This is a genomic window from Butyrivibrio proteoclasticus (assembly GCF_900115735.1).
In the GTDB taxonomy this organism is placed as follows: Bacteria; Bacillota; Clostridia; order Lachnospirales; family Lachnospiraceae; genus Butyrivibrio; species Butyrivibrio proteoclasticus_B.
Map to the genome: position 1 here is coordinate 1 of NZ_FOXO01000029.1, position 50,527 is coordinate 50,527.

The window sequence follows — 50,527 nt, forward strand, 5'->3', positions numbered from 1 at the left end:
TGCAGAAAACGCTTAACCAAAGGCTCTAAAATGGTATAATAATGTCAATTGTTATAATCAAACAGAAACGGAACAGTTAGCTAAATGGCATTGATTGTGTGCTGAGTCTGGAAGGCAAGATTATAATTTGATAAGGATGGATTGATAGATAGCCTAGCTCTGAAAGGAGCTGGGCTGTTTTTGTAATTGGCGATGAATTTCAGAACATATTAATATGGTAAAAATGGGGGTGACAAAATGAATAAAAATAACGTACTTGACAAAAAAGAAATAGAATATTTGCAGACACTTGTAAGGCTGGATGGTCTTCATAAAGAGATGTTTGGGAAAAAAAGAAATATAAATCTTCCGGTTAAATTTACTGAGCGGATATGCAGAAAACTGTTAGGTCTAAGTGAATATAAAGGTAAAGCATACGATGCAAAAGATAAGAATGGAGGGTGCACCATTGAAATAAAGGCCACATGCATGCCTAATCCACGTACAACATTTTCAAGGGAGCATGAGGCAGATAAGTATATTTGGCTAAAACTAGTGGCTGAGGACAATTGTATAGAGATAATAGAGCTCGACAAAAAGGAAGTAGAGGTTGCAGTTCATAAGGATAAGACTAAAAGAACACGTGCTTCTGTTGATTTAGATAACATAAATGGCCAAAATATGCTGATCAGGTTTAACTACATAAATATGACCTTCGAAGGTGATGACAACTAGTTTTTATGAGATTTCATAAGTTTTGATCGCTTGCACCAACCATATACCTGGGCGTATGAAATGTTGAAATGGGCAGCAGTTCCCTTGTAATCTAGACCGTGATTAAAACAGTACTGGGTAATTTCTTTGCGTTCCATGGCAGAAACAAATCTTTTGGATTCATCAGTATAAAGTGTGCCATGAGGATGATAGTCTTTTAATTCTTTGTTTTCAGTATAGTCTTTGACCCAATTGCTGAGTGTTGCTTTCGAGGGGATGTTATACTTGGCGGCTATTTCTATAAGAGAGCCTTTGCCGTCAAGGTATTCCTTTACAGCTTTCATCTTGTATTCTGCGGAATAATCTTTATTCCCCTTCGGCTTAAGGAAAGCAGCTTCTCCGGATTGGAGATAACGTGGAACCCACTCGTTCAGCATCGATTTGACGACAGTTTCATTAAATGTAATGCCATATTTTTGGCACACTTCTTTATGTGTGAACTGGCCAGAGAGATAGTCTTTGCACGCGGCTATTTTTGTTTCTGCAGAATATTTAGACATAGGAATCCTCTCGAATAATTCAAGTAATATTTAACATGTCTATCATGGAGATAATACCACATCATATGTCTTTTTCTATGACAAATAACTATATATAGACTATAATTATAATATGTGAACGTAGAAATTAACGGGCTTTGATTATGAAATAAATGGCGTTTTATTATAGCCTTTGTCTTTTGATGATGGGGGATATATGGGCAACAATGAAGTATGTGCAGTGGTAGTAACTTACAATAGAAAAGCGCTTGTTGAGAACTGTATTAATGGGATATTGGCTCAAAGAGATGCTAAGTGTGACATCATCGTCATTGATAATGGCAGTACTGATGGCACCGAGGATTTGTTTAGAGAAAAATATGATTTGGATAATATTAGATATTTCAATCTTGGGGAAAATCTGGGATGTGCCGCTGGAACATCAAGGGGAATAAAGGAAGCAGTTCTAGCAAATTACAAATACATATGGGTTATGGACGATGATGTAATTCCGAATGAAGATACATTATATGAACTGCTTAAGGCTGATGAGGAACTTAATGGATATTGGGGGATTCTTTCCAGCGCGGCATATTGGACAGATGGAAGTATTTGCGAATCAAACAGGCAGAAGAAGACGCTGTTCAAGTTTATGAAAGATGATGATTATAACAAACGCTTTGTACGAGTATGCATGGTATCCTTGGCTTCCATGTTTATAAAAGCAAAGGTTGTTAAAGAGGTGGGATTACCACTTTCGGAATATTTTATTTACACCGAAGATTATGAGTTTTGCAGTAGGGTTGGAAAAAAGTATCCTATATATGTGGTTCCTGCAAGTAAAGTCACGCATGCTATGAAAATCAATAGAAAAGCTAATCTTGTTAAAGATACTCCAGATAGATTGTATAGATATAAACATCTTTATAGGAATGATGTTCATTGTTACAGAAAGTTAGGGCTAAAAGGGCATTTATATTTGGCTTTAAAGTTTGTGTATACATTTACAATGGTTTTGTTAAAGGAGAAAGAACACAAAAAAGAAAAACTCGGTGCTTTGATTACAGGTTATTCTGAAGGGTTTAAGTTCAAGCCATCTGCAGAGAAAATAGATAGTATCATCATAGATTTTCCGCAAACATGAGTGTCTTTTGAAGATTAAGCCACTAGATTGCCAGTGAAGGGAGCAAAATGGCATGGGGAGATTTAAGAACAAGATAAAAGTATACATACCAGATCGTATATGGCAGGTGATGCGAATCATTTTTAACCCTAAAAAGCCAAAAAAAAAGCTTAGGGTTGAAATACATGTTGCTGACCACTGCAATCTTAATTGCAGGGGATGTGATAATTTTTCATGTTTGGCAAAACCAAATTATCTTGACCTGAATGATTATAGAAAGGATCTGGAACGGTTAAGGGAGTTGTTTGGTGATGACGTTGAATGGATAACAATGATGGGTGGAGAACCACTGCTCAATAAAGATATAACGGTATATTGCAGCATTGCAAGAGAGATATTTCCTAAAGCTCTGGTGCGTATAATTACGAATGGAACGCTCCTGCTTAAACAGGAGAATGCTTTTTGGGAGTCACTAAAGAAGGATCGCATATTACTTTTTGTAACTAAGTATCCTATCAGTTTTGATTATGACGCAGCCAAAGCGTATGCAGAAAAGATGGGCGTGGGGTTTGAATATGCATTTGAATCTGGAGATGTCCTAAAAACAATGTATATGACCCCTATAGATCTTGAGGGAAGGCAGAACCCCAAAATAAGCTATCAGCTATGCGGTAAGGGAAACAAGTGCATTACTCTAAAGCACGGGAAAATGTATACTTGTGAGACTATTCCGAATTTTTTTACATTCAACAATTTTTTTGGGACAGATATAAAAGTTACTGATGACGATTGCATAGATATTTATGAGTGCGATGATCCTAAAAAGATTATGAAAAAGATGGCATCATATGCGCCTGCTTGCAGATATTGTGATAATATTCACTATTCAAGTGGCATAGAGTGGGGATTGACAGAAAAGAAAATTACAGAGTGGGTTAAAAAATGAAAATTCTTTATGTTGCTGATACTTATGAGATTGGTGGAGCTTTTCTGTCATTTATAAGCTTGCTTGATGATATTCTGCAGAAACATGATGATATAGTCCCAATTGTGTTGTCATCAAAACACGGCAAAAACAATGAATTTGCTGATAAAAATGGAGTGGAAAATTATAGTATTGGGCATAAAGCCTATTATATGAATAATGGGTCGACGCTTCCTAGAAAGATAATAAGATTTGTTTTGAGACCAGCATTAAAGGCTAGGTATGAGTTGGCAAATAGAAGGGCTATAAAAAGAGCTGAAAATTTGATAGATTTTAATACGGTTGATTTGATTCATTCCAACTCAAATAGAAATGACATAGGGGCTATATTAGCCAAAAAACATGGAATCCCTCATATATGGCATTTGAGGGAGTTTGGCGAAGAATGCTTCACATTGAGAAGTGATTATATCAATTTTATGAATAACCATGCGGACTGTTTTGTTGCCATTTCTCATGCGGTAGCGGATAGATGGATTGAGAAAGGAATTGATCCGAAAAAGATTGTTGTTGTTTATAATGGGGTCAAATGCGTATCTGGAACAATTCAGAAATGGGATGACAGGCTTGTAAAAGGTGTGATTACTGGGTTTGTTTCTCCATTTAAGGGGCAGTATGATCTTATAAAATCTTTGAATCTTATAAAAAATGATATCAGACATAGGTTTCAATTAGATATATACGGCAATGTTGCAATAGAGTATTTGATAAGATTAAAGCTTTACGTCGCTATTCATAAAATGGGTGATATTGTGAGGTTTAAAGGTTATGTAAGCGCAGTGGAAAGCCTTTATTCTAAATATGACATTGGTTTTATGTGCTCAAAGGCAGAAGGCTTTGGAAGAGTCACAGTAGAATACATGATGGGTGGCCTTTGTGTAATAGCTTCTGATACGGGTGCAAATCAGGAGCTCATAGAGAATGGGGTTAATGGGTATATTTATAGATATAAAGACAACAGGGATTTGGCTGAGAAGATTAAAGAAGTAATAGCTAACCCCGATAAGGCATTATTATGTGCTCAAAAAGGGATTGCAGATGCCCAAAGTAAGTATGCTAAAGAAATAAATGCAGATAACCTTTGTAAGTTATATTACAAAGTTTTAAAAGAGAAAGGCGGAAAATGAGTTCGAGTAGTTCCTTATTGCTATATTTGGGTGGACTAGGACTGACCGTATTGTTCCTATTTATAATTGAAGTACAGAAGAAACTGGATATGTTTGATAGACCAGTTTATTTTGAGGGCGAAAACTTTTGCATTAGAAGAAGTCTTATTTGTGCAATTTTGGCATTTGTTCCCTTGTGGTATCTTATGGCTTTTCGAGGTATAAGAGTTGGATCTGATACTATAGGAACATATTATAGATATTACAAATATTCAATAAGAGATTATCCGATATCAGCATTTGGTTCGGAGTTTGGTTATTATGTCTTGAATAAGGCGATTACATGGTTTGCATCTTCGTACCATGTAGTTTTGATTGTGGTTAGTAGTATTATTTGGTTTTTGTATTTTAAATATATTTGCAAAAACTCAGTATCGCCTTGTATAAGCATGGTTGTTTTTTTTCTTACTTTTTTCTATTTTCGTCAGTATAACGGTGTACGGCAGCTGTTAGCAGAAGCAATTATTCTGCAAGGTTTTCACTACATCTATGAAAGAAAGTTTATAAATTACTGTTTGGTTATAGCGTTAGCATTTACGTTTCACAATACAGCCATTTTTCTTTTACCGGTATATTTCCTTTATAAAATAAGACTAACTCCCAAAATGGCAGGAATTATTATTCTGCTGGGCAAGTTTGGAACGTCGATTATGGTTAATAATGTTCTGCCATATCTTCTGAAAGGGACTAAATACTATAAGATGATATATGATATCCGTGCATATAAGGGAGGCTATTGGATATCTGATATTGTTGTATCAGGAACAGTGCTTTTGTTCTGCTTGATTGTTCTAGGATATGATAATGACAGTAAAATGAGCTTTAATTCATGGCTGATATTGATTTCATTTTTGCTGGCTATAAATTCTAACATGATTCCGATGGTCGGGAGATTGTTATGGTATTCGAACATTAATCTGATGGTGTGTGTTCCTATGCTGATTAGTAAATATCCGAGGAAATTGGATAAAGTCTTGGTTTTTTGTGTGACAATGCTTGTCTTTGGAGTGTATTTCTATCAGCAGTGGACGCTTGGGGTTGACTCGGTTCAGAATTATGCTTTCTGGGGAGAAAACATGCAGTAGGAGACCTGATGAATTATGAAATTTAGCATAATTGTTCCAGTGTATAATGTTGAAAATGAATTGAAGCGGTGTATTCAGAGCATTCAGAATCAATCTTATCAAGATTATGAAGCGATATTAATTGATGATGGGAGCACTGATAGTTCTGGGGAATTATGTGATGAGCTTGGCAAAGAAGATTCAAAGATAATAGTTATTCATAAAGAAAATGGTGGACTATCTTCTGCGCGTAATAAGGGAATTGAACGTGCTAATGGCGAATATCTGATTTTTTTAGATTCAGATGATTATATTGAATCCAATTTCTGTGAAGTCATATCTGAGGCTATTCAAAAGGGCAAAGTGGATATAGTAGCTATTGAAATGCTTTTTGAGCGGAATGGAATAATTGATGAGAAGAGAATAAAAAGTATAAAGCCATATCGTGAAAATAGATGCAGAGACTTTCTTATTGAAACTCTAAAAACAGCTTCATTTAATGCCGAGGCCTGCGGAAATGTATATAGAACGGAGTTCTGGAAAAAGAACTGTTTTAAATTTGCAGATGTATACCATGAAGATTTAGAGATAGCTTTAAAAGTATTTTTGGCGGCAAAAAATATAGTTTATTGTCCGGATGCAAAATACCATGCTGTTGCCAGAACTGGTTCAATAATGAATGATGTGAACAAGGCAGAGAAACGGCAAAAAGATCTTATAAATATTTTGAAGTCATGGTTCGTGCTTGCAGATAAAGAGGATGATAAGAAATTAGAAAAATCGATAAAAGGTGCTGCCTGTAGAACCTATATTTACTCTTGTGCTCACAACGAGATAAAAAGGCCAAAATATACGGTCGTGAGAAGAAGAGATATAATGAGATACTCTTTGAGTGCATCGGATTTTATAAAAGGAATGTTTTTCATGATTTCTCCAACAGCCTACTGTAACGCATGGAAGAGAAAGCATAAATATTAGTGAGGTGTCATTGGGTGCGGACGAACATCGTATATACAATAATAAGCAGGGATGAGGATTATTATACTGAACAGCTGTTGGCATCTGCTTGGTCAGCAAAGTATTATAATCCTGATGCTAAGATAATATTGCTATGTGATGAAACGACTAATAGATATATAGAACAAAAGTATAGCAATATCATACAGGATATTATAAACGATATCAAAGTGGTTGATGTTCCAGCTGAGTTTGGATTAAAGGAGCAATCACGGTGGCTGAAAACAAGTGCAAGAGAGTATGTATCTGGACCTATGATTCAGGTGGATACAGATACAATTGTCTGTGAAAAACTATCCGAGGTTGATAATATAAGATCTGATATATCAGCAGTCTGTGATTATCATTGCTCGATGGATAGCGCACCTTATAGAAACAAAGTACTTAGCAACGTTTGCAAGCTATACGAGCTCTCAGCGGATGAAGTAAAAAAATCGGGAGCCAATTATTATAACAGTGGAATTATATTTTCAAATGATACAGATAAGGCAAGAAAATTTTATCGAGATTGGCACAAATTTTGGAAAGTAGGACTAGATAAAGGAGTGCCTAGAGATCAGTATGCTTTTTTCAGGGCGGCTATGGATAATAGTGTTGATAGGCTTGACGATGTTTATAACTGTATGATAAGAACTAGCGTTAAATATTTGCATACTGCAAAGATTATACACTTTTTTAATTCTGGGTGGGGAAGCGACCAAATTAGTCCTTTTTTTTCAAATGAAATATATAGAAGAATAAAAGAATATGGCAGTATTTCCGAGTCAGATAAGAAATTGATATTAAACTGCAAGTCTGAGTTTTCATCTCCTTCAGTAATAATGGACTCTTTTGAGTCGGAAGTTATATTTAGCCCGGTATTTATATTGCTAAGGGTGTGGCATAAGGATAAAAGTATAATGTTTAAATTTGCAAACTATTTATCCAGGGCAATACTTAAGCTTAAAGGATTATAAAATGGCATTATATTTAGATAAAATCAAGAAAGCACCTATTCAGGTTAAAGCATCTTTTTTATTTTTTGCGGGGTTGGCCATTCAGAAAGTATCAACCGCGTTATCTTTGATGCTTTTTACAAGACTAATGCAGTCTGATCAATATGGACATTACAGCATTTTTAATTCCTGGCTAAGTATATGGAGAATTTTTATTACATTGTGCTTAAGCGCAGGAATATATATGCAAGGATTAGTCAAATTTGAAGATGATAGGAAGAAGTTTGAGTCTTCAATACAAGGCTTGTCCTTTTTTTTGTGTACTATCTGGCTTTTCATATATGTTGTTTTTAGGAAATATATAAATCTGTTTTTTGGATTTTCTACATTTCAAATGATTATGGCCTTTGGAATCATTTGGTCAAGTGCTACATTTGATTTCTGGTCAGCGAGCGAAAGGGTGGAATATAGGTGTAAAAGAATACTTGTCCTGTCATTAATTGTTGCACTTGTTAAGCCGCTTATTTGTTATTTTGGGATAGTATATTCTAGCGATAAAGTTACCGGATGGATTTTGGGGATTGCAGTAACTGATTTAATCTTCTTTTCGTGGTCATTTATTTCAGTAATGAGCAAAGGAGGAGTGTTTTTCGATAAGTCTTATTGGATATATGCGGTAACGTTCAGTATACCACTAATACCGCACTACTTATCGCAGACTGTTCTAAATTCGGCTGACAGGATAATGATTGGAAGGATGGTTGGAGATAGTGAGGCCGGAATTTATAATTTGTCATATTCGATTGCTATGATGCTTACGATGATAAGCAAAGCTATAGTCAGCATGCTGAACCCTTGGATCTACAAAAAGATAAAAGCAAAAAGGGTGAATGACATTGAAAATGTTGGATATCTTTCTTTATGTGGGATGGCAATGGTAAATCTTTTGCTTATAGCTCTAGCTCCGGAAATAGTTTCAATTATAGCACCGCCGGATTACTATGAAGCAGTTTGGATTGTTCCTCCGATAGCAATAAGCAGCTTCTTTATGTTTAGCTATGATTTGTTCTCGGAGTTTGCATTTTATTATAACAAGACAATAAGAATAATGTTTGCCAGTATAATTGGAGCAGTCTTAAATATTATATTGAATCTAATTTTTATAAGAATTTGGGGATATTTTGCAGCGGCCTATACAACGCTGTTATGCTTTATGATCTACGCAATTATTCATTATTTGCTTATGAATAAAATCAGTAAACAGTATATACAAGAAAAACCAGTATATGATTGGAGAAAACTTATAATTATCTCTGCTATGTTTATGGCACTTGGATTTGGGTATATGTATTCGTATGGCAATATGGCTGCTAGATTAGGAATCAGTATGCTGCTGATTGTCATATTGGGGTTGGGACGAAAAAAGCTAATGAGCCTTATTCGAAGTACTATGAATGAGTGATAAAGAATAACTAACGCCTAAATAATACAGGTGACCTTAGGGATGAATGATAGGACGAATATTTTATTGATAAAATTGTGACAAACCACAAGGAATAGACTATAATAAAAGCATGGCAGTGGTGAAACATAATGCACTGAAAAATGTAATAAAGACTTATGCATTTACGATTTTTAGATTAAATTATTTCATTATTATGCCGATATAAGTAATGGGTGTATATGCAAATAGGGATTGCCCTGTTTATCACAGCCTATGAGGGGGTTATGATATAGCAAGAACGAATGCAGTTTCGGCTGAAAAAGTTGTGTCTTCTAAAGGCAAAAAGATCATAGAGCTTAATTATTGGGAAATTTATGATCACAAACCCAATATATACAAATGGCTCAAGAGAGCCTTTGATGTTGTTGCTGCTTTGGCAGCGCTGGTTGTTTTGCTTCCAGTATTTTTGATAACGGCTTTTGCTATTTTTATTGAAGATGGAGGGCCGATTTTCTTTACTCAGCATAGAGCTGGTAAGGATATGAAGAGCTTTAAGATTTACAAATTTAGGAGCATGTATAGAAACGCAGAGGCTCAGTTCGAGAATATGCAAGCTCAGAATGAGCAGATTGGGCATGCATTCAAGATAAAAAATGATCCCAGGATTACGCGGGTTGGAAGATTTATCAGAAGATATTCCATTGATGAGTTGCCCCAGTTGTTTAACATTATCAAAGGGGATATGAGTGTTGTGGGTCCGAGACCTATCATTTATTCCCAGATGGAAGCATGTAATGCGTATGAAAAGCAAAGGTTGATTGTTAGGCTGGGGCTTACCTGCTATTGACAGGTTTGTGGAAGAGCAAAAATCAAGTGGGACAGATGGGTTGAGCTCGATTTGCAATATATACAAGATATGAGCATTAAAAAAGATATTGAATTTATTATAAGAACTTTTCCTGCAGTATTTGGACAAGACGGAGCATATTGATATAATTAAAGCGTGGGTCATAGTGAAGATTCACGCTTTTTCTTTAAGATGAGATATATGAAGTTATAGCTAATATAACAGGTGTTCAAATGGATAATGGAAAAAATATTATCAATAGAATAACTGACAAGGACAACAGATTTCTCTTATTTGAGTCTATGGGGCTGTACAAGCATGTAAACGATGAAGAAATAATAAAAAGGCTCTATGAAATTAAGATGGGTAAAGTGCTTAATCTTGATGAACCGCATACTTTATCTGAAAAGATTCAATGGCTTAAACTTCATGATAGAAACAGGCTTTATTATACGTTGCTTGATAGATATGAAGTTAAAAAGTGGGTTGATAAGAGAATACGCAGCGGGCATGTCATTGAAGATTTTGGGGTGTGGAGAACTGTTGACGATGTTGAATATTTTAAATGCCCATCAAATTTTGTTTTAAAGATTACTCATAATCCGGTGGGAAATTTTTGTTTTGACAAGTATAGTACTGATTTTAAAGCGATGAAAAGGCAAATGAAAAAGGATTTTTCTAAGAACCTTTATTGGAATGGGAACAGTAGAGATTGGGCGTACCAGTATGTCGATAGAAGAATCATGGCTGAAGAATATATTCCGGAGATATGGGTAAAGGGAGCGGTAGAGTATAGAGTTACATGTTTTAACGGCAAAGCAGAGATTATATCTATTTATATAAGGACAGCGGATAATGATAGTAATATAAGAGCTTGCGGTTATTTTGATAGAGATTGGAATAAGCTCCCATTTACTATTGGTGATACAGCTTTTGAAAAAGGTGCATCGGAGCCTGACTGCTTAGATGATATTATTGAATACTCTGAGGCATTAGCTAGAGGTATACCATTTGTCGTAGTAAATGGTTACTGGATTAGAGATAACTACATTTTTGATGGTATGTCTCTTTATCCGGATGGCGGATTTACTAACTTTTATCCGGATGAATGGGATAGGATACTTGGAGATAAGCTAGACTTATCTGCTTTTGATGCAAAAATAATTAATTTCCCAATAGAAAAGATTAAGAAAGACGGATGAAAGAGTAATAAGGCTTAATAGCGTTATGGTTCTTTGGAGAATGCTTTATGAATGAGATGATTGTAACAACTAGACATAAGGTATTTGTGAATAATCCAGTTCAGGAGTTTAGCTCAAAGATTGATAATAGTACTGTATTTGTCGGATCAAAAGGCGATAAATTGATTGTGAGGATTCACACAAGAAAGAATGAAAACAATACAAAGCATTTGTTCTTTGATATTTTCTCAATAATGTATATCTGTCTGGGGGCTTTCCCAACAATAGAAAACGTCACGTTTAACGGATGCAATCTTGATACAGCGCAGCTTGCAAAGAAATATTATACGCGAAAAACTCTATTCCGAGATGATTTGAGAATAGCAAATATTTGCAGTCAAACAATCAATCAAACAATTATCGATAATTACCGAAAAAAACAACATGAACCCATATCGTCTCTGCAGTACTTAGACTCTGCAGGATATGAAACTGTTGTGACAGATCATAGAATAACGCTGCTATTACATATAATTGATGGGATATGTGATGTGAGTGATAAAGTATTAACTGCCGCGAAGGCGGAAGTAGTAAATAGATACAAACCAAATAATAATCCAGGTGATTATCTTTGCAAGGTATATTTGGTGTCTAAAGATGGCTTTTTTAACTATCACAGACAATATAATTGTGGGATCCTAAAGTTAATGCACATTAAACAATATGATTTCTTGAGTATGCTGAGTGATACTCGAAACTGGAATTCACATTTTTTGAATAACAAAAAGCCTAATCGAATAAAAGACGGTGCTAAGATAGTAATATTTTTTGAAATAGTTCACTACATGATTAGGATAAAAATTGCCAAGGACATAGGAATAGAATTGGTTAAAGAAAATATACAAGAGTACTACTACACTGTTCATGATTGGATACTTGAGATACTTTACGGCAGGGATGATGCATTAAAATCGAGTACATACATGACCAATAAGAAGAAAAAAGCATTTCAGAAGGCTATTCAAGATTACCTTAATTCCATTCAAACTACTAAAATGATAAATGGCTACGATTTATAGTCATTGACTTGCGGCCATGATGAATAGAATGGCATTATGCAGAATAGGCAAGAACACTTGAAAAATCAAGCATTTTTATAATGACATCAGAAATAATAAGGCTTATAATAGTAGTGATGAGTGATTCCGAGATGTATTTTTGGAAAACTACCTGTCTTATACATTGAATGATTTCGTATGGACATAGTAGACCCAAAATGGTGAAAAGTAATAGAGCACCATAAAATCGAGGGACAGACACATCTTATCCAACGTTTTCATCCCGCATAATACCTCTCTATGGAGTGAAAACGAATAATCTTCTTATAAGAATTTCCGCTCTATGCGGTTCTATTCCGTTCAAGGTAGTATCTCGAGGACGGTTTCCCCTACAATTAATATGTTTATGAACGCAAAAGATTTTGTTCGATTTTGCAAAGACATCAAGTTTTGGGTGGAGCAGCCAATGATTGAAATAGAAACTCCCCTGCCCTATCCTGTAGCTGAATTAGGGAAAGGGGGAGTTAGGTTGCATTTGGTTCATTATAAGACGGTTATGGAAGCACAAAACAAATGGAATGTGAGAAAAACAAGAATCAACTATGACAACGTTTGTTTAATTATGAATGATAGAAATGAGTTTACGATACAAGATGCTTATGAATTTGATAAACTCCCTTATAAGAAGATTCTACTTACACATTTACCAATAGATGGATGTGGTTCGGCACAATATATAAAAGGCTTTGAGAAAGATCCATATGTTCCAGTGATGGCTTATTACAAAAACAAATTTTCTATAAAAAAAATATAGATAATTATGATTTTATCAGTTGGTTAAATGCATAATATAGAATTAGGTGGAACCATGCAAGTATATATATTAACTTTGGGATTAATTATAGTCTTTAATTTTGTTTTTAAACCTAACATGTCACAGGTAGGGAAAAAAACTATGCAATTTTTTCATTTTTATTATTAGGAGGATTATTGTCACTTCGAAAATACACCGTTGGAAATGATTTACACTATCAATACTATCGAAATTTTATACAATATCATGATTTACCCTGGAAGTATATTTATAGTGTGCGTACAAGATATGAACCCGGATTTCTTACTTTTTTCAAAATATGTGGGCTAATCTCTGATAATCCTCAAGTTATGATAATAATTCATTCGTTGTTTGTGATTGGGGTATTTGTTTATTTTTTTTATGAAAATTGTGATAACTTGCCTATTGCAATATATTTATTTGTTACTTTAAATCATTGATTTCAAAGTATGGTCATCTTGCGGCAGATACTTGCAGTATGCCTTGTACTGATTGCCTCAGAAGTGTTATTTAGTAAAATTTCTTTTTTAATAAGATATTTTTTGTTTGTACTATTGTTAGTGTTAGCGTTAAGCATGCATTATTCTGCATTTATTGGAATAGTGATTTTGATAATTAAGCATATCAGTTTTAACAAAACAGTTTTTTTATTTTCAACGCTTGGAGGGATTGTATTATTTTTTTCTAACGCTATTTTTTATTGGCTGATGGATCAGATTGGAGACTTTATTGTTGGTTCAAAACTTCTGGCCAAACAGTATGCTTACTTTTCATCTCAAGTGCTGAAAGAGTCCAAATACACTATGTCAGGGATATATTCTTTTGTGCCTTATTTATTAACCTTTATATTTGCAGGGCTTTTATTAATCAACTGGAGGATTGTTATAACAATTAGACCAGGAGGGTGGGAAAATCGTGTTAACAAAAAAAGATTTTTGTGGAAATTATACAAACGATTTCCTTATGTATTCAGTATTAGTGGTGGTTGTAGCAAGAATTATAGCATTTAATCTTCCAGTCTTTTCTCGTTTTACACAATACTTTATGCCATTTGAATATGTTTTGGTAGGGCGAGTATTAGCTATGATGAATAATGTTTATATCAAGAGGATTGTAATTTTATCGGTTTATGTTATAACAGCTATTGCTTTTATTATGATGAATTCAGATTTGGCATTAAATGCCAGGATGACAGGAACAGTTCCGTATAAATTCTTTTGGCAGTACTAACATATTAACGGTAGGCGGTTAACCTTATCCTAACGAAAGGAGGTAATAATCCAATCGAAAGGAGGGCATACATAATGGTGAACTATTCAGATCTGTTTCAATACACGATGATGATTGTTGCCGTAGCAACCTTTGCTTATCTTTTAGGCAAAAGAAAATAACCGCCCCAGCCTAGCAACTGAACGGTTATTATCATAACTAATCATTTAAAGGGCTAACCGTCTATCGGTAGCACTTTTGTTAATATGATATTAGCACAGAAGACAGTATTTTTAAAGATTGAAAATAGCACATTGTAAAAATGTTGACAGATCATTTTGATGAAAGGCTTGATGGAGCTTTACCACCTGTTTTTCACCACATCTTTTCTCAGATACAGATTTCCTTTCACATTTTCCTTAAACAGAGAAAGCTGGTTTTCTTTGACCATGTATGCGAGGTTCTGGCGGGAGCATTCAAGGATCTCGCAGCTTGAAGACGTATCTTCAAGATTGTTTTTGGCAAAAGCAAGAAAATCTTCATATATTAGTGGAACTTTTTGACCTTCTTGGGATTATCATTTTTGCGAAGAAAAGAATATGTTGCCACTCGAACTGATGTTTGATAAGATATTATTGGTGCTACCATTTTCGGTTAAGTAAGATAGAAAATCTTTGATTTTCGCAATCAAACTTATACAGAAGTAGGCGGTTGGCTCTTTGCCGGATTTATCCGAGAACTCTCAGGTATTTGGGAGGCATGCTTATGAGAAATCTTTAGAAGGGTTAGCTTGGTGATAGAAATTGCGATATCCCTTGTGAGTATTGTAGTTACGATTATCAGTATCATCGTAACAATCATCAGTATTTGCAAGGATTCAAGAAAGTAAACATCAAAAAAGACCGCTGAAAAAGCTCTAGCCAAGCTGCGGTCTCTCTTGATCGTAACTATTGTCAGAGTCAACCGTCTATCGGTAGCACTCTTTATATAAATATCTTAACATAAACAGAAGGCGTTTTAAACACTTTTTTGACTAATGATAGAAACCTATGCGATACAGAAAGTAGGTCAATGCCATTTAGCTAAGCTCCCTACCGTTGTTCGGTTGTAACCTCTGATATTTTTATAAAGATATGGAATGGAAGCAGTTATCATTATTTTAAGTGTAATATCCTAATATATTTAATGAAGAAAGGTAAAACATTGTTTAACAGATCAGACATAAGCAGAAATCAGTGCCAACTCTTTGGTGGTCAGGCAAAGCTTGGGTACGATTGGTGGTGGTTTTGTTAATATGATATTAGCACAGAAGACAGTATTTTTAAAGATTGAAAATAGCATGTTCAATGAATCGGGGTTCATGGAAACTATGCAGAAGTGGTATAGTGAATACTAGGTGATGCTGGATTAATCTGGGATAACAGGGGGAAGTAACAAACAGTGAGTAGAGAAACAGAAAAAGTATTAAAAGAGATGAATAAGTTTCTGGAGGAGCATGCAGATGATAATATGAGTCAGGAGGAGTTTAGCAAGTTCTTAAATGAGCATATGATGCAGATAAATAGCAAGCCAATTGAGAAGATTACAGAAAAATCGGCAAAAACTTCTGACGATTTTCTTGAACTTGCATATGAGGCAGACAGTGAAGCAAAGGCAATCAGTTATGTAAAAAAAGCTATAGCTCTTGATGAGGATAATCTTGATGCTATTGGCCTCAGGATTGAACTTACTGCAAGGGATACTATTGATGCCTTAAAGCAATATGAGAAGGCAGTCGCTCATGGCACAAAAGTCATGGAGAAAAGAGGGTTTCTAAAGGATAGTGTTGGGCGCTTCTGGGGAGTCTTAGAGACTAGACCTTATATGAGACTACGATCAAGTTACGCGGATATACTTATTGAGTGTTCAATGTTCAAGAAGGCAATTGGCGAATATGAGGACATGATAAGGCTCAATGAAAATGACAATCTGGGTAAGAGATTTACTCTTATGCATTTATACGCTCTTTTGGAGATGGAAGATGAGGCCTTGAATCTTCTTAAACAGTATGGTGAACATGATGAAACACCGATGATATTCCCGCTTTCAATTCTTTACTTCAAGATGGGCGATTTAAAAAATGCTGAAGCTTATCTTAAAAGGTCAGCAAAGGCTAACAAAGATACTAAAAAATTCATCAAGTCAGTTATAAATGAAACCTGGCAGAGGGAAGTAGAAAAGATGAATGATTATGGGTATCGCCCGTTCAGCATAGAAGAATATGTGACGGAGATGCTTGAAAACAGTTTCCTTTTTAAGAATTGCAGCGCATATTTTCTTTGGGCTGCCGATGTGATGAAAATATAAAAGATCAGGGTCGGCAGTTGTCGACCCTTCTATTGATAAATCAGACATAACCGAATTACCACCTGTTTTTCGCCACATCTTTTCTCAGATACAGATTTCCTTTCACATTTTCCTTAAACGGAGAAAGCTGGTTTTCTTTGACAATGTATGCGAGGTTCTGGCGGGAGCATTCAAGGATCTCGCAGCTTGAAGACGTATCTTCAAGATTGTTTTTGGCAAAAGCAAGAAAATCATCATATTTACGCTTGTAGCTTGTAAGTGAGGATTTGAAAAAATAAAGATAGAAAACGGAAAGGCTAACCAGTGTTTAACAGATCAGACATAACCAGAAATCAGTGCCAACTCTTTGGTGGCCAGGCAAAGCTTGGGTACGATTGGTGGTGGCACTCTTTTACTGCAATAGATAGTGAGACGGGCGAAGAAAAGCCGTTTTTTATAGAGTTCTTTTTATGTAATCCTGCCTGTGGAGGGGCTGAACCAGTACTTGGGCAGCTTCCTGCGAATAGAGTGAAAGGTGTGAAGCCTTCATACCTTATGGTTAAGGCTGGTTGCTGGGGCGAAGGAGCCAGACAGATCCATAATTTCTATGGCTGGGAAAAGATTGATGTGGACATGGGAGTCCCTTTTTCAATAAAGGCAGGAGAGTGCTTTCTTACAGAGAATAAAACCTGGGGAAAAGTGAGTTTATCTGAGGAAGAAGTGGATAAGCATCCTGAGTATATGTCGGGAAGTGGAGAACTTTCATGGAATCTCACAATAAATAAGAAAATCGCCTTTAATGTGGGATACGGAGCAGGTAATCTTTTTAGAAAGCTTCAGCTTTTTGAGATGTTCTGGCACGCGGAGGGCATGAAGACTGAGTACTCAGGTGAGGTGAGTTTAGATGGGCACAAGTACACTGTTGATCCGAAGACCTGCTATGGATATGCTGACAAGAACTGGGGAAAAGATTTTACGTCTCCCTGGGTATGGTTATCATCTAACAATCTTACAAGTAAGCGGTCTGGCAAAAAACTTGAAAACAGTGTGTTTGATATAGGTGGTGGAAGACCAAAGGTTGGACCTTTTGCATTGGACAGAAAGCTTCTTTCAGCCTATTGGTATGAAGGAAAGTCATATGAGTTCAATTTCTCAAAATTTTGGACATTTACCAGAACAAAGTTTGAGTCTTCGGAAACGGAGGATGAAATAATCTGGCATGTTGAGCAAAAGACTTGGACAAACCGGATGGTTACTGACATAACATGCAAGAAAAAAGACATGCTCCTTGTGAACTACGAAGCTCCAAATGGCAAGAAACTTCACAACCGTCTTTGGAACGGCGGCAACGGAAAGGGCACAGTAATGCTTTTTCACTGCGGGAAGCTTGTCGACGAAGTTATCTGTGAGAATGTCGGCTGTGAGTATGGGGAATATGATCAGCGATAATGAAGATTTTAGAATCTATTTGACGCGCGTCAAATAATCTATCGGGCAAATACAGTTTTTGGGGGAAAACAAAATGGGAATACAGTACAAAGTTCCAGACTACAAGAAAATCAGAGTCATAATCGACACGGATGCAGCCTGCGAGGCTGATGATCCATTTGCAATTGTTCATGGGCTTCTCAGTCCTAAGCTCATTGTCAGAGCCATAGCGGCAGAGCATTTTAAGGTAAAAGACTCAGAACAAAGAAGCTACAAAGAGATAGAGACAATTCTTGATGCTATGGATTTATCAGTTCCGGTGCTTCACGGTCAAAAGGGACCATTAAGTGAGGATAAGGAAGTTTCAGAAGCTTCAAAATTTATAATTGATGAAGCCTTGAGGGATGAGCCCAATCCTTTATTTGTTCTGTGTCAGGGCGCTATAACAAACGTTGCTAAGGCCCTTCAAACCTGTCCTGAGATAAAAGACAAAATGACGATAGTCTGGATAGGAACTCATGGTGAGGCACCGTGCAAGGCGCCGTTTACTGAGTTTAATTCAGTAAATGACATAGAGGCCGCCAACTATGTGCTCCAGAGCGGAGCCAATATCTGGCTTATTCCTTCACATGTATACATTACAGTAAATATAGGTCTTGCAGAGATTGAGCGCCGTATAAAGCCATGCGGAAGAATAGGAGAGCACCTTTACACTCAGATGACTGAATACAATATGTCCGAGGCAGCAGGCTGGACTCAGGGAGAGAGCTGGTCTCTTGGCGATTCTCCAGCTATTGCAGTGACCATTAATCCCGGATGTGGCCACTATCACACGGCCAAGGCACCGCTGGTGCTGGATGATACTTCATCTGCAGTAAAAGATGACAATCCGGACATCAGAATATACACAGATGTGGATTCAAGGTACATTATTGAGGACCTTATCGCAAAGCTGGAGTTGTTCTCGGAGTGTTGATTTTTGAAGGAAGTTATGAATAAGACAGCTATGAGTAAAAGTATCTGCTCATAGCTGTCTTTTATACGTCATTTCTCAGGACGCCAGATCTCTTTTGTTATAGTACCAGAAAGCAAACAGTACTCCACAAATCAAAACGCCACAGGCAACGACAATTCCGGTCACCGGAAGCTCAGCCTCAGTAAATATCTCCGAAGCATTTGCATAGGAAAAGGGCCCGATGAACAAATATTTCTTTAAATCAGGAATAACCCTGCCCATTACATCGTAGGCGTAGAACAAAAGAGCCATCCCAAGGCCTAGTCCCATCCTGTTTTTTCCGGTGAGAGATGAGAGCGCAAGGCATATTCCGGCCACTTCCAGGTTCATAAGAAATTGCCTTACCATGAATGTGAAAAAGAGATCCAGAGGCATTTCTTCTCCCAGGAGTTTAAAGCCAAGAAGATAAAACAGAGTACATACAGTGGTAAAAAGCACCAGCATAATAGCAACGCACAGCGATTTGGCAGTAAGAATCCGATTCCTTGAAAGAGGAAGAGAAAAAAGAAATTCGCCTGTGTGGGCATCTTCCTCTTTTGAAATGATATTGATCGCGATGATTGCTGCAAACATACAGCTTCCAAGGCCGTGAACTGCGCCTATTTCAGTGGCAAAGTATCCTTTCAAGGTTGCGATGCTCAAAGTGCTCATTCCAAAGGCCTCTGAAAAGGCTCCCATATTAGAAAAGGCATCAGCCATATCCTTCATTTCACCTTCCATAGACTTATATAATAATATGCAGACGAGCCCGAGAGCACCCACGGACAGGCTCCATATCAGGAGATTTTTCAGATTAAGTAATAGCTCTCTTTTCAATACAGATCTCATTTTCATCCCTCCTCTTCTTCGTAGAAACTAAGGAACGTTTCATCATCTATATGCGGAGTTTCAAGCATTGTGAGTCTTCCTTCACGCATGATTGCGGCATTTTTGCAATACTTATCAACTTCTGATAACACATGAGTAGACAAAAGACAGGTGGCTCCCTGGGCAACATATTCATTTATAAGTTCAAAGAATTTCTTTTGCATAAGAGGATCGAGGCCTCCAGTGGGCTCGTCAAAGATAAAAAGGCGAGGCCTGTGTTGCATGGCGCAGACTATGCTGACTTTTTTTCTATTTCCAAGGGAGAGTTGTTTGATCTTTTTATGGGTGTCGACTTTCAATCTTTCACAGAGCTTGGCAGCTTCTTTACTGCAATCAAGCCTGCGGACATCTGCAGCGTATTTTATGACATCATTTACCTTCATGGAATCATAGAACCAGGCTTCTGAAGGCATATAGCCAACATTCTTTAAAATCTCCTCATGATCTTTTATGCTGTCCATCCCAAGTATTTTTATATTGCCTGAGTTTATCTTCAAAAAGCCCAGCATGGAGCGGATAGTAGTAGACTTTCCTGCACCATTAGGCCCAAGAAAACCGAAAATATCTCCTTTTTTTACGTTAAAAGAAACATCAATAACGCCTCTGCTTTTGCCATAGCTTTTAGTTAAATGACTTATCTCAATCACGTTTTCTTTCATAATGCACCTCCTCTTTGTAATTTATTCATAACAAAAATAAAAAACGGGAACAATAACTGTTCCCGTAAGGTGCACTATTTTACCGCTAACATTCACTTAATTATCCTCTTTTTTGTGTTCGGTCTGAAATAACTTTAAATCTTCGTTTAGCTTTTTGTCATCGATGATCCGCTTATACTTGTAAATCAAAAAAACACAGAAGTAAACAAGAAGAATGTAAGCTGCAAATATTAAAGTGACAAGCAGATTTTTATTAAACCAGTTAAAAATCCAGGATAGAAGACTGTAGACGATTGTACAAATGACCATTCCTGCTATTTCTTTTACCCTAAGAGAATCTGCTTCATCGAAGTTCCACAATAGGTATACCTGAATATAGCCAATAATATAGCAGGATAGGATCAGCTCTGTCATATGCAGAATGCTGGCATCATAGACGCCGTTTATCAATCTGAATACGCAGTAATAGAAAAGAAATGCAAAGAAGTAAAGGCATGCTTTAAATTCAATTCCTATTTCTTTTGTAAGGTACAATTCCCAAAGGGTTACTTTTTTCTTATTCTTCATCATCTGCCTCCTTTCAAAAGACGCCTGAAATCAGATGCATATCTTCTTGAAATGATGATATGTTCACCACTTTCCAAGGTCGCGTCTATCCTGTTTGAAGACAGGCTCTTTAAGGATTTTACCTTGTTGACATTAATGACCATGGATTTGCTGCATCTGAAAAAGGCTTCATCGCAGATTTCTGTGATAAAAGAGTTGAGAGTTCCGTCCAAACGAACGACCTTATTTCCTGTGTAAGCAAAGAGCTTATCATCAACGGATTCCAAGTAGAGGATACTTGAAATGCTGATGTTTACAGTCTCTGTATCGGCCTTGCCCCAAAGCTTGTTTTCCGATTTTTCCAGAATTCCGATTATTCTTTTTAAATCCGGAGAAAGCGTCTTATACCTGATGATAACGCTCTCTTCGCCGGAATCGATCTTTTGAATGTCTATTTTCATGTGGCTGAAATTATCCTGATCATGAATTGCGATTATTTGTCTCAATTTTATTTTATCATAGCGGGAAAGTATCTTGAATTACTTAATTACTGGTCATTAGCTACAAAGTAATGTTAAAATCAGCTTATGACTTACAAAAATATTGTAGAAGCAAAATTCATATCAAGACCAAACAGGTTCATTGCCATAGTGAGCGTATATGACGATGAGATCAAGGTACATGTAAAGAACACCGGAAGATGCAAAGAGCTGCTGATACCGGGATGCACGGTGTATCTTGAAAAGGCAGAAAATCCAGAGAGAAAGACGCCTTATGATCTTGTTGCGGTAAAAAAAGACGGAAAGGTCATTAACATCGACTCCCAGGCTCCCAACAAAGTTGTTAAGGAATGGCTTGAAAGCGTAGGAAAGTACAGTAAAGTGCAGCCTGAGTACAAGTATGGAAATTCCAGAATTGACTTTTATATGGAAAAAGAAGTATTGGAATCAATCCAGCCCTTTCTCATGGAAGTTAAAGGCTGCACGCTTTTTAAGGATGGAATAGGGTATTTTCCTGATGCACCGACGGAGCGCGGAACCAAGCATTTAAAAGAGCTGACTATGGCCTTGGAAAAAGGAATAAAAACCAGAGTGGCTTTTGTTATTCAGGGAGAGGGAATCAGTGAAGTCAGACCAAATGAGGAGACTGACCCTGAATTTGCAAAGGCGTTCTATGAGGCGAAAAAAGCCGGAGTTGAGATTGTTTTTTATTTGTGTGAAGTGACACCTGACACACTAAAGATCGTGTCGGAAAAGGGAGGAACAGTATGAGAGCAGTTGTTACAAGGGTTCTCTCAGCATCAGTTACAATAGATGGAGAGAAGTATTCAGAAATCGGAAAGGGCTTCATGGTTCTTTTAGGAGTCCATAGGAACGATACAAAAGAAATTGCGGTAAAAATTGCAGATAAGATCTGCGGCCTCAGAGTATTTGAGGATGAGAATGGCAAGATGAATGTTAATCCAAAAGACGCAGGCGCTCAGATACTAATTGTCAGTCAGTTCACTCTTTATGCGGATTGCAAGTCAAGGCGTCCGGGCTTTACAGATGCCGCAAGACCTGAAATATCAAATCCACTTTATGAGCTTGTAGTGGAAGAGTGCAGGAACAGAGGCTTTGAAGTTAAGACGGGCGTCTTTGGCGCTTATATGAAGGTTGAGTCAATAAATGACGGACCTGTGACAATACTTCTTGACAGCGACGAGCTATATTCAAAAGGGTGAATAATTAGAATTGATATTTGTTAATGCTAAGATTATGCTATAGTTATTTCTTGTCATTTTCTTGTATAATGAACTTCATATGCTATATGGAGGAAATTGAAAAATGACAGAAAACAAGAATTCATTTTGGACATTTGCGCCGGTTGTTGTGCTGGTGGCCATATTTTGCTGTGTGTTGTGGGGAAGTGCATCACCAGCCATCAAGATTGCTTATGAATTATTCAAAATAGATGCGAGCGATACGCCATCAAGGCTTGTACTTGCAGGCGCAAGGTTTATGCTTGCGGGTGTTATGACCATATTTTTTGGCTCAATACTGGCCAAAAAGCCTTTGATACCGCAGAAAGATTCATTGAAATACATTGTGATACTCTCACTTTTTCAGACTATCGGTCAGTACTATTTCTTTTTTATGTCACTGGCTAATACATCAGGAGTAAGAGGCTCTATCATCAATGCTTCAGGCAATTTCCTGGCTCCGCTTTTTGCAATTTTTCTATTTAAACTTGAGAAGGTTTCAGCCAAAAAACTCATCGGCTGCGCCACAGGCTTTCTTGGAATAATCATGTTCTTTGGCGGCGCAGGAGCTTTGGTGAGCGGAGCGCCGATGACTTTAAAAGGTGAGGGCGCGATGCTTGCAGCAGCTTTTTTCTATGCTATATCAGGTTGCAGTATCAAGATCTTTTCAAAGCATGAGAATCCTGTTATCCTCAGTGGTTATCAGTTCTTTTTAGGCGGTGCAGTTCTTTTTATCATTGGACTTATGCTTGGAGGGAGCCTTAATTTCTACAGTACAGGCTGTTATCTTAACCTGATCTACATGGGCTTTATTTCCGCAGGAGCATACACACTTTGGGGAGTTCTTCTTAAATACAATCCGGTCAGCAAGGTTTCAGTGTTGGGATTTGTTAATCCGATAATGGGAGTTTTGCTGTCAGCATTTTTCCTGGGAGAAGGGCAGGAGGCGCTGTCAGTTGCAAGCATTGTGGCACTTTTACTTGTTTCAGCAGGAATTATAATAGTAAATTATGAGAGGTCAAAGAAATGGCGAGAAGAGAAGGCTTAACGACTCTTTGTTATCTTGAAAGAGACGACAAATACTTAATGCTTCACAGAGTATCAAAAAAGAATGATATTAGTAAAGACAAGTGGATCGGCGTTGGCGGGCACTTTGAGGATGATGAAAGCCCTGAAGAATGTATAAAAAGAGAAATTCTTGAGGAGACAGGATATGATGTTCCGCTTGAAAGTTTGGAATATCGTGCAATAATCACATTCATTTCACAAAAAGGTGACTATGAGCTTATGTCTTTATTTACTGCCAAAGCACCTGACGGTGAGCCAAAAGATTGCGATGAAGGAGTGCTCACATGGGTAGAGAAGGATAAGCTTTTTGACCTTAACCTCTGGGAAGGGGACAAGATATTTTTCAGACTCATGGAAAAAAGTCATGATTTCTTTTCACTGAAAATGGTATATGATAGAGAAGACAATCTCATTGAGGCAGTTCTCAATGGTAAAAAGATGCAGTTGTAAGAATGTGTATTGCTGATGCGATGCCGGAGTTATTCACAGACAACTTGTCAGAAAAAACGATTTTGGAGGATAAAAAGATGGTAAAAGATAATAATTGTGGATACTGTGTTGGTGGAGAGCCACTTGCAAAATTTGGTATAAAGATCTGTGACCTTGAGGTCAGCCAGCTTATTCTTTTTAAAGAGCAGAGCCATCCGGGAAGATGCATTGTGGCTTACAAGGATCATGTCAGTGAGATAGTTGATATCTCAGATGCAGAAAGAGATGCATTTTTCAGAGATGTAAACAGAGCATCCAAGGCTATACATAAAGCCTTTAACCCTGACAAAGTAAACTATGGCGCATATGGCGATACAGGCTGCCATCTTCACATGCATCTTGTACCAAAGTACAAGGACGAATTTGAGTGGGGCGGAGTTTTTGAAATGAACCCTGGCAAGAAGTTCCTTACAGATGCAGAATATGACGAAATGATAAGCAAAATAAAGGAAAATCTGGAGTAAAGCTGCATAAAAAGTAGGCAGCCACTTCAGTTAATAAGGAAATACTTATGACTACCTACGAAACAAGTAACAGAGAAGAAGCAATAAAATACAAATTTACTTTGCGCGAATGCCTTGTCGGAGACAGGGCATTCTATCGCAGGGCAGCAATGATAGTTGCCCCGATGATCATACAAAACACGCTATCTAATGTTGTAGGACTTTTGGATAACGTGATGGTTGGACAGGTCGGGACCCTTCCAATGTCGGCAGTAGCTATTGTCAATCAGCTGCTGTTTATTTTCTATCTGTGCATATGGGGTTCTCTTGCCGGTGCCGGAATTTTCAGCACACAGTTCTTTGGAAAAGGAGATATGGATGGCGTCAGATATTCCATTAGATTTAAGCTGATGGATGCGGTCGTTATCTGCGCTATAGCAGTAACGTTCCTTTTTCTGGCAAAAGAAAATCTGATATCCCTTTACATTTCTTCCGGCACTGCAGACGCAGACAGGGCTGCCACTTTGGCTTATGCCACATCGTACCTTGATATAATGCTTGTGGGACTTATCCCTTTTAGCCTGACACAGGTCTATGCAAGCGCCATGCGAGAGTCAGGAAAGACAACACTTCCAATGATCGCAGGTATGACAGCGATGCTTGTGAATTTTGTGTTCAATGCACTTCTTATTTTTGGACTTTTTGGTCTTCCCAAAATGGGAGTAATGGGTGCGGCAACTGCAACGGTCATTTCCAGGTTTACAGAGCTTTTTATCGTGATGACAGGCGCACACAGGAAAAACTCAAGGTATCCTTTCTTTAAGGGCGTTTTCAGAAGCCTTTATGTACCTTTTAATCTGGTAAGAACAATACTTGTTAAATCACTTCCGCTTCTTTGTAATGAGTTTTTATGGAGCCTTGCTCAGGCGACACTATTGCAGGCATATTCCGTAAGGGGGATAGCTGTAATAGCAGCTATGAATATAAGCGGAACGGTATCACAGATATTTAACGAGGTCTTTTTATCAATTGGTAATTCCACGGGGATCATTGTGGGACAGGAACTTGGTGCAGATAAGCTCGTATCTGCCCGCAGGACTGCATGGAGAATGGCGTCACTTTGCGTGGCTTCTACTTTTGTGATGGGAACACTGCTTGCAATCGCAGCTCCTATAATCCCTCAGATTTACAATACTGAACCGGAGATAAGACAGCTCGCCACCAGATTTATATGGGTTGTTGCCATTTGTATGCCTATCAATTCCTATGCGAACGTGTCTTATTTCACTCTTCGTTCAGGTGGAAAGACAGCAGTTACATTTGTATTTGACAGTTGCTTTGCATGGGTTATAACCGTACCGGCAGCCTATATCCTTTCTCGTTTTACAAATCTTCCGGTACTTAGCATATTTATGATGGTTTCAGCTCTTGAGCTGTTGAAATGTACAATCGGATTTCTTTTGGTACGAAGCGGAGTATGGGTCCGCAATATAGTTAAACACGCTTGATTTATAGTGCACAATCTTTTATGTCTTTTGGTGGAAAACTTAGTAAAAGATTGTGCAATTTGTGTATATATCCTCTTTATTTTTATGGGCAAAAATTGTAGAATAATATAGTCTGTCTACAAATATAAAGAAGAGTAACGAAGCATTTATGGATCTGTTTGAATATATGAGAGAAAACAATTATGAGAAGGAATCGCCGCTTGCCGCCAGGATGCGCCCGAGGACCCTTGATGAAGTAGTGGGTCAGCAGCACATTATCGCTAAAGACAAGCTTCTTTATCGTGCGATTTTGGCAGATAAGTTAAGTTCTATCATTTTGTATGGCCCGCCGGGAACAGGTAAAACTACTCTGGCTAAGGTCATAGCAGGTACCACAAAGGCTGATTTTACTCAGATAAATGCCACCATAGCCGGTAAAAAGGATATGGAGGAAGTTGTACAAAAGGCCAAGGACAATCTTGGAATGTATGGCAAAAAGACAATTCTTTTCATAGACGAGATTCATAGATTTAATAAGGGTCAGCAGGATTATCTTTTACCATTTGTTGAGGATGGAACGGTAATACTTATTGGGGCTACAACTGAGAATCCTTATTTTGAAGTGAATGGAGCTCTTATTTCAAGGTCTGTTATTTTTGAGCTTAAACCGCTTGGAACAGATGATATAAAAGAGCTGCTGGGTAGAGCTGTTACTGATAAAGAACGTGGAATGGGAGCTTACAAGGCAGTTTTGGAGGATGATGCGGCTGATTTTTTGGCAGATCTGGCTGATGGAGATGCCAGGCATGCATTGAATGCTCTTGAACTTGGAATTCTCACAACTGAAAGAAGTGAAGATGGACTTATTCATATCACTAAAGAGGTTGCAGAGGAGTGTATTCAGAAAAAAGTTGCCAGATATGACAAGGATGGTGATAACCATTATGATACAATCTCTGCCTTTATAAAGAGTATGAGAGGGTCAGATCCTGATGCAGCGGTTTACTATCTTGCACGAATGTTGAATGCAGGAGAGGATCCCAAGTTTATAGTAAGACGCATGATGGTATGTGCTTCTGAAGATGTGGGTAATGCAGATCCACAGGCACTTCAGGTGGCAGTAGCAGCATCTCTTGCTGTTGAAAGGCTTGGAATGCCTGAAGCCAGGATCACACTTGCCCAGGCTGCAAGCTATATAGCTACAGCGCCAAAGAGTAATTCGTCGATTGTTGCAATCGACAGCGCGATGAGCACAGTTACAGAAACAGGCAATCTTCCGATACCACCGCATCTTCAGGATGCTCATTACAAATCAGCATCCAAGCTGGGGCACGGTATTGGTTACAAATATGCCCATGATTATCCTGATCACTATGTTAAACAACAGTATTTGCCGTATGAGCTTAATGGCAAGGAGTTCTATAGCCCTTCAGGAAACGGCTATGAGCTCAAGATAAAAGATCACATGAGAAAGCTCAAAAACAGAGAAGATAACTAAGGGGTTACATGGATAAAAAGAAACGCAGGCTTCGCGCAGGGAGGAAAGCCCGTCACAATAGAAAGTTAATAATTCTTACAGGAATAGGCGTAGTTGTTGCGGTTTTATTCGTTGTAGCAATGATTATGTGGCTTTTTATCAGTACAGGAAGGGGTTCTGATGAGAAGCAGGATGAAGCACTATATCAGGCTTCAATCGAGCAGACTTCAATCAGCGAAATCGTGTATGTTCAGGAAAGCATCGTTGATACAATTGTAAGTGGTGGAAAAAGAGTATCCAAGTCCCTTTCTGAAAGACCTGAGACTGTGGAAGTTACAGCGGAAGATGCTGCGGAATTTGGCGATATAGAGTGCCAGATTGTAGGAACATCTAATGTTGAAGTTAATATTACTTCTGATGGTATTCCTGCCAGCGATGATAAGTATTATTATCTTTTTGAGATGCCTACCTATGAGGATGGTATTGCAGAAGATGCAGAGCCTCTTTCAAAGATATATAAGGGAGATGACGCTTCTTTTACCATAAAGCTTAACAAAGGACTTTCAAACACGAGACTCTTTTCGAAATTTGCTGTTGCTGTAAAGATGGAAGATCAGTATGTTCAGGTCGCGCATGCCAAGTACATCACAAATCCTGGAGAATGTGCAGGATATTATTATGATAGTATGGATCATGATTCTATTAAAGGTCTTTTACCATATCCACTTCGTCTTGATGAACTTTCTGACCTTGGAGTTAACTATTGCGCTTATAATATTCCTCTTTCACATATACTTACCACATCAGGGGGAATTGCATATTCATATGGCGGCGTGACATATCACTTCAATGCCAGGATCATAAATGATTACGATACATTGTTTAAAAAGCTTAATTCCATGGGCATAGATATAGCGGCAATCATTTTGAATGATGCAAGTACCTCAGCTTATCCAGAGATTACTCATCCCAGTGCGCGAAGTGGCTCGACGGCTCCATACTACATGTTTAATGCTGCTGATGAGAGCGGTGTAAAGGCGCTTGCTGCTATTGGAAGTTTCCTTGCAGGCAGATATTCAGGTTCAGGCCACGGCAATGTCAGCATGTGGATTATTGCCAATGAGGTCAACGCCAGAAAAGAATACAATTACATGTCTTATACAGATGTGAATACTTATACTGCGGCCTTCACAAGGGCTTTCAGAGTATTTTATAACGCTATAAAGAGTCAGAATGCAGGTGCACTTGTGTATATTCCATTGGATCAGAGATGGACCTATAATACAGAGAGCACCGGAGATTATGATGCTAAGGATGTCCTTGATATTTTTGCTTCTTCTATAAATGATTATGGCAATATTGACTGGGGACTTGCAGCGCATCCATATTCTTTTCCTAATGATAATACTGCATTTTGGAAGACATCCAAGTATGTTAACCATACTGAGTCAACACCTTGTATCACAATGGAGAATATTGAGGTTTTGACCAATTACATGCAAAAAACAAATATGCTTAACCCGGATGGTGATGTCAGATCTATTATTTTAAGTGAAATCGGCTATTCATCTACACAGGGTGAGAACATTCAGGCGGCTGCATTTGCTTATGCCTATACCAAGATGGTTCAAAATGGCTATATTGATGCTCTCATGTTGTCGAGACAGGTTGATGCGCCAGAAGAAATTGCGGCGCTTGGTCTTGCTCTTGGACTGGAAACTTCAAGTGGTTCACCAAAACATTTATACTTTGTTTTCAAATATATCGATGATCCTGATAAAAGAGATGAAGTATGCGCATTTGCTTACGATATAATAGGAAAGAAGTTTTAGGAGGAGCATTACTATGACAAACGCTGAGAAAGCACTTGAAATGCATGAAAAATGGCAGGGGAAACTTGAGATAGTTTCTAAAGCTAAGGTTAATTCCAAAGAAGATCTGGCTGTATGTTATACACCGGGAGTGGCAGAACCTTGTAAGCTTATTGCTAAAGACAAGAGCCTTGCCTACAAATATACTATTAAGTCTAACACTATTGCTGTCGTTTCTGATGGCAGTGCGGTTTTGGGACTTGGAAACATTGGACCTCATGCAGCAATGCCTGTTATGGAAGGTAAGGCAGTGCTTTTTAAGGAGTTTGGAGGAGTTAATGCAATTCCTATTTGTCTTGATACTCAGGATACAGAAGAGATTATTAAGGCTGTTACATATCTTGCGCCAGGGTTTGGCGGGATAAATCTTGAGGATATTTCAGCACCAAGATGCTTTGAAATAGAGGAGAGATTAAAAGAAAAGCTTGATATTCCGGTCTTTCATGATGATCAGCATGGAACAGCAATTGTTGTTCTTGCAGGTATTATAAATGCTTTGAAAGTAGTAGGGAAAAAGAAAGAGGAATGTAAAGTAGTAGTTAACGGTGCCGGAAGTGCTGGAATTGCTATAACAAAACTTTTGCTTACCTATGGTTTTAAAAATGTTACAATGTGTGATAAGTCAGGAATTCTTTCCAAGGCATCAGCTGATCTTAACTGGATGCAGGAAAAGATGATGGATGTTACAAATCTTGAGCAGAATACCGGAACACTTGCTGACGCTTTAAAGGGAGCTGATATATTTGTTGGTGTATCTGCACCTGGAATTGTCACCAAAGAAATGGCTCAGGAAATGAATGATGGAGCTATAATGTTTGCTATGGCAAACCCTGTTCCTGAGATTATGCCTGACCTTGCAAAGGAAGCAGGAGTAAGAGTTATAGGTACAGGACGAAGTGACTTCCCTAATCAGGTAAATAACGTGCTTGTTTTCCCCGGAATCTTTAAGGGGGCTCTTGAGGGCGGAGCTAAACATATTACTGATGAGATGAAGCTTGCTGCTGCAAAGGCATTGGCAAGTCTCGTCCCTGAAAATGAACTTAATGAAGAGAACATACTTCCTGCAGCATTTGACCCAAGATGTGCGGAAGTTGTTTCGAAAGCAGTAAAAGAACTTATTTAATTTGGAGGTATGAGCGTGAGCTCAAGGTATCTTACTTTATACAAGATGATTGTTCTGTACATGTTAAAGAGGTGTGAAGTGCCTCTTAGCAAGTCACAGATTTATGATTTTATACTGGAAAAAGAATATACGACATTCTTAACTTTACAGGAAGTTTTTGCAGAGATGGCTTCGTCGGATCTTATAAAAGAAAAAACGGTTGCCAATAGGACTTATCTGGAAATAACAGAGGAGGGAGAAGAAGCCCTTAAGTTTTTCGGTAACAGGATCAATCCTTCTATTAAATCTCAGATTGATGATTACTTAAAAGCCAACAGTATGAAGCTTAGAAGTGAGGGCTCAATAATCGGAGATTATCAGAAGACCGGAGAGAATGAGTATACAGCCCGTGTTATTGCAAGAGAGAGCGGGCATACTCTTATAGATATCCAGATTCCGGTGCCGACAGAGGAAATGGCTCAGGCTATTTGCAGGAACTGGCTTGAAAAGAATCAGGAAGTATATCAGTTTTTGATTAATAATTTAATGTTTGATGAGTGATTGACTTAACTGTTATCACTTGCTATAATAACATTCGTGGCTAAATTGCCCAAGCTGTTGTAGCACAGTCGGTAGTGCGTCGCATTGGTAGTGCGGAGGTCACGGGTTCGATTCCCGTCAGCAGCTGTAAATGTTAAAACCCATCGGATAATATATCCGGTGGGTTTTGCTATATGTATATTTCTAAAATGCTGATTCTATTTTAGTTTTGTTCGTTATTGTTCTGGCCTCGCCTGTCATAGCCTGTCTTTTCGTAGAAGGCTTTTTTATCCTCGTACATGTTGTTGTCGGCAATCTTGGCGAGATCTTCTATGTTACAGTGAGGATTTTCTCTGACTGTGGCATATCCAAGGGCGATACTGATTCCCTTAACGTATTCTCCATGCCAGTGCTCAAGCTGTGTTCTTAAGTAGCTGATTCTTTTTTCAAGTTCATTCCTATTTGCGATTATCAAAATGGCAAATTCATCACCGCCAAGTCTTGAAAGGGTGCTGGTAGAGGATGAAGAAAATGCAAGTTTAAGGCATGTTGCAGTTCCTTTTAACAGCTCATCCCCGGCGTCATGACCTAAGGTGTCATTGTAGTATTTAAGTCTGTTAACGTCTATGGCTATATAAGTAAGATCATTTGGAAGACGGTTCTTTTCATAGTCATCAGCAAGTGCGTAAAAATGCCTTCTGTTACCAATGCCTGTAAGCTGATCTGTATAGGCATCTATTTTGGCCTGTGCAAATTCTTTTTCTTCCTTTACGTTAAGGCCTATTCTTCTGTAAATGAGGCCAACCTGCACCATAATGTAGAGCATAAGAGCTATTATTATGAAAAAGATGTAGTTATAGCCTACATTGTCGATGTATTTAATAAGTGAGTATCCTGCCAGAATTATGAATATTCCATTAGCTACAGCTATTCCTGTTCTGCTTGAAAGCTTCTTTTCTTCTTTTACACTGGAATATGAGTAGTAGCCGACCATGACCATAACAATTATGTCAAGTACATGCGCTACGTAGACCAGCCATCCCCACTCGAAGATGTCGAATGACGCTAAAGTACAGGCAATCAGGATAACAATAGCAATAGCGCCATCAATTATATGATCGATCAGCTCTACACGTAGGAAGATGCATCTTGCGATTTCAAAGAACAAAAGAGGCATCAGCAAAAATGAGACTATAGTAAGGACTGAAAAGCCTGTCATATATCCAACCACAATGAAAGGAATCCTTGTCTCGTTTATGATCCACTGTCCTGCAACTATAGAAAAGGCTCCTGCATAGAAAAGGGCCTCAAATGAGAGCTTTCTGATAAGGTTAGCTCTTTTTAGGATAAATACAGTTGATACCAGCATCTCAAAAAAGCCGGTAACTGTGAAAAGGATAAACAGGACAACTGAGGGAACGTTGCTCCTTAACTGGGCAATAACGTACGCGGATCTGGTGGTTACAAAGGCTTCAGTGAGTTCTGAACCATAAAGGGATTCTTGAGGAGTAATCTTTACTTCGACTTTTTTTCCAGTGTATTCATATTCAAGTGGTACCCAGATTTCTTTTTTTCCAACATTGGTGGAATGACCAAATAATACATTGTTTCTTGACTCTAAGACTTCAGTTCCATCGATGAAAACAGAAAAACTTTCATAGTAGCACCGGATAACCAGGAGCTGATCGCCATATACTGTGGGAAGAGTGTTATTGATTGTGAAGGTTTCTTCGCTACTGAATGGAAAGGTAATGTACTTTCCATCTATTTTCCAATAGTCATTAAGAGAGACGGAATTTTCTCTGTAGTAATTATTGGATTCGTTGGAATAGCAAAAACCAAGACCAATAAATAAAAGAATAAAAAGTATGTAGGCAAATGCAATTATACGTCTTCTAAACCGCGTATCCATAGGCAATAATCTCCATATTTCTACTGATTATGATTATAACATGCACTATATACCGATAATTCTTATAATTTGATTAACAAAGAGATAAAAGAATAAAAACTGAGCAAAAAATGATAAGAAATCAGATTATTTTAGATTGAATTAGGTGTATCGGTAGAATACAATCAAGATTAGCAGAAACTTTTATTATTATTACTATTTGTTTAATGGGGTGGTTATTATGAAAAAGCGAAACTCGAAGTGGAAGTATCCCAGGACGAGACTGCAGTGGTTATGGGATAATATGGAAGGGTACAGAGCATTATATGTACTGGCGGTGATTGGCACAGTTGTCTACAATATGTTGCAACTGACTGTGCCATTTTTTTCTGCGCAAATTGTGGACAGATTTTTATCTGGTCCTGGTGCAAAAGAAAACCTTACAGGGCATCCGGATGAATTTATAAGACTTCTTGTTCTTATGATTGGCCTTACTGTACTTAGGTGCATTATAGTCTATTTTGACTGCATGGGGTATGAGTTTGTATCGCAGGCGGTTCTTTTTAAAGTCAGGAATTTCCTCTATGACAAAATCCAAAGACAGGATATGAAATTTTATAATACATATCGCACAGGTGATCTGATGACAAGGGTTACAGGTGACCTTGATGCTGTAAGACATATGGTAGCGTGGGTAGTAAGAATGGTAGTTGAAGCATTTTCACTTGTCACTGCAACTGCAATTTATTTTATTTATATGGATTGGAGACTGGCATTTAGCCTTCTGATTGTGGCTCCGCTCATTTTCTTTATCATATATGTATTTAAACTCTTGGTTGCGCCAATGCATGCGCTTCTTCGTGAAAAACTGGCATATATGAACACCGTTGCACAGGAAAATATAGCCGGAAACAGGGTGGTTAAGGCCTTTGCCAGAGAAAACTATGAAATAGAGAAATTTGACGAGTGTAACGCGGATTTCAGGGATACCAATAAAAAAACTGCTATGATATGGCTGCGTTTCTATCCTTTCGTTGAAACGCTTGCCAATGCCCTTGCGGTAATACTTCTTTTGGTGGGAGGCCTTTTCCTTATTCATGGCGATATGACAATGGGTGAGTATGTGGCTTTTTCAGGTCTTATTTGGGCTATAGCAAATCCTATGCGACAGCTTGGAAATGTCATGAATGAATTTCAGAGATTCTCGGCAGCATCTGCAAAGGTTATGGAAATCTATTATTCGGAAGCTGAGATCGTAGACGCTAAAGATGCTGTTGATAAGCCTGGAAGATTTGAAGGAAACATAGAGTTTAAAGATGTTTCTTTTCACTATGCAGACAATGATCTTCCGGTCCTGGAGCATATCTCTTTTACGGCTAAAAAAGGACAGACAATCGCAATCATGGGCGAGACCGGGTGTGGGAAAACTTCTCTTATCCATCTGATTCCGAGATTTTATGAGCCTTCAAGTGGTGAAATCCTTATTGATGGTGTAAATGTCAATAAATTAAAGTTGAATCAATTAAGAAAAAATATTGGTCTTGCTACACAGGATGTGCTTCTTTATTCTGATACGATTGATGGAAACATAGCTTATGGTGACAGCGAAATAAGTCGGGAAGAAGTTGTGCGATTTGCCAAGTATTCTGCAGCTTCCGACTTTATTGCCAAGATGCCTGAAGGCTATGAAACAATAGTAGGTGAGCGAGGTGTTGGCCTTTCAGGTGGTCAGAAGCAGAGAATATCTCTTGCGAGAGCTTTGGCTGTAAGACCATCAATTCTTATCCTTGATGACACAACTTCAGCTGTTGATCTTGAGACGGAAAAAGAAATCCAGGAGAGCCTTAGAAACCTCGATTTTGAGTGCACCAAGATAATCATTGCCCAGCGTATATCTACTACTAAAGATGCAGATCAGATACTTATTATGCAGCATGGAGAGATAACAGAGCGTGGAACTCACGAGGAACTCATAAAACTTGGCGGGTATTATGCAGAACTTGTGAAACTTCAAGCAGGCTGAGCTGAGAGCACTTAATGAGGCGCAGCCGAATTTAGTGCGAACGTTTTCCAGCGAACAAATATGAGAGCGGAACTTCATTAGAATTATACTTACAAATATCAAAGTACAGATAATACCGCAACTATAACCAGGAGATACGTACATGAGACGAAATACATATAAAGAAGATGAGATACTAGAAGAGCCCTTTGATATAAAACATCTGCTAAGGGCATCGGGATATATAAAAAAACATGCAGGAAAGATGGCGCTGGCCCTTATTTTTTCTGCACTTGGCGGAGCAGCAGCTCTTGTCAGCCCCATGATTGTACAGAAGGCTTTGGATGTGGCTATTCCAAAGGGGGATGAGACTCTGCTTTATAAACTTGTTATTGCTGCAGCACTTTTCTATGTATGCAGCGTTATCTTTACAACTTTGCGTTCACGAATAATGGTAAATGTGAGCCAGGATATTATTTACCAGATAAGAAGGGATCTTTTTGCGCATCTGCAAAAACTGCCATTTCAATACTATGATGACAGACCACATGGAAAGATTCTTGTAAGGGTGGTAAATTACGTCAACTCCGTTTCTGATATGCTTAGCAATGGTCTGATAAACGTTGTTCTTGAGATACTTAACCTGATTTTTATAGTTATATTTATGTTTGCAGTAGATGTTAAGCTCAGTTTTGTGGTTTTGGCGGGCGTGCCATTTCTCATGATATTCATGTTCTGGATAAAAAATAAGCAGAGGAAAGCCTGGCAGGCTGTGTCTAACAAGAATTCCAACTTAAACGCATATCTTCAGGAAAATATCGTTGGCGCAAGGATAACACAGATTTTTGCCAGAGAAGATGAAAATGCTGAGATATTCAAAGTCCTTTCTTCAAACTGCCAGAAGGCATGGATGAAAGCGGTAAGCTATTCAACCATGGTCTGGCCGGGAATTGATACAATTTCAGTTCTTGTAAGAGCTGCTATTTTCATGTTTGCTCTGATTGTCTTTTCCAAGGGTAACGAGTCACTTGGCGTGATTGTGGCTATCTCAAGCTATGCTTCCAGATTCTGGCAGCCTATTATGAACCTTGGAAATATCTTTAATAATTTTATCAACAATATGGCTTACCTTGAGAGAATTTTTGAAGCAATGGATGAGCCGGTAACTGTTGATGATGCGCCTGATGCTGTAGAAATGAAGAAGATGGTAGGTGAAGTAACTTTTGATCATGTGTCTTTTTCCTATGAGAAGGGAAAAGAAATTCTTCATGACGTATCTTTTAGCGTAAAACCGGGAGAAAGCATAGCGCTAGTTGGTCCGACAGGAGCAGGAAAGAGCACAATTGTGAGTCTTATCTCTAGATTTTATAATGTCGATAGTGGAAGAATACTTATTGATGGCCAGGATATTTCCAAGGTCACACTTCATTCTTTGAGATCCCAGATGGGAATCATGCTTCAGGACAGCTTCATTTTCTCAGGAACAATAGGGGATAATATCCGGTATGGAAAACTTGACGCTACTGAGGCAGATATAAGAAAAGCCAGCAGAGCAGTATGTGCCCATGACTTTATAAAAGTAATGCCTAAGGGATATAACACAGAGGTCAAAGAAAGAGGCGCACTCCTTTCACAGGGACAGAAACAGCTTTTGTCATTTGCAAGAACGCTTTTGGCAGATCCTGCAATATTGGTACTCGATGAAGCAACTTCAAGTATTGATGTTCAAACTGAAAAAGCGCTTCAGAGGGGCCTTGACACCATGCTCGAGGGAAGGACAAGTTTTATTATTGCACATAGACTGTCAACCGTTACAAAATGTGATAAAATAATGTATATAGACAATGGTGGAATAACTGAATGTGGAAGTCATGATGAGCTTATGGCCCGTAAGGGAGCTTACTATCATCTGTTTACTGCACAGATGGAAGGTATGGAAGCGGTGTAAAGGTGAATGAAATTTGACAAGTTGTTACGACTATTGTAAAATTTGTGTCATGTTTAAGAAGAAAAAAAATAAAAACCAAATAATCTTAGGTTCTTTTGCTGCGGCATTTTCAGTAGTTGCGCTTGCGGGACTTATTGCTGATAAGCATATTGCGACTGTTGAGGCTGCTCAAAATGAGAACACATTAGTTGCAGGTGAAGTCTTAAACGTCCAGATTGATGAAGCTCTTGGAGAGGATGAACTTGCCGGTGCGGCTGTTACTGAAACAGTGGATATTGTTGCGGCTACAGAAGCTTCTATAGAGGCTTCTTCAGAAGAAGTGATAGAGGAAGTGCGGCCTTATACAGTAACAGTCTATGAAAGCCCACTTATCATGTATGCAGGTGCTACCATTAATGTCAGAAGTGGTGCCGGAACGGATTATACCAAACTTGGAAGGATTACTTGGGGAAGTGAGCTTACGGTCCTGGGGGTTACTGATAATAATTGGTATGAGATATCCTATGGTGATGGAACCGCTTTTATTAGTGGCGACTATGTGACTTCTGAACTTCCAAGTGTTCCGTATCTTTTTGTAGGAGATTCCAGAACAGTTCAGCTTAAGAATGCTGTAGGAACTACGGACAAGGCATATGTTGCCAAAGTCGGTGAGGGATATAGTTGGTTTAAGAACACTGCTCTTTCAGAAATACAGGAGTACGCAGGCAATGGAACCACGATGATCATTAATTTTGGTGTTAATGACCTGGCCAATGCATCTAAATACATTAGCCTTATAAATAGCTATATTGATGTTTGGGATGCAGCGGGAATAACAGTTTATTATTCATCAGTAACACCTGTTGGAAACTGCAATTCTGTATCCAATGCGCAGATTGAGAGCTTCAATGCCCAGTTACAGTCAGAGCTTGACCCAAGAATCAAGTGGATTGATAGTTACTCATATCTCACGCAGACAGGTTTTAGCACACCTGATGGTCTTCATTATGACAAGAACACTTACAAGAATCTTTACTCATATTACATGTCTGTAGTAGCAACAGATGTGTAAATGAGAGCGATTATAAGAGAACGCTAGAATAAAATAAAAAAGTGCCGCAGGCACTTTTTTATTTCTATCTTTTCGAGGCGATACTCTCTGAGATGAGAATATTGGTTCTTTCTATTTCATCCCAAAAGTCTCTGGCAGAAAGCCTATAGGCTCCGCTGCTAAGAACAATCACCTGTTCTATGGCATCAGAAGTGGCAACAGTCACTTTGTACTTCTTGCTTATCTCGTGAGCAGCCTTTTCTATATATTGATCCGCAGTTTCAGCTTCTTTTGTGTAGACAATCAAAAGACCGCTCATTTCCTCTGTATGTTCTTTTCCTCCGGCGACTTTGTAGGCGTCAAACACAACAATCACCTGCTCACGGCGAAAACCCTGGAAATTTATCAGTATGTCTATAAGCTTATCTCTTGCAGCCTTTAAGTCAGTTTTGGCAAGGTCAGACAAATCAGATGAAGCATATATGATGTTGTAACCATCCACAAGAAGGTATTCCTTATTTGCCTCGTTTTTTATGGATGATGCAGTGTTCTGGTGTTTCTCTTTTTTGGCTGCTTCAAGATCATAGTCCCTGTTGTCATTTTCAGGAGTATCCGCCTGATTTAAAGAATCATAGGTAACTGAAGTTTCCACATACCTTGGCGTAATCTTTCCATAAGTTCTTTCGAATATTGCCTTTAATTCTTCTTCTGAATTTTTATATTTTACAAACTCCTTTTCTATGACGTCAGCAGTTCTTTTTTTAGGGAAAAGACCTGAATCCACATGCATTTTTTCAGGAGCTTCGTCCCAGGGAATTATTACTGAGCTTCCGTGAGAACAAAACACTGAGGATGAAGGATTATCAAGATCAAGCTCGGGATCATATCCAAAGCTTTCTATTATTTCCTCTTCATTGTGGCATGGCTCATATCCCTTGAATGTAGTAAAAATCTGGCCTTCGCCTCTTGTATAGGAAGAAAGCTCTGATGCATAGTCAAGAAAGCAGGCAGCAGGAACGGTGCCTGTGATGATAGCCTTTTCACCAATTATATCAGGAAGGGAGGAAGTTCCGCTCATGCGCTGTATATCGGTAAGTGCTCTTCCTACAGCATCTGACGGAATCTCAAGCCTGTACTCCAGAACGGGCTCAAGAAGAACTGACTTTGCACTCATAAGTCCCTGTCTTACTGCTCGGTAGGTTGCTTGTCTGAAGTCACCGCCTTCAGTGTGCTTTTCATGAGCTTTCCCGGCGATAAGTGTTATCTTGATGTCGGTGATCTCGGATCCTGTGAGAACACCTAAGTATTTTTTCTCCTGCAGGTGAGTGAGAATGAGTCTTTGCCAGTTTAGTGAAAGCTTATCGGTACTACATTTGGTGGCAAAAGAAATACCACTTCCCGGAGCACCTGGCTCAAGGAGTAAGTGTACCTCAGCATAGTGACGCAACGGTTCAAAATGACCAACACCTTCAACTTTATTGGTAATAGTTTCTTTATAGACAATGTGCCCGGGGCCGAAGTCTATATCTGTCCCAAATCGCTGCTTTACAATGTGTTTCAGAACTTCTTTTTGAACTTCACCCATTACCTTAATCTCGATTATCTGGGCTTTGTCGTTGAAGCTAAGCTGGAGAGTCGGATCCTCCTCTTCCAGCACCTTTAGTTCTTTGTAAAATGCGATTGAATCCTTTCCATCCGGTAAAAGAACTGAGCAGGAGAGGATGGGCTGTATAATGCTATCTGCCAATGATTCAGCAGATGAACCGATTATTTCACCGGGCAGAGCAGAAGATAAGCCGGTAACAGCACAAATCTGACCTGCGACAGCTTTGGCGGCAGTGTCATACTTTTCGCCGGAGTAGAAACGAATCTGCTCAATCTTTTCATCGCCTAGTATTGCTTTAGTTGCAAGAGAACCGCTGATAATCTTAATGTGAGTCAATCTGTTTCCGCTTGAGTCTCTGCTTATTTTAAATACCTTTGCAGAAAAGGCATCGTTTTCATCATATTCTTTTACAGGGGCAAAAGAGGAGATAAGAGAAAGAAAATTCTCTATACCCTCCATTTTAAGAGCACTTCCGAAAGCAATGGGAAAGCATTTTCTTTTTGAAATCAGCTCTTTTATCTGGTTGTCTGTGATCTCATTGCCATCAAGAAAAGCATTAAGGAGTTCCTCATCGCATACAGCTATTTCTTCCTGAAATTCAGGAGAAGTAAGATCACAACTAAAATTGATGCAGTTGCTACTAAGGCTTGATTTTACCTCTTTTAACAGATTCTCTTTGTCACCATGATACTGATCCATTTTGTTTACGAAAATGAAAGTTGGTATGTGGTAGTAATCAAGAAGCTTCCATAAAGTCCTTGTCTGACCTGTTATACCGTCGGGAGCACTGATAAGAAGAACCGCCACATCGAGAACGGAAAGAGTTCTCTCCATCTCTGCCGAAAAATCAGCATGCCCCGGTGTATCTAAAAGCGTGAAATGATATCCACCGTACTCGAAGATTGCCTGCTTGGAGAAAATGGTTATTCCGCGGTCTCTCTCAAGGTCATAAGTATCAAGAAAAGTGTCCCTGTGGTCTACTCTTCCAATTTTTCGCAGAGCACCTGCAATATATAAAATGCCTTCTGAAATTGTTGTTTTTCCTGCATCCACGTGAGCCAGGATGCCAATAGTCATATTTTTATTCATAGGTACTATTATACGAATAAAACATGAAATCTTGAATATCAAATATTTGCTAAATTTGATATAAAAACCTTGTTACATCTTGCAAATAAGTCTTGAAAATAAGAGAATCTGCATATCGATTTGATTAATCTGTAGCATGTGTTATACTAAATATATCACAGATTAGGAGGCGTTTATGATCATAGAGATTGATTTTAATAGTGACGAAGCAATCTATATGCAGCTTTGCAATCAGATCATATTGGGTATAGCTACGTCTCAATTCCGCGAGGGAGAACAGCTTCCAAGTGTGCGCCAGCTTGCTGAGACAATAGGTATCAATATGCACACTGTTAACAAGGCATATTCAATACTTCAGCAGGAGGGATTTGTTAAGATTGACAGGAGACGTGGAGCTATTATTGCTATTGATATTGATAAGCTTCAGGCCCTTAGTGATGCTAAGTCAGAACTTGCGGTCGTACTTGCTAGAGCTATCTGTAAGGGGATCGGAAGGGATGATATTCACAAACTTGTAGATCAGCTTTATGACAACTACGAGAGAAATTCTTGAAGAAAGGAAGAAATGATATGGATTCAAAGTTCACCTTAATGGCGGCTGATGCACTTAAGCTTGCCAGGAAAACAGCCAGAAGCCTTAAACTTAATTATGTAGGTACTGAGCACATTCTCATGGGACTTATATTAGAAGATGGAAGTGTTGCTTCCAGAATCCTTATTGATAACGGTATCGACGAGAATCGCATGATGGATATGATAAAAGATCTTATCGTTCCCGATTCTACAGTCAGCACCCTTGATAAAGATGGCTTTTCTCCACGTGCGGAAAAAGTGCTTGAGGAAGCTCACAGACTTGCTGAGAGGTTCCACGCAGACAAGACAGGAACTGAGCATATTTTGCTTGCTCTTATAAAAGAGGGAGAGAATGTTGCAGTAAGACTCATCAGTACTCTTAATGTGCCTGCGCAGAAAATATATGCTGAGACTCTTGCAGCAATGGGAGAGGACCCCAATCTTGTAAAAGAAGACCTTGGAAGAAAAACAGCTCCCAAAAACGGCAAAAAGGCATCTATCCTTGCGCAGTACAGCAGAGATCTGACGGCACTTGCCACTGAAAATAAGCTCGATCCTGTAGTTGGGAGAGAAAGAGAAATAAAGAGAGTTATTCAGATTCTTAGCAGAAGGACCAAAAATAACCCTTGTCTTATCGGTGAGCCGGGTGTAGGTAAGACTGCTGTTGTAGAAGGACTTGCTCAGAGGATTGCTGCAGGTGAGGTGCCTTTAACAGTTCAGAACAAGCGTCTTGTTACCCTGGATCTTTCGGGCATGATTGCAGGCTCAAAATACAGAGGTGAGTTTGAGGAGCGTATTAAAAAAGTCATCAAAGAGGTTGCTGATGATGGAAATATCATTCTTTTTGTTGATGAGATGCACACTCTTATTGGTGCCGGTGGAGCAGAGGGAGCAATCGATGCTTCCAATATTTTAAAGCCTTCTCTTGCAAGAGGCGAGATTCAGATGATCGGTGCAACTACCATTACTGAGTATCGCAAGTATGTTGAAAAAGATGCTGCTTTGGAGAGAAGATTTCAGCCGGTCAACGTGGATGAACCTACCAAGGAAGAGGCTACAGAAATACTTAATGGCATTGTTAGTAAATACGAGGAGCATCACAAAGTTACCATAACTCCTGAGGCTATCAAGGCTGCAGTTGAGCTTTCTGAGAGATATATCAACGACAGAAATCTTCCGGATAAGGCAATTGACCTTATTGATGAGGCTGCATCAGCTGTAAGACTCAGGACCATGAGCGTATCCCCCAAGATAAAAGAGCTTGAGGAACTCATAAAGTCTTACGATGGCAAGATCGAAACTGCCCTTAAAGAGCAGGATTTCAAGGCAGCAGGTGAGTTTAACAAAGAGCAGAACGCTCTTATATCTAAGCTGAACAGAGCAAAGAATGCTGAAAAGAAAAAAGAAATGACATCTGCCTATGTTGTTAATGAGAATGATATAGCAGAGGTCGTAGCAGAATGGACCAGAATTCCTGTTAAGAAGATTGCAGAAAAAGAATCTGAAAAGCTTCTGAAACTTGAGTCTGTTCTTCATAAGAGAGTTATTGGTCAGGAGGATGCAGTTAAGGCTGTATCCAAGGCTATCAGAAGAGGCCGTGTAGGACTTCAGGATCCTAACAGACCAATCGGTTCATTCCTTTTCCTTGGACCGACAGGTGTAGGTAAGACAGAGCTTTCAAAGGCCCTTGCAGAGGCAATGTTTGGCGATGAGAATGCTCTTATCAGAGTAGATATGTCTGAGTACATGGAAAGTCACTCCGTATCCAAGATGATCGGATCACCTCCGGGATATGTGGGATTTGATGACGGCGGACAGCTCAGTGAGAAAGTCAGAAGACATCCATATTCAGTAATTCTTTTTGATGAGATTGAAAAGGCACATCCTGACATCTTTAATGTTCTTTTACAGGTTCTGGATGACGGACATATCACAGATTCCAAGGGCAGAAAAGTAAGCTTTAAGAACACTATCCTTATTATGACTTCTAATGTTGGAGCTCAGAAGATAGTTGATCCCAAAAAGCTTGGATTTGGTGCCGGTTCTGATGCCAAAAAGGACTATGAAGACATGAAGTCAGGAGTTATGGAAGAGGTTAAGCGTCTCTTTAAACCTGAGTTCATTAACAGAATAGATGAGATCATGGTATTCCATACTCTTAATGAAGAAGAGATGATGGATATTGTGACACTTCTTTCACAGAATTTAAGCAAACGTTGCAAGGATCAGATGGATATTAGTCTTACAATATCTCCTGCTGTTAAAAAATACCTTGTAACCAAGTATTCAGATGCCAAGATGGGTGCAAGACCTCTTAAGAGAGCTATTCAGCAGACTATTGAGGATGCAATGGCAGAAGAGCTTTTAAAGGGCAATATAAAGGCTGGAACAGATGTGACAGTTGGACTTAAGGATGACAAGATTGTTTTCACAACAGCTCAGGGAACTAAAACTTCAGTTAGGAAGGTCAGTGTCAAGACCACAAAGCCTTCAAAGTCATCCAAGACAAAAAGCACTGTAACAACTAAAAAACCTGCTAAAAAAACTGTAAAAAAGCCAGTGAAAAAAACTTCAAAAAAGTAACAAAATTTTAATTTTACATTAAGGTTCTATGACTTATAATGTTTTATAAGAAACGAGCTATATATTTTTAGGAGGTTTGGATATGGCTGTTGTTGAGCAGTTGATTCGTGCTGAAGAGGATGGAAGTATCAGTTTTGGTAACTATAAGCTTCCAGAGAAGAAGAAACTCGAAAATTTCGAGCATGGCGGAGACATCTATAAGGTAAAGACTTTTAAGGACATTACCAAGCTTGAAAGCAATGACAACTTCGTATATGAGTCCGTGCCAGGAACTACAGTTACTGAGTTTAAAGAGACTGAAAAAGGTGTAGAGTTTGCTGTTGAAGGTTCCAGTGATGCTCAGATTACCTTAGGACTTCTTGAAAAAACTGAATATAATGTGTTCGTAAATGGTGCTAGCATTGGTAAGATGACTACGAACGTAGGTGGTAAACTTAATTTGAGTGTTGAACTTTCTGAAGAAAAAGCAACACAGGTAAGAGTTGAAAGGTAAAAAATGCTTAGGGCTTTTCGAGAAAACTCGAAAGGCCCTTGTTTTTTTGGGAGGAGCTATGGCGACAAAAATAAAGACCGTATTTTTTTGTCAGAAATGTGGGTATGAATCATCCAAGTGGATGGGGCAGTGTCCCGGATGCAGAGAGTGGAATACATTTGTTGAGGAGACGGTTAAAGCAGCTTCAAAGGCGGTAAGCAGTGCGGCCAGAGGCTCGGCATTAACAAACGGAGAATATAAAAAGCCTCAGACACTGTCAGAAATAATTATGACAGATGAAGACCGCTTTGATACACATATAGGAGAGCTTAACAGAGTACTTGGTGGAGGACTTGTAAAGGGCTCTCTTATTCTTGTGGGAGGAGATCCGGGTATCGGTAAATCAACGCTTCTTTTACAAGTTGCTGGAAATCTTTCCGGAGATAAAAGAGATGTCCTCTATATTTCAGGTGAGGAATCCTTGAGACAGATAAAACTTCGCGCAAACAGGCTTGGAGATTTTTCTGACACATTGAAATTCATGTGTGAGACAAATCTTTCTAATATAGAAGAGGCTATAACCAGAGCGAAGCCACAGGTTCTTGTCATCGACTCAATCCAGACCATGTATAATGAAGATGTTTCTTCTGCGCCGGGAAGTGTTTCACAGGTAAGAGAGTCCACATCTGTTCTTCTTAGGATTGCCAAGAGTATGAATATATCGGTGTTTATTGTTGGACATGTGACCAAGGAAGGCCAGGTTGCCGGACCGAGAGTTTTGGAACACATGGTGGATACAGTTCTTTATTTTGAAGGAGACCGTCACGCATCCTATAGGATACTTCGGGCAGTAAAAAACAGATTTGGTTCCACCAATGAAATTGGTGTATTTGAAATGCAGGAAAAAGGTCTTATGGAAGTTACCAATCCATCAGAATTCATGTTGGATGGAAGACCTGTGAATGCCAGTGGCTCAATTGTTACCTGCTCTGTTGAAGGAACGCGTCCTATTCTGATTGAGATACAGGCTCTTGTGTGCAGGACTAATTTTGGTTTTCCTAGACGCCAGGCTAATGGAACAGACTACAACAGAGTTAACCTTCTTATGGCAGTTTTGGAAAAGCGGATAGGTTTACAGATGGCAGACTATGATGCTTATATAAATCTCGCCGGAGGAATGAAGATTGCAGAACCTTCTTTGGATCTAGGCATTTGCCTTGCTATTATTTCGAGCTTTAAAAATAAGCCCATCAGTGATGATACGATTGCATTTGGCGAAGTTGGCCTTTCGGGCGAGGTAAGGTCAGTCAATATGTCAGAAGCCCGTGTGCAGGAAGCAGAGAAGTTGGGATTTAAACGTTGCATCGTTCCAAAAGCTCTTGAAAAAAAGCTCAAGACAAGTTGCAAGGGAATCGAAATAATAGGTGTTTACTCGGTTAGCGATGCTATGGGGCTTATCTGAATGTAAATAGATTTTTTGGGCCGCTAAACAATATTTTACAAGATTATGATTGATTGTATGATTAGTCATCTGCTATATTTATGAAGGTGTGTTTTTAACAAGGTAAATTGTAAAAGCCTGTTGGCGATGACTGGAGAATTAAGGTGAAAGGATTAAATAAAGCTGTAGTATTCTGTTTGATAACGTTAATGGTAGTGATAGCCATATGTAGTAGTGGACTTGCTGCGTTTACGTCATATGCGGATGACGACAGCTTTGATGCAGCTTCAGGGTGTGACGCAGAAATAGTGACAGAAGAAGCTACAGATCTTTTTACTGAAGATTCGTATGAGGAACGGGAAACACTGTATTGTTCAACATATTTTTACATTCTTAATGGGATAGATTCTGATATCCCATATGAAATTTCGTCGTATCCATCATCTGACTATTCTGATGGTATATATAAGTTCGGTGCCGTAAACAGCTTTGATGAGATTGTTGGAGCTGATCTTGGTGAGGAACCTTTAGATGGAGAGATTTATTGTGACAATGAGATTTTGCAGACTCTGAACAAGGTTCCTTCTTTAGAGGAAATTCAATCGATTAGAAGCGATTTTGATCCTTCGATTCATTATATTCAGTGGTATGTTATCAAAAATATAGGCTCTAAAATGCATGTGGACGGAGTTATACGAACAAGAGAAATTGTAGAGCCTGTTCAAGACCCCGAGGAAGATCCTATTTCGGAAATATTAGACGATGCAGGAAAAGCTTATTCCGGCAGTTCAAAAGCGTCAACTGAGGTTTCGGACGAAGTCTCAAGTGAAGCTTCCGCAAGTTTGTCTTCATCTTCGGAAGAAAGTTCGGCAGCTGCATCTACAGTGGAGAAAACCTCGGAAGAAAGTTCAACGGTTGCATCTACAGTGGAGAAATCCTCGGAAGAAAGTTCGGCAGCTGCATCTACAGTGGAGAAAGCCTCGGAAGGAAGATCGGCAGCTGCATCTACAGTGGAAAAAACCACGGAAGAAAGTTCGGCAGCTGCATCTACAGTGGAGAAAACCTCGGAAGAAAGTTCAACGGTTGCATCTACAGTGGAGAAATCCTCGGAAGAAAGTTCGGCAGCTGCATCTACAGTGGAGAAAGCCTCGGAAGAAAGTTCGGCAGCTGCATCTACAGTGGAAAAATCCTCGGAAGAAAGTTCAATAGCTGCATCTACAGTGGAGAAAGCCTCGGAAGGAAGTTCAATAGCTGCATCTTCCATGGAGTCATCTTCAGCAGAAAGTTCTTCTGTTGACACAGAAGATGAAGAACCTGATATAACAATAGAGATTGAAACAATATGTAACAACCCGTTTGTTCCGGATGACGGAGAAGCTCATCTTGTAGGTGATGGATTTAAAATCAGGATTGTTGATGCAAAAGAGCCTGAGACATTAACAGAGAAAATCTATGATGCTTTTGGAAAGTTTCTAAAGTCAGATGTCATAACAGTTACAGCCTCTGATGGTAATGGTACAACCTTTAAATATAAAAATAGAGAATATTGGGTAAGTATTGATGCTGCCTATGCTTATGTAACAGCTAATGATATATCCGAAAAAGGACTGACGATTCCTTTTATTTTTGATGGAAAGACAATTGAACCGGAAGACATCAAGGTCGGGATTATTGATAAGTTTTCAGGCATGATCTCAGCATTAAAGAATGAGTCTTCAATTGAGATAAGAACTAAGCAGGCAACAGTTAATCCTCAAAATGTGATTACCATTGAAGCCGGAAGTACTGTTAAAAATGATGATGGAAACACGCTGACCAATGATAGCTACTCTATTATTGAGGGAAGTCTTAAAGACGGGCATTCCATATCAAAAGTAGTGTTCAATGGAAGCCAGACAGGCGTCGGGGAGAGCAGCAACGAGATAACATCTGTAATCATAGTGGATAGTGAAGGGCGTGATGTGTCTTCACAGTATATTGTAAATTGCCAAAATGGAAGGCTTGTTCTTGTTGATGCCGGGGATAATTCCGCTTCTGCAGACTATGAGGCGTCTACGGTTACATCAGGCAGCAGTGACAGTATATCTGAAAGTTCAGAGCCTTCATCATCTGTTCAGGGGGTAAGAATGTCAGCAACAAGTGATTGCAGCAAGAGTGTAGCAGTTAGGCTTATTATCATTTTAATTAGTGTGTTTTTGGGTGCTGTTATCTGCAGTTCCTTTAAAAAAAGAATTTTTCTTAAAAAGGTTAAAAAATAATATTAAATGTCGATAAGATAAGTGAGCATATTTTTAAAGACTTTAGTTTTGTGCGCACAAATGTGCGGGATGGAGAGAGAATATGATGCTTATCTTAAAAAAGGCATTGAGTGTTGTTTTGGCGGTTATAGCCGGAATTTTCATTATTGGATCAGACTTAAGTTCATTGACGGTCCAGGCTGCGGACGATCCGTACGTTGCCCTTTCCAAAGCCACAACTAAATATAATGGCGTAGATTATAAGAATGAGTATAACCCGCTTTATTACTATCTCAATTACCAGGATCTGCGAGATGCTTATGGTACTGATGCCAATAAGCTCATCGAGCACTGGGTTGTATTTGGTAAAAAAGAAAAGAGAGTTGCCAACAGGCTTATAGGTGACAGCACAGAGTATGTTGTACCGACAGGCGATACAGGAGTTGTTATAATTCCTAAGGCTAAGCATGGAAATGGCGGTATGACATATGATCAGGAGGTTATAGCCAGAAGCTATGCCAAACAGATTGCGGAAGGAATAAACAAGGCAATTGAAGCGGTGAATGCTTCAAAGTCTAGCAGTTCTTCCAAGAAGTCCAGCTCTTCAAGCAGCTCAAAAACGTCGGATAAGAATAAGGTAAAAGATATTGAGAAAGTTGCCTATGCGGCAGGCGTAATAAATGCGTATTGCGCGCAGGGAACATACACAACAGAGGGCACTATTTACAGAACGGCTTATGGAGTTTTTGTAGGCGGTGAGTATTCGTGTGCAGGTGCTACAAGGGCTCTTGGACTAGTTCTTGATTACCTGGGTATAACCTGGGTTCACAAAAATGCAAATACCTGGAATGATCAGTGGTGCCAGGTGATTGTGGATGGTAAGGAAGGCTATGCTGATGCTATAACTGCAAGTGCCGGATATGGTAAGCATCCAAATGAAGGTGGAAACACCAAAGATGCAGTGACTTATGCGAAGATCAGAAGCAAATTTGATGTGGCTTCTCAGAGGGCCAGAGCAACGGATTAATATGATATGGGGCTAAAAGAGATTTCTTTTTACAAAAGAATACTGGTAACAGTTCTTATACTGATGGAAGTGTTTATTGCGCTTCCGGTAAAGGTACGGGCAAGCGGGGTAACTTCGATTGATTCGGCGACATTTAGGGAAACACCTGACATAACTACGATCCATATAGGAAGTGATGTGACAGAAATTTCGCCTAATGCTTTCAGAGGGCTCATGGCTCTTAGATCTATAACAGTAAGTGAGAGCAATCCATTTTACTCTTCTTATTGTAATTGCCTCTACAATAAGGAAAAAACTGAGCTTTTGTGTTTCCCGGCGGCTCTTACCGGGGCGTATATACCGGAGACAGTTACATCTATAGGAAAAAATGCCTTGTATGGAGTGGCGGACAGTCTCAGGACAGAAATCAGGCACCTTGTTGAGGCGCAGGCTCAGAGCAATCTGATGGAGTGGCAGGTTCCCGGGGAACACTTTATTCATACGCCTTATGGCGTTAAGTGGAAGGATGCTGCAGGAAATACGGTGGAGCCTGACACAGATCTAAAAAAGCTCATTGCATCAGTTTTGGAGACAAGTACTACAGAATCGATGAGTCAGAGGCAGCAGCTTGAATATGCTTTTAATTATCTGGTAGATTCCGTTTCTTATGAGAGAAAGATGGATGTTCCAATAGGAAACTGGACGGGGAGTTATGCGACAGATATGCTTTTAAACGGCAAAGGTAACTGCTATGGATATGCGGCAGCTTTTGCGTATATAGCAAAGGGACTTGGGTTTGACTCAAGGGTATGCAGCGGAATGGTTCAGTCTTCGCTTGGCGGGAAAACGCCACACGCATGGACTGAAGTAAAGTTGGGAGACAAATGGTACATCTTTGATTCAGAGATGCAGGATGCAAAAGGGGAAGGGTATTATAAACAGACATATGACAGTTATCCGGCAAAGCCACTTGAAAAACAACTGACCTGGACTGTCTATTATTGAGAAAGAGGTTTACCTATTATGAGAAGATTTTCAGGTATATTTCTGGCAATTCCTATTACATTTGTTTTCATTTTCATGCTCAACATTATGCTATATACTACAGTTCCTTTTTATAGGGAGGCGTTAAATGGAGCACTTGGGAAAGAGGATATTCCTGTGGTGGAGGCCAGTAACGAGCCAGTGATATATGCAGATGAGATAACAGAAATAGAAGATGCAACTACTGCAACAGCAGAGGGAGTTACGGCCGTTGCTGTTACAGATAGCACGAAAGAAGATGCCGAAAAAGGGCCTGAGAAGGTAATAATTGATAAAGTGTATTATGAAGACTGTGGAACCGGTAAAGGTTACTGGGTAATCACTTATAACGATGGCAGTCGAATAGTTGAATAATCGTTACTGTTCAGACAGAAATGCGCACTAAGCTGCGCATTTCGTGAGAACTTGATACGGGAGTGAGCGCATTCCATCGACGAAGTCGATTTGGAAT

The 50,527-nt window shown here is 38.8% G+C and carries 45 protein-coding genes, 1 tRNA gene and 1 pseudogene; 40 read left to right on the forward strand and 7 right to left on the reverse strand.

The window, feature by feature from the left end:
• Positions 1-237: 237 nt before the first annotated feature.
• The gene (locus BM146_RS14925) at positions 238-714 is read left to right on the forward strand and encodes a Bsp6I family type II restriction endonuclease (protein WP_074890749.1); all 477 of its coding nucleotides are present in this window, start codon (positions 238-240) and stop codon (positions 712-714) included.
• On the opposite strand, the gene BM146_RS14930 is transcribed toward BM146_RS14925, so the two are convergent.
• Positions 711-1,253: a helix-turn-helix domain-containing protein gene (locus BM146_RS14930; RefSeq protein WP_074890751.1), complete on the reverse strand. Its 543-nt coding sequence runs from the start codon at positions 1,251-1,253 to the stop codon at positions 711-713. The genes BM146_RS14925 and BM146_RS14930 overlap by 4 nt on opposite strands.
• Before the next feature lie 196 nt (positions 1,254-1,449).
• Here BM146_RS14930 and BM146_RS14935 point away from each other — a divergent pair, with 196 nt between their 5' ends.
• The 17 genes and pseudogenes from BM146_RS14935 (at position 1,450) to BM146_RS15020 (ending at position 18,825) form a co-directional block, all read left to right on the forward strand.
• The gene (locus BM146_RS14935) at positions 1,450-2,376 is read left to right on the forward strand and encodes a glycosyltransferase family 2 protein (protein WP_074890753.1); all 927 of its coding nucleotides are present in this window, start codon (positions 1,450-1,452) and stop codon (positions 2,374-2,376) included.
• Positions 2,377-2,428: 52 nt separating this feature from the next.
• The gene (locus tag BM146_RS14940) at positions 2,429-3,301 is read left to right on the forward strand and encodes a radical SAM protein (RefSeq protein ID WP_074890755.1); all 873 of its coding nucleotides are present in this window, start codon (positions 2,429-2,431) and stop codon (positions 3,299-3,301) included.
• On the forward strand, positions 3,298-4,467 hold the full coding sequence (locus BM146_RS14945) for a glycosyltransferase family 4 protein (RefSeq protein WP_074890757.1): 1,170 nt from the start codon (positions 3,298-3,300) through the stop codon (positions 4,465-4,467). The genes BM146_RS14940 and BM146_RS14945 overlap by 4 nt, the downstream gene beginning before the upstream one ends.
• A gap of 89 nt (positions 4,468-4,556) precedes the next feature.
• The gene (locus BM146_RS14950) at positions 4,557-5,591 is read left to right on the forward strand and encodes an EpsG family protein (RefSeq protein ID WP_177201689.1); all 1,035 of its coding nucleotides are present in this window, start codon (positions 4,557-4,559) and stop codon (positions 5,589-5,591) included.
• Between the two features lie 15 nt (positions 5,592-5,606).
• Positions 5,607-6,548 carry a glycosyltransferase family 2 protein gene (locus BM146_RS14955; RefSeq protein WP_074890761.1) on the forward strand — a complete coding sequence of 314 codons (942 nt, stop codon included), beginning with the start codon at positions 5,607-5,609 and terminating at the stop codon, positions 6,546-6,548.
• 209 nt (positions 6,549-6,757) lie between these two features.
• The gene (locus BM146_RS14960) at positions 6,758-7,543 is read left to right on the forward strand and encodes a hypothetical protein (protein WP_143087505.1); all 786 of its coding nucleotides are present in this window, start codon (positions 6,758-6,760) and stop codon (positions 7,541-7,543) included.
• A gap of 1 nt (position 7,544) precedes the next feature.
• Positions 7,545-8,984 carry a lipopolysaccharide biosynthesis protein gene (locus BM146_RS14965; RefSeq protein ID WP_074890765.1) on the forward strand — a complete coding sequence of 480 codons (1,440 nt, stop codon included), beginning with the start codon at positions 7,545-7,547 and terminating at the stop codon, positions 8,982-8,984.
• A 307-nt stretch (positions 8,985-9,291) separates the two neighbouring features.
• A pseudogene (locus tag BM146_RS14970) lies at positions 9,292-9,957 on the forward strand (sugar transferase).
• An 89-nt stretch (positions 9,958-10,046) separates the two neighbouring features.
• A complete protein-coding gene (locus BM146_RS14975) occupies positions 10,047-11,015 on the forward strand; it encodes an ATP-grasp fold amidoligase family protein (protein WP_074890766.1) in 969 nt (322 codons plus the stop codon).
• Between the two features lie 47 nt (positions 11,016-11,062).
• Positions 11,063-12,073 (forward strand): hypothetical protein, encoded by a 1,011-nt coding sequence (locus tag BM146_RS14980; protein ID WP_074890768.1) that lies wholly within the window; start codon positions 11,063-11,065, stop codon positions 12,071-12,073.
• A gap of 322 nt (positions 12,074-12,395) precedes the next feature.
• A complete protein-coding gene (locus tag BM146_RS14985) occupies positions 12,396-12,866 on the forward strand; it encodes a DUF1919 domain-containing protein (RefSeq protein WP_083413582.1) in 471 nt (156 codons plus the stop codon).
• A gap of 146 nt (positions 12,867-13,012) precedes the next feature.
• On the forward strand, positions 13,013-13,327 hold the full coding sequence (locus BM146_RS20525) for an EpsG family protein (RefSeq protein ID WP_083413583.1): 315 nt from the start codon (positions 13,013-13,015) through the stop codon (positions 13,325-13,327).
• A gap of 475 nt (positions 13,328-13,802) precedes the next feature.
• On the forward strand, positions 13,803-14,117 hold the full coding sequence (locus BM146_RS14995) for a hypothetical protein (protein WP_074890774.1): 315 nt from the start codon (positions 13,803-13,805) through the stop codon (positions 14,115-14,117).
• 301 nt (positions 14,118-14,418) lie between these two features.
• Positions 14,419-14,592 (forward strand): hypothetical protein, encoded by a 174-nt coding sequence (locus BM146_RS19600; protein WP_177201691.1) that lies wholly within the window; start codon positions 14,419-14,421, stop codon positions 14,590-14,592.
• 944 nt (positions 14,593-15,536) lie between these two features.
• The gene (locus BM146_RS15005) at positions 15,537-16,442 is read left to right on the forward strand and encodes a tetratricopeptide repeat protein (protein WP_083413584.1); all 906 of its coding nucleotides are present in this window, start codon (positions 15,537-15,539) and stop codon (positions 16,440-16,442) included.
• Positions 16,443-16,745: 303 nt separating this feature from the next.
• Positions 16,746-17,870 carry a tocopherol cyclase family protein gene (locus BM146_RS15015; protein WP_074890779.1) on the forward strand — a complete coding sequence of 375 codons (1,125 nt, stop codon included), beginning with the start codon at positions 16,746-16,748 and terminating at the stop codon, positions 17,868-17,870.
• 73 nt (positions 17,871-17,943) lie between these two features.
• On the forward strand, positions 17,944-18,825 hold the full coding sequence (locus BM146_RS15020; protein WP_074890781.1) for a nucleoside hydrolase: 882 nt from the start codon (positions 17,944-17,946) through the stop codon (positions 18,823-18,825).
• Between the two features lie 75 nt (positions 18,826-18,900).
• On the opposite strand, the gene BM146_RS15025 is transcribed toward BM146_RS15020, so the two are convergent.
• The 4 genes from BM146_RS15025 to BM146_RS15040 form a co-directional block, all read right to left on the reverse strand.
• Complete coding sequence (locus BM146_RS15025; protein WP_074890783.1) at positions 18,901-19,692, reverse strand: ABC transporter permease subunit; 792 nt, start codon at positions 19,690-19,692, stop codon at positions 18,901-18,903.
• 2 nt (positions 19,693-19,694) lie between these two features.
• A complete protein-coding gene (locus BM146_RS15030; RefSeq protein ID WP_074890786.1) occupies positions 19,695-20,390 on the reverse strand; it encodes an ABC transporter ATP-binding protein in 696 nt (231 codons plus the stop codon).
• A 96-nt stretch (positions 20,391-20,486) separates the two neighbouring features.
• Positions 20,487-20,957, reverse strand: a complete 471-nt coding sequence (locus BM146_RS15035) for a DUF3021 family protein (protein ID WP_074890789.1) — start codon at positions 20,955-20,957, stop codon at positions 20,487-20,489.
• Positions 20,957-21,397, reverse strand: coding sequence for a LytTR family DNA-binding domain-containing protein (locus BM146_RS15040; RefSeq protein WP_074890803.1), 441 nt, complete (start codon positions 21,395-21,397; stop codon positions 20,957-20,959). The genes BM146_RS15035 and BM146_RS15040 overlap by 1 nt, the downstream gene beginning before the upstream one ends.
• A gap of 126 nt (positions 21,398-21,523) precedes the next feature.
• Here BM146_RS15040 and sfsA point away from each other — a divergent pair, with 126 nt between their 5' ends.
• The 11 genes from sfsA to BM146_RS15095 all read left to right on the forward strand — a co-directional run bounded on the left by sfsA (position 21,524) and on the right by BM146_RS15095 (position 31,301).
• On the forward strand, positions 21,524-22,207 hold the full coding sequence (gene sfsA, locus BM146_RS15045; RefSeq protein ID WP_074890806.1) for a DNA/RNA nuclease SfsA: 684 nt from the start codon (positions 21,524-21,526) through the stop codon (positions 22,205-22,207).
• Positions 22,204-22,659, forward strand: a complete 456-nt coding sequence (gene dtd / locus BM146_RS15050; protein ID WP_074890808.1) for a D-aminoacyl-tRNA deacylase — start codon at positions 22,204-22,206, stop codon at positions 22,657-22,659. The genes sfsA and dtd overlap by 4 nt, the downstream gene beginning before the upstream one ends.
• A 103-nt stretch (positions 22,660-22,762) precedes the next feature.
• Positions 22,763-23,725 carry a DMT family transporter gene (locus tag BM146_RS15055; RefSeq protein ID WP_074890810.1) on the forward strand — a complete coding sequence of 321 codons (963 nt, stop codon included), beginning with the start codon at positions 22,763-22,765 and terminating at the stop codon, positions 23,723-23,725.
• The gene (locus BM146_RS15060) at positions 23,704-24,195 is read left to right on the forward strand and encodes an NUDIX hydrolase (protein WP_074890813.1); all 492 of its coding nucleotides are present in this window, start codon (positions 23,704-23,706) and stop codon (positions 24,193-24,195) included. Before BM146_RS15055 ends, BM146_RS15060 begins: the two co-directional genes overlap by 22 nt.
• 77 nt (positions 24,196-24,272) lie before the next feature.
• A complete protein-coding gene (locus BM146_RS15065; protein WP_074890857.1) occupies positions 24,273-24,698 on the forward strand; it encodes an HIT family protein in 426 nt (141 codons plus the stop codon).
• 47 nt (positions 24,699-24,745) lie between these two features.
• Positions 24,746-26,185, forward strand: a complete 1,440-nt coding sequence (locus BM146_RS15070) for an MATE family efflux transporter (protein ID WP_083413585.1) — start codon at positions 24,746-24,748, stop codon at positions 26,183-26,185.
• Between the two features lie 148 nt (positions 26,186-26,333).
• Complete coding sequence (locus BM146_RS15075) at positions 26,334-27,662, forward strand: replication-associated recombination protein A (protein ID WP_074890816.1); 1,329 nt, start codon at positions 26,334-26,336, stop codon at positions 27,660-27,662.
• 8 nt (positions 27,663-27,670) lie between these two features.
• The gene (locus tag BM146_RS15080; protein ID WP_074890819.1) at positions 27,671-29,473 is read left to right on the forward strand and encodes a DUF5722 domain-containing protein; all 1,803 of its coding nucleotides are present in this window, start codon (positions 27,671-27,673) and stop codon (positions 29,471-29,473) included.
• Positions 29,474-29,486: 13 nt separating this feature from the next.
• Entirely contained in the window at positions 29,487-30,635 is a 1,149-nt protein-coding gene (locus BM146_RS15085) for an NAD(P)-dependent malic enzyme (RefSeq protein WP_074890821.1), read from the forward strand.
• A 9-nt stretch (positions 30,636-30,644) separates the two neighbouring features.
• On the forward strand, positions 30,645-31,175 hold the full coding sequence (locus BM146_RS15090; RefSeq protein WP_074890823.1) for a DUF4364 family protein: 531 nt from the start codon (positions 30,645-30,647) through the stop codon (positions 31,173-31,175).
• A gap of 53 nt (positions 31,176-31,228) precedes the next feature.
• Positions 31,229-31,301 (forward strand) — tRNA-Thr (locus BM146_RS15095).
• A gap of 76 nt (positions 31,302-31,377) precedes the next feature.
• On the opposite strand, the gene BM146_RS15100 is transcribed toward BM146_RS15095, so the two are convergent.
• Complete coding sequence (locus BM146_RS15100) at positions 31,378-33,066, reverse strand: sensor domain-containing diguanylate cyclase (protein WP_074890825.1); 1,689 nt, start codon at positions 33,064-33,066, stop codon at positions 31,378-31,380.
• A 220-nt stretch (positions 33,067-33,286) separates the two neighbouring features.
• Here BM146_RS15100 and BM146_RS15105 point away from each other — a divergent pair, with 220 nt between their 5' ends.
• The 3 genes from BM146_RS15105 (at position 33,287) to BM146_RS15115 (ending at position 38,046) form a co-directional block, all read left to right on the forward strand.
• A complete protein-coding gene (locus tag BM146_RS15105; protein ID WP_074890827.1) occupies positions 33,287-35,068 on the forward strand; it encodes an ABC transporter ATP-binding protein in 1,782 nt (593 codons plus the stop codon).
• 142 nt (positions 35,069-35,210) lie between these two features.
• Positions 35,211-36,995: an ABC transporter ATP-binding protein gene (locus BM146_RS15110; protein ID WP_074890830.1), complete on the forward strand. Its 1,785-nt coding sequence runs from the start codon at positions 35,211-35,213 to the stop codon at positions 36,993-36,995.
• Between the two features lie 49 nt (positions 36,996-37,044).
• Complete coding sequence (locus tag BM146_RS15115; RefSeq protein WP_143087506.1) at positions 37,045-38,046, forward strand: SH3 domain-containing protein; 1,002 nt, start codon at positions 37,045-37,047, stop codon at positions 38,044-38,046.
• Between the two features lie 64 nt (positions 38,047-38,110).
• On the opposite strand, the gene BM146_RS15120 is transcribed toward BM146_RS15115, so the two are convergent.
• Positions 38,111-40,720, reverse strand: a complete 2,610-nt coding sequence (locus tag BM146_RS15120) for a translation factor GTPase family protein (protein WP_074890836.1) — start codon at positions 40,718-40,720, stop codon at positions 38,111-38,113.
• A gap of 175 nt (positions 40,721-40,895) precedes the next feature.
• Between BM146_RS15120 and BM146_RS15125 the strand changes: the two genes are divergently transcribed.
• From BM146_RS15125 to BM146_RS15160, 8 genes are all read left to right on the forward strand, one after another.
• Positions 40,896-41,273, forward strand: a complete 378-nt coding sequence (locus BM146_RS15125) for a GntR family transcriptional regulator (protein ID WP_074890838.1) — start codon at positions 40,896-40,898, stop codon at positions 41,271-41,273.
• A 17-nt stretch (positions 41,274-41,290) separates the two neighbouring features.
• A complete protein-coding gene (locus BM146_RS15130) occupies positions 41,291-43,876 on the forward strand; it encodes an ATP-dependent Clp protease ATP-binding subunit (protein WP_074890862.1) in 2,586 nt (861 codons plus the stop codon).
• A gap of 82 nt (positions 43,877-43,958) precedes the next feature.
• Entirely contained in the window at positions 43,959-44,369 is a 411-nt protein-coding gene (locus tag BM146_RS15135; protein ID WP_074890840.1) for an endosialidase, read from the forward strand.
• A 58-nt stretch (positions 44,370-44,427) separates the two neighbouring features.
• A complete protein-coding gene (gene radA / locus BM146_RS15140; RefSeq protein ID WP_074890842.1) occupies positions 44,428-45,810 on the forward strand; it encodes a DNA repair protein RadA in 1,383 nt (460 codons plus the stop codon).
• Positions 45,811-45,953: 143 nt separating this feature from the next.
• Entirely contained in the window at positions 45,954-48,047 is a 2,094-nt protein-coding gene (locus BM146_RS15145; protein WP_074890845.1) for a hypothetical protein, read from the forward strand.
• Between the two features lie 82 nt (positions 48,048-48,129).
• Entirely contained in the window at positions 48,130-49,053 is a 924-nt protein-coding gene (locus tag BM146_RS15150) for a hypothetical protein (RefSeq protein ID WP_074890848.1), read from the forward strand.
• Positions 49,054-49,059: 6 nt separating this feature from the next.
• Complete coding sequence (locus BM146_RS15155; RefSeq protein ID WP_074890850.1) at positions 49,060-50,037, forward strand: transglutaminase domain-containing protein; 978 nt, start codon at positions 49,060-49,062, stop codon at positions 50,035-50,037.
• Positions 50,038-50,055: 18 nt separating this feature from the next.
• Entirely contained in the window at positions 50,056-50,430 is a 375-nt protein-coding gene (locus BM146_RS15160; protein ID WP_074890853.1) for a hypothetical protein, read from the forward strand.
• Positions 50,431-50,527 lie beyond the last annotated feature (97 nt).

Excerpts from the sequence above, each read along its gene's own strand:
- BM146_RS14925 (WP_074890749.1), top strand. The coding sequence starts at position 238 with ATGAATAAAAATAACGTACTTGACAAAAAAGAAATAGAATATTTGCAG.
- BM146_RS14930 (WP_074890751.1), bottom strand. The coding sequence starts at position 1,253 with ATGTCTAAATATTCTGCAGAAACAAAAATAGCCGCGTGCAAAGACTAT.
- BM146_RS14935 (WP_074890753.1), top strand. The coding sequence starts at position 1,450 with ATGGGCAACAATGAAGTATGTGCAGTGGTAGTAACTTACAATAGAAAA.
- BM146_RS14940 (WP_074890755.1), top strand. The coding sequence starts at position 2,429 with ATGGGGAGATTTAAGAACAAGATAAAAGTATACATACCAGATCGTATA.
- BM146_RS14945 (WP_074890757.1), top strand. The coding sequence starts at position 3,298 with ATGAAAATTCTTTATGTTGCTGATACTTATGAGATTGGTGGAGCTTTT.
- BM146_RS14950 (WP_177201689.1), top strand. The coding sequence starts at position 4,557 with ATGTTTGATAGACCAGTTTATTTTGAGGGCGAAAACTTTTGCATTAGA.
- BM146_RS14955 (WP_074890761.1), top strand. The coding sequence starts at position 5,607 with ATGAAATTTAGCATAATTGTTCCAGTGTATAATGTTGAAAATGAATTG.
- BM146_RS14965 (WP_074890765.1), top strand. The coding sequence starts at position 7,545 with ATGGCATTATATTTAGATAAAATCAAGAAAGCACCTATTCAGGTTAAA.
- BM146_RS14975 (WP_074890766.1), top strand. The coding sequence starts at position 10,047 with ATGGATAATGGAAAAAATATTATCAATAGAATAACTGACAAGGACAAC.
- BM146_RS14980 (WP_074890768.1), top strand. The coding sequence starts at position 11,063 with ATGAATGAGATGATTGTAACAACTAGACATAAGGTATTTGTGAATAAT.
- BM146_RS14985 (WP_083413582.1), top strand. The coding sequence starts at position 12,396 with ATGCGGTTCTATTCCGTTCAAGGTAGTATCTCGAGGACGGTTTCCCCT.
- BM146_RS19600 (WP_177201691.1), top strand. The coding sequence starts at position 14,419 with ATGTTGACAGATCATTTTGATGAAAGGCTTGATGGAGCTTTACCACCT.
- BM146_RS15020 (WP_074890781.1), top strand. The coding sequence starts at position 17,944 with ATGGGAATACAGTACAAAGTTCCAGACTACAAGAAAATCAGAGTCATA.
- BM146_RS15025 (WP_074890783.1), bottom strand. The coding sequence starts at position 19,692 with ATGAGATCTGTATTGAAAAGAGAGCTATTACTTAATCTGAAAAATCTC.
- BM146_RS15030 (WP_074890786.1), bottom strand. The coding sequence starts at position 20,390 with ATGAAAGAAAACGTGATTGAGATAAGTCATTTAACTAAAAGCTATGGC.
- BM146_RS15035 (WP_074890789.1), bottom strand. The coding sequence starts at position 20,957 with ATGAAGAATAAGAAAAAAGTAACCCTTTGGGAATTGTACCTTACAAAA.
- BM146_RS15040 (WP_074890803.1), bottom strand. The coding sequence starts at position 21,397 with ATGAAAATAGACATTCAAAAGATCGATTCCGGCGAAGAGAGCGTTATC.
- sfsA (WP_074890806.1), top strand. The coding sequence starts at position 21,524 with ATGACTTACAAAAATATTGTAGAAGCAAAATTCATATCAAGACCAAAC.
- dtd (WP_074890808.1), top strand. The coding sequence starts at position 22,204 with ATGAGAGCAGTTGTTACAAGGGTTCTCTCAGCATCAGTTACAATAGAT.
- BM146_RS15055 (WP_074890810.1), top strand. The coding sequence starts at position 22,763 with ATGACAGAAAACAAGAATTCATTTTGGACATTTGCGCCGGTTGTTGTG.
- BM146_RS15060 (WP_074890813.1), top strand. The coding sequence starts at position 23,704 with ATGGCGAGAAGAGAAGGCTTAACGACTCTTTGTTATCTTGAAAGAGAC.
- BM146_RS15065 (WP_074890857.1), top strand. The coding sequence starts at position 24,273 with ATGGTAAAAGATAATAATTGTGGATACTGTGTTGGTGGAGAGCCACTT.
- BM146_RS15070 (WP_083413585.1), top strand. The coding sequence starts at position 24,746 with ATGACTACCTACGAAACAAGTAACAGAGAAGAAGCAATAAAATACAAA.
- BM146_RS15075 (WP_074890816.1), top strand. The coding sequence starts at position 26,334 with ATGGATCTGTTTGAATATATGAGAGAAAACAATTATGAGAAGGAATCG.
- BM146_RS15080 (WP_074890819.1), top strand. The coding sequence starts at position 27,671 with ATGGATAAAAAGAAACGCAGGCTTCGCGCAGGGAGGAAAGCCCGTCAC.
- BM146_RS15085 (WP_074890821.1), top strand. The coding sequence starts at position 29,487 with ATGACAAACGCTGAGAAAGCACTTGAAATGCATGAAAAATGGCAGGGG.
- BM146_RS15090 (WP_074890823.1), top strand. The coding sequence starts at position 30,645 with ATGAGCGTGAGCTCAAGGTATCTTACTTTATACAAGATGATTGTTCTG.
- BM146_RS15100 (WP_074890825.1), bottom strand. The coding sequence starts at position 33,066 with ATGGATACGCGGTTTAGAAGACGTATAATTGCATTTGCCTACATACTT.
- BM146_RS15105 (WP_074890827.1), top strand. The coding sequence starts at position 33,287 with ATGAAAAAGCGAAACTCGAAGTGGAAGTATCCCAGGACGAGACTGCAG.
- BM146_RS15110 (WP_074890830.1), top strand. The coding sequence starts at position 35,211 with ATGAGACGAAATACATATAAAGAAGATGAGATACTAGAAGAGCCCTTT.
- BM146_RS15115 (WP_143087506.1), top strand. The coding sequence starts at position 37,045 with ATGTTTAAGAAGAAAAAAAATAAAAACCAAATAATCTTAGGTTCTTTT.
- BM146_RS15120 (WP_074890836.1), bottom strand. The coding sequence starts at position 40,720 with ATGAATAAAAATATGACTATTGGCATCCTGGCTCACGTGGATGCAGGA.
- BM146_RS15125 (WP_074890838.1), top strand. The coding sequence starts at position 40,896 with ATGATCATAGAGATTGATTTTAATAGTGACGAAGCAATCTATATGCAG.
- BM146_RS15130 (WP_074890862.1), top strand. The coding sequence starts at position 41,291 with ATGGATTCAAAGTTCACCTTAATGGCGGCTGATGCACTTAAGCTTGCC.
- BM146_RS15135 (WP_074890840.1), top strand. The coding sequence starts at position 43,959 with ATGGCTGTTGTTGAGCAGTTGATTCGTGCTGAAGAGGATGGAAGTATC.
- radA (WP_074890842.1), top strand. The coding sequence starts at position 44,428 with ATGGCGACAAAAATAAAGACCGTATTTTTTTGTCAGAAATGTGGGTAT.
- BM146_RS15150 (WP_074890848.1), top strand. The coding sequence starts at position 48,130 with ATGATGCTTATCTTAAAAAAGGCATTGAGTGTTGTTTTGGCGGTTATA.
- BM146_RS15155 (WP_074890850.1), top strand. The coding sequence starts at position 49,060 with ATGGGGCTAAAAGAGATTTCTTTTTACAAAAGAATACTGGTAACAGTT.
- BM146_RS15160 (WP_074890853.1), top strand. The coding sequence starts at position 50,056 with ATGAGAAGATTTTCAGGTATATTTCTGGCAATTCCTATTACATTTGTT.